This is a genomic window from Microcella sp., assembly GCF_019739195.1.
Lineage (GTDB): Bacteria > Actinomycetota > Actinomycetes > Actinomycetales > Microbacteriaceae > Microcella.
The window spans coordinates 794,933-851,505 of record NZ_JAHHDS010000003.1 but is presented as its reverse complement, the minus strand read 5'-3'; the positions used below and the strand labels follow the sequence as shown (position 1 = coordinate 851,505).

The window sequence follows — 56,573 nt, the reverse complement described above, 5'->3', positions numbered from 1 at the left end:
CGCGCTGTGCGAGAAGATAGTGGAATGACTGACTCGCGCCTGGCCATCGTCGTACTCGCCGCCGGGCAAGGCACCCGCATGAAGTCGCAGACCCCCAAGGTGCTGCATGGGCTCGCGGGCATCCCGCTCATCGGTCACGTGCTCGCGACCGCGCGCGCCCTCGAGCCGGCCCACCTCGTGACGGTCGTGCGGCACGAGCGTGACCGCGTCGCGGCTGCGATCTCTGAACTGGATGCTCACGCGATCATCGCCGATCAAGACGAGGTGCCCGGCACCGGTCGCGCAGTCGAGGCGGCGCTCGCCGCACTGCCTGCCGACTTCGACGGCGACGTGCTCGTGGTCTCGGGCGACGTGCCGCTTCTCGATGCGGCGACCCTCGCCTCGCTGCTCGCGCGGCATCGCGGTGCCGAGGCCGCTGCGACGGTGCTGAGCGCGGTGCTCGACGACGCCACGGGCTACGGCCGCATCGTGCGCGACCCGGCCGGCGGTCTCGACCGCATTGTCGAGCAGAAAGATGCCACAGACGACGAGCGTGCACTCACCGAGGTCAACTCGGGCACCTACGTCTTTCGCACGGGTCCGCTGCGCGAGAAGCTCGCTCTCGTCTCGACCGACAATGCCGCGCAAGAGAAGTACCTCACCGACGTCATCGGGCTGCTGCACGCCGACGGTCAGCCGGTTGCTGCCCTGCCCGCCGGCCAGAGCTGGCTCGTCGCCGGTGTCAACGACCGCGTGCAGCTCAGTGATGCGGCGCTGCGGCTCAACGCCATGATCGTGCGCGGCTGGCAGCTCGCCGGCGTGACGATCAGCGACCCCGCGAGCGTGTGGATCGACCGCACAGTGACACTCGAAGAAGACGTCGAGATTCTGCCGGGCACGCAGCTGAAGGGTGCCACCGCGATCGCGAGCGGCGCCGTCGTCGGCCCCGACACGACGTTGACCGATTGCGAAGTCGGCACGGAAGCTCGCGTGAGCCGCACCGACGGCACGCTGGCCGTGATCGGCGCAGGCGCATCCGTCGGCCCGTTCGCCTACTTGCGCCCCGGCACGGTGATCGGCGAGAAGGGCAAGGTCGGTACGTTCGTCGAGACGAAGAACTCGACACTGGGCCGTGGCGCCAAAGTGCCGCACCTGTCGTACATCGGCGACACGACGGTCGGCGAGGGCACGAACATCGGGGCCGGCACGATCACGGCCAACTACGACGGCGTGAACAAGCACCGCACCGAGGTCGGCGCGCACGCCCGCACGGGCTCGCACAACGTGTTCGTGGCCCCCGTTAGGATTGGTGACGGAGCGTACACGGGAGCGGGAACGGTCGTCCGCAAGGATGTTCCGGCCGGCGCCCTGGCCGTGAACGTGGCACCCCAGCGGAACGTCGAACGCTGGGTGGCGGCGAACCGGCCGGGAACAGCGGCGGCCGAGGCGGCGGCGGCATCCGACATCACCGAGCCCGACTCCGCGTAGCCGACCAGCACACCAGCGTCGCCTCGGCGGCAGAAGGCGAGAACCTCGTGGCCAGCATCAAGATCACCGGCCAGAAGCGCCTCGTCATCGTGACCGGGCGATCGCATCCTGTTCTCGCCGAGCAGATCGCCGAATACCTGCAGACCGAGATCGTGCACACTGATGCGCGCACCTTCGCCAACGGCGAGATCTACGCGCGCTACGACGAGAGCGTGCGCGGCTGCGATGCCTTCGTGCTGCAGTCGCACGCGGCGCCCATCAACGAGGCGCTCATGGAACAACTGATCATGGTGGATGCTCTCAAGCGCGCTTCTGCCAAGCGCATCACCGTGGTCGCTCCCTTCTACCCCTACGCCCGCCAAGACAAGAAGGGACGCGGTCGCGAGCCCATCTCGGCTCGGCTCGTCGCCGACCTCTACAAGGCGGCGGGCGCCGACCGCATCATGAGCGTCGACCTGCACGCCGCCCAGATTCAGGGCTTCTTCGACGGCCCCGTCGATCACCTGTTCGCGATGCCCGTGCTGCTCGAGCACTTTCAGAAGCAGCTCGACCCCGCGACTCTCACGGTCGTCTCGCCCGACATGGGCCGCGTGCGCGTTGCCGACATCTGGAGTCAGAAGCTCGGGGCCCCGCTCGCCATCATCCACAAGCGCCGCGACCCTATGGTGCACAACCAGGTCACGGTGCACGAGATCGTCGGAGAGGTCGAGGGCCGCGTCTGCCTGCTCGTCGACGACATGATCGACACCGGCCGCACGATCGTCAAGGCCGCCGAGGCGCTCAAGAAGAATGGCGCGCTGCGCGTCGTCGTCGCCGCCACCCACGCTGTCTTCAGCGACCCAGCTTTCGACATTCTGCAAGATGCAGCGGTCGACCAGGTGGTCGTCACCGACACCCTGCCGGTTCCCGACGAGAAGCGGTGGGACCGCCTCACGGTGCTGTCGATCGCGCCGCTCATCGCGCGCGCGATTCACGAGGTGTTCGATGACGGCTCGGTCACGTCAATGTTCGACGGCGCCGCGTAGACCCGGCGCTCCGTTCGACGGCGCCGCGTGATCACCCTTCACGAGCACTGTCAAGGGGGTTCACGAGTACCGCTCAGCACCATAGCGTCGAGCGCATGACTGGTTTCATCATTGCTCTCATCGTCATCTGGATCGTGCTGTCGATCCTCGGCTTTGTCATCGAAGGCCTGTTCTGGCTCGCCGTCGTCGGCATCGTGCTGTTCCTCGCCACGAGCGCGTGGGGCTGGTTCTCGCGCAAGCGAGCTGGAGCCTAGAGCGACGGCGATTTCTCGCCGTCGCCGCGACGCCAGCGCCGATGGCCGTCTCGGCCATCGGTTACAACGAGAGCAGCTCTCTGATCGCCGCCTCGAAGTGCTCGTGGTGAGCATCCACATCTGACCGACTCGTCATGGGGGCCATGAGCGCCATGTTGTGGAACGGCGTGAGCATGATGCCGCGGTTCACGAGGTAGAGGTGCAAGAAGTCTTCGAGCTCGCCGTCGGCCGCTTCAGCCGCGAGCGTGCCGTTGATCGGGTACGGCCGCGCGAAGCGGTACTCGGCGCGCGCGCCGAGCTGGTTGATCGCCCACGGCAGGTCATAGCGGTCGAACAGCTCGTTGACGCCGTCGGTGAAGTACGTGGCCGTGTCGATCATGTGCGCGAAGGCCTCGTCGGTGAGCACATGCTCGAGGGTTGCGCGCATCGCCGCGACCGAGAGCGGGTTGCCCGCGAGCGTGCCACCGACGCCGCCCATGTCGACCAGGTCGAGGTCGGTGCGGGCGAGCGCGCGCTCGGCAAACTCGTCTGAGAGGCCGTAGGCCCCGGTCGGGATGCCCCCGCCGATCGACTTGCCAATCACCACGAGGTCGGGCTCGAGGTTGTAGGCCCTCGTCATGCCGCCGGGCCCGGCCGAGAAGGTGTGCGTCTCGTCGATGATGAGCAGCGCGTCGTACTGGCGGGTCAGTGCGCGCACGCCCTCGAGGTAGCCGGGCTCGGGCAGCACGATGCCGATGTTGGTGAGCGCGGGCTCGATGAGCACCGCGGCCACATCGCCGTGCGCGAGCGCCCGCTCGAGGCCCGGCAGGTCGTTGTACTCGGCGGCGCGCGACGTCTCGGTCACGTCGACGGGGGCGCCGACGTTGCCGGGGCGCGACATGCTCTCGCCGTCGGGCCCGACGACGACGAGCGACTCGTCGACCGATCCGTGGTAGCAGTACGAGTGGAAGACGATCTTCGGTTTTCCGGTGATCGCGCGCACGAGTCGAATCGCCCAGCGATTCGCATCCGTCGCCGTCAGCGAGAAGCTCCAGCGGTCCATCGTGAAGCGGCGCGACAGCTCGGCGCCGACCCATTCGGCGTCTTCCGTCGGCAGCATCGTCACGAGGCCACCGAGCTCGCCGACGCGGCGGGTGATCGCCTCGACGACGGCGGGGTTTGAGTGGCCGGCCATCGAGCCGGTGTCGCCGAGCGCGAAGTCGATGTACTCGTGCCCGTCGATATCCCACACGCGGTTACCCTGCGCGCGGTCGAGGTAGATCGGAAAGGCGCCCGACTTCTTGTTCATCCACGTCATGGGCACGCGGCCGAACAGGTGCTCGGCGTTGGCGTAGGCGGCCTGCGACTTCGGGCGGGCGGCGATGAAGGCCTGCTGCTCGCGCTCGGTGAGCTCGGCCAGGCGGGTGCGATCGATGCTGATCATGATGTCCTCACGGTTCGTCGACGATGACGGATGCTCGCCGAGAGGTCTCGGGCGCGCAGGATCATCGGCTCCACGCGGTCAGAGAAGCGAATGAGGTGACCGGAAGCGATGAAAGCAACCACCGCTCCTCGACGGGTCACGCCGCCCTGAGAGAGCCTCGGAGCGCCGTTCGCATGCGCGGAACACCCTCAGTCTCGCAAGAAAAAGTGCCGCGCGCCAGAGCGTCAGACGCCGACGCGCGAGACGAGGCGGGGCTGGCCGGGGATCAGCCCGAGCACCGCGACGAGCACGTCGCCGCTCGAGAGCTCGGCGTAGCAGGTCCAGCCCAGGGCGTCGGGGGAGAGGAATTCGAACGCGACGCGCGACGGCGTGCGCTCATCCGCGTAGAAGTCGACGGCAAGGCGGCACGAGCGCTCGGCCGTCGAGCGCGCGGTCACATAGGTGCCGACGACGGTGGGCACGAGCATGCCGACGAGCGCGATAAGGGCGATCCAGCGCATGACGCGCCGACGGCGCTCCCAGCTCGGGGTGCCGTCGCCCGACTCGTACTCGAGTAGCTCGCGCGGATCGTCGTCGCTCATCGCCCCCAGTCTGCCACCGCCTGCCATCGATACTCTGAACGCGTGATCATCGCGCCACGACCCGGCACCCACGTGCTTGCCCAGCAGCTCGGGCTCGACGGCGACCTCGCGATCGTCGGCCCGCGCAGCCTGGGCGGCTCGTACCCGGTGAGCCAGTTCGCGGCGGCGGCGGTGGGTGCCACGGCACTCGCCCTCGCCGATCTCGTGGGCACCGACGCGCAGGCCGAGGTCAGCACGCCGCTCGTCGACGGTTGGTTCTCGACGGCGGTGCGACCGCGAACTCCGGTCGCTTCGCCGTGGGAGGCCCTCGCGGGCGACTACGCGACGGGCGACGGGTGGATTCGTCTGCACACGAACGTGCCCGCCCACCGCGCCGCCGCACTCACGGTGCTCGGGCTCGACGAGACCGCGACGCGCGCCGATGTCGAGGCCGCCGTCACCGACTGGCGCGCCGATGACCTCGAGTCGGAGGTCGTGTTCGCCGGGGGTGCAGCTGCCGCCATGCGCACAGCGGGTGCCTGGTCGCGGCACCCACAGGGCGTCGCCGTTGCCGCCGAGCCGTTGGTGGATGTTCGCCCCGGCTCAGAGGGGCGCGCCATGCCGCTCGGCCTCGAGGGCCGGCCGCTCGCGGGCGTGAAGGTGCTCGACCTCACGCGCGTGCTCGCCGGCCCCGTCGCCACCCGCGTGCTCGCGATGCTCGGCGCCGACGTGCTGCGCATCGACCCGCCCGAATGGCACGAGTCGGCGCTCGAGCCCGACATGACCCTCGGCAAGCGCTGCGCCCGACTCGATGCGCACAGTGTCGAGGGTCGATCAGAGCTGCTGGCTCTGCTCGCCGAGGCCGACGTGCTCGTGCACGGCTACCGGCCAGGAGCCCTTGACTCGATCGGGCTCGACGAGGGCACCCGGCAGGCCGTACGCCCCGGGCTCGTCGAGGTGCAGGTGAACGCCTACGGCTACACCGGCCCGTGGGCCGGGCGACGCGGCTTCGACAGTCTCGTGCAGATGTCGGCCGGCATCGCAGACCGCGCCATGCGCGAAACTGCGGCGCAGCATCCCGTGCCTCTCCCGTTGCCGGTTCAGGCGCTCGATCACGCGACCGGCTGGATCGCGGCGGCCGCTGCCCTGCGCGGCATCGCGACGTCTCGCCGCACCGGGCAGGCCTCGGCGAGCCGACTCTCGCTCGCCCGCACCGCGCTCGAGCTCGAGAACTGGCGCACGGCGTGGGGCGGCGGGCCGTTTCCGGTCACGCCGCTCGGCGAGCTGCCGACGCGACCTCTCGACACCGTCTGGGGCACGGTCGACGTGCTCGATTCGCCGCTCGAGGTGAGCGAGCTCGCTCTCGAGACACTGCAACCTCCGCGCTTGCTCGGCAGCGACGAGCCCGTCTGGCAGTCTGAGGCGGCCGCGCCCGTCGACCCGCGCCCGCGGCCGGCGATGCGCTCGACGCTCTCGCTACGCTGGCCGCGCGTGCTCGCCTGGGCGGGGCTCTCGGGCCTGGCGACCTGGGCGCTGCAGGGGATGCCCGCAACTCTCGGAGCCGCCGTGCTGGGCCAGACGCAGTCGACCATCGCCTGGTGGACGACGCCTGCCTGGGCGATCGGCGCCCTCGTGCAGGCGATCGTTCTGGCCGTGGCGTGGATGCTTATCTCACCCCGCACGACCGTCGCCGTCTCGGCGGCCTCGACGGCGGCCCTCGGCTATGCCGCCCACGTGCTCGCCGCTACGGTCGTGCTGTTCACCGCCGCGAGCACGGCCTTGCCGCCCGAGTTCGGAGCAGCTCTGCTCACCGTCTCGATCATCACGACAACGACCGGCGCCGTGCTCGTGGGTCTCGCGGCTCCCGTGCTTCTGCTCGTCACGCCGCCGTTCCTCGGCCGCGTCTCGGCCTCCGACCGCGTGGTCTCAGCCCGCTACAAGCGCTGAGGGTCGACGTTCTGTCTGATGAGGTCTCGCGGCAATCGCGACTTTATCGACTATATCGTATAGGATAAGTGCATGGACTCCTCCCTTGTCGTGACGGCCATTCGACCCATACTGCTGTCGGCGCCGTACGCCCCTGGAGAGGAGTTGCGCTGGGTCGGAGGCATGATCCGTTCCTGGGATGCCGCGCTGGTCGAAGTCACACTCAGTGATGGCACGCGCGGGGTCGGAGAGGCCGGCGCCGGCATCATGGCGGCGCTCGCGGTTCCCGGTCTGGTGGATGCCTACCGCTCCTTTCTGCTCGAGAACCTGTTCGAGCATCCCCTTGACGTGGCTGACCACCTGCGGGCCATGACCGCCTTCTGGTCGCGCGGGGGCATCGCCAGCGGCGTTGCCGGCGCGATCGAACTCGCCTGCCTGGACGCTGTGGGAGTGCGCGAGGGGGTTCCGGCCTACGAGCTGCTGGGCGGACTGCAGCGTCGTTCGATCGAGATCTATGCCAGTGGCGGGCTTGGTGACACTTTCGATGAGGTGCTGAACTGGGCCAACGCGCAGCGAGATGCGGGGTTCGATACCGTGAAGTTTCGGGCGATGCGCGATCCTGGCACTACCATTCGGCTGGTCGAGGAAATCATTCCGCGGTTGTCGGGCACGGGCAGGTTCGTGCTCGACGCGGTTCAGGGCTGTGCAGGTCGCCCGTGGTCTCTCGATGATGCGATTCGCGTGGGTCGCGTCGTGGCAGACGCGGGCGCCCGCTGGTTCGAAGAGCCGGCGCACGCCACCGACCCGGCCGCTTATGCGGCGGTGCGGGATGCTCTCGCGGTGCCTGTCTCGGGGGTCGAGTCGCACGGCACCTTCGAAGACTTCCGCGTGCTCATCGAGGCGGGCGGAGTTGACATAGCTCAGCCCGATGCCACTTTCGTCGGCGGGCCATCAGTGTTCGGCCGCATCGCTGCGCTCGCCGCCTCGCATGGTGTCGCGACGGTGCCCCACGTGTGGGGCAGCGGCGTGACTCTCATGGCCAACCTGCACACGGTCCTGGCGCGGCCCGAGGTCGAACTGTTCGAATACTGCACGCTGCCCAATCCGCTGCGCGAGAGCTTGCTCGTCGAGCCGCTACGCCGCGAGGGGAGCACGCTGGTCGCTCCCACGGCCCCCGGGCTCGGCCTGCGCGTGACTCCCGCGATCGAGAAGCAGTTTCCGTTCGTGCCCACCGGTGGGCACGTCATTCGGGCCTGAGCAAGCGCCAACCACCAATGTTGACAGACAAGGAGGTCTGCTGTGCGCATCGTTGATGTTGAGATCCGCGCCTGTCGCGTCGATGACAGTTCGTCGCGCGAGCGGTCGTCTCTCGACGGCCAGAGCGTGCCCGACGTGGTGGTGATCACGCTGACGACCGACGAAGGCGTGCGCGGCACGTCGTTCGGGTTTGGGGGCCTCGACTCGCGCACCACCGCTCGCGCTTTCGCGCAGGTAGCACCGTTCTTCATGGGCCGTGACCCGCTGGCGCACGAGCTCAACCTGCGCGAGTTTCGATTCTTCGATCGACGGTGGAACCTGTCGCCGATCTACGCGTACGGTCCCTTCGACGTCGCCTGTTGGGATATCGCCGGCAAGGTCGCCGGTCTGCCCGTGCACCGGCTGATCGGCACCGCTCATGATCGCCTGCCGGTCTACGCCAGTTCGATGTTTCTCTCGACCGTCGACGACTACGTCACCGAGGTGCGCAGCGTGCGGAACGACGGCTTTACGGCCTACAAGATTCATCCGCCCGGCCCCGCTTCGCTCGACCTTGAGGTGTACCGCGCGGTGCGCGACGAAGTAGGGCCCGACTTCCCTCTCATGGCTGACCCCGTCGCGACGCACACGCTCGCCGAGGCTGTGAGGGTCGGGCGCGAGCTCGAGAAGCTTGGGTACCTCTGGTTCGAAGAGCCGCTCGATGACTACGACATGGAGTCTCTGGTGCAGTTGTCGCGCGAGCTCGAGATTCCGATTGCCGGTGCCGAGTCGATCGCGGGTGGGGCGTTATTGACCGCCCCCTACATCACTTCGGGCGCCCTCGACATTGTGCGGGCTGATGTGTCATGGCGTGGGGGTATCACCTCGACCCTTGAGGTTGCTCGCCTGGCCGAAGCGCACGGAGTGCCCTGCGAATTGCACACGACGATCTACCACCCGCTCGAGCTCGCGAATCTGCACTGCGCACTGGGCATCCCGAACACCACCTACTTCGAAGTGCTGTACCCCCTGGACACCTACGCTTTCGGTCTCGCTGAGCCGCTTGATATTCGGGATGGATTCGTCTACCCGCCGACGGCACCGGGCGTCGGTGCGGTCTTTGACTGGGACGCGATTGATGCGGCCACGGTTGAGGTGCTGTCGTACTCATCCGAATCGTCCCCGAAAGGATCACAGTGACCCACTTGCCCGAGCTTCTTCCCACCACGGCCAACCTGTCTGACTCGCTCGACGCTGTCGGCGAGCGCCACCGAGTGCTTGCTGAGCGCCTGCCGTGTGCTATTCCCGGCAGCCGTATTCTGGGCCCGGCCCGCACGGTGCGGTTCGAACCGACCGATGACGTCGACCCCGCGAAGCCCTATGACGATGCGATTGACTTCATCGACTCGATCGAGCCCGGCGAGGTTGTGGTGATCGCCACGGGTGAGAGCAACGCCTCAGCTTTCTGGGGCGAGTTGTTTTCGGCGGCCGCCCTCGGCCGAGGCGCCGTCGGAATGGTCACCGACGGCAATCTGCGCGACAGTGACAAGATCATCCCCCTCGGCTTCGCGGCGTTCGCACGCTCGCACCGTCCGATCGACTACAGGGGGCGGATGCGCGTGACCGCCGTGCAACAGAACGTGGAGATCGGCGGGGTCGAGATAGCGCCGGGCGATCTGGTCGCTGCCGACGATGACGGGGTGGTCGTCATCCCGGCCGCCGTCGCCGATCAGGTGCTCACGGTGGCGCGCGCGCGCATGTCGTCAGAGACGAGCGTTCTCACTGATCTCGTCGCCGGAGCAACCCTGCGCGAGGTGTGGGAGCGGTATCGTATCCTCTGATCGTATGTCCTATAGGAAAAGGGAGTTGCCTTGAAGCGCATTGCCTCTGTCATCGGTCTCAAGCCCGAGAACCGCGCCGAGTACGAAGACCTGCACGCCAACGCCTGGCCGACAGTTCTCGAACGCATTACTCAGAGCGGCATTCGCAATTACTCGATCTACCGTCATGGTGATCTGCTCTTCTCCTACTTCGAGTACGTCGGCGACGATTTTGACGCCGACATGGCAGCCATGGCCGACGATGCCGAGACGCAGCGGTGGTGGGCGATCTGCAAGCCCATGCAAGTGCCGGTTGATGACCGCGCCGAGGGTGAGTGGTGGAAAGACCTGCCCGAAGTGTTCCACCACGACTGACCTGCCGGGTAACGCCCTGCCCCTGAACGGAGACTATTCACCGTGAGCACCATCACCGCCGTCACCACGAGCGACATTCGGTTTCCCACCTCGACGAGTCTTGACGGGTCAGACGCGATGAACGCCGACCCCGACTACTCGGCGGCCTACCTTGTACTCGGTACTGATGCAGCTGACGGCCACGACGGCCACGCTTTTGTCTTCACGATCGGTCGCGGCAACGATGTTCAGGCGGCCGCGATCGACGCGTTGAGAGGTCACCTTCTGGGGCATGACGTCGAGGCCTTGCTCGACGACATGGGGGCTACGTGGCGCTGGCTCGTGCATGACTCGCAGTTACGGTGGCTCGGCCCGGAGAAAGGCGTCATGCACATGGCGATCGGCGCCGCCGTCAACGCGCTGTGGGATCTCAAGGCCAAGCGGGCCGGTCTGCCTCTCTGGCAGATGCTCTCGCGGATGATGCCCGACGAGATCGCCGACCTCGTCGACTACCGCTACATATCTGACGAGCTCAGCCGCGACGACGCCGTCCGCATTCTGACGGCTCAGGTCGCCACGCGCGCTGAGCGCGAGCAGACCTTGCTGGCTGCGGGATACCCCGCCTACACCACCTCGCCTGGCTGGCTCGGCTACGACGACGAGAAGCTCGCACGGCTGTGCCGCGAGGCGCTCGACGCCGGCTTTCCCCAGATCAAGCTCAAGGTCGGCGCCGACCTTGACGATGACATTCGGCGCTTGCGCATCGCGCGCGAGGTGTGCGGCCCCGACTACCCGATTGCCATTGATGCCAACCAGCGGTGGGATGTCCCCGCCGCGATCGCCTGGATCCAGCAGCTTGCCCCCTTCGCCCCCGCCTGGATCGAAGAGCCCACCAGTCCCGACGACGTGCTCGGCCACGCGACAATCGCTCGCGCGATCGCGCCGATCCGCGTTGCCACGGGCGAGCACGGCGCCAACCGGGTGCTGTTCAAGCAGTTGCTGCAGGCGCGTGCGATCGGCGTGCTGCAGATCGACAGCGTGCGCGTCGCCGGGGTCAACGAGAACATCGCCATTTTGTTGTTGGCCGCCAAATTCGGTGTGCCTGTCTGCCCGCACGCCGGTGGCGTGGGGCTCTGCGAGGCAGTGCAGCACCTCTCGATGTTTGACTACATTGCGGTCTCGGGCTCGATGGAGGGCCGAATGATCGAGTATGTCGATCATCTGCATGAGCACTTTGTCGAGCCCACCCGCGTCGAGGGGGGCCGGTACCGTGCCCCCGAACAACCGGGATCCGGCATGCAGATGCACGCCGCGTCGCGTGACCGCTTTCGCTTTCCCGACGGCCCAGAGTGGGCTGCGAACCCTGCCGCACGAGGAGCCTCATGACCAGCCCCACCACCATCGTCGCGGCCGAGGCTTGGCTCAGCGACATTCCTGTCGAGACGGTGCGCACAGACGCGGTGCAGGCCTTCCTCAAGCAAGAGACCATCTATGTGCGGCTCGAGACCGCCGACGGCATGACCGCCCTCGGCTACAGCTACACGATCGGAACCGGCGGCCGCGCGGTCCTCGAGATGCTGCGTGGTGGCATGCTCGAGGCGGTTCTCGGTGCCGACGCCGAGCGCCCCGAGGCGGTCTGGTATGCCGCCTTCAACTCGACGCGCGCGACCACGGTCGGTGCGATCACGTCGCTTGCCCTCGCTGCGATCGATACCGCGGTCTGGGACGGCCGTTCGCGGCGCTCTGGCGTACCGCTCTGGATGCTCGCCGGGGGCTCATCGTCGTCGATTCCGGTCTACGACACTGAGGGTGGGTGGTTGCACCTGAGCCCTGACGAGCTCGTCACCCAGGCGCGCGCAACCCAGGAGCGGGGTCTGCTGGGCGCGAAGGTCAAGGTCGGCCTGCCCAACCCGCATGACGATCTCGCGCGCCTGAGTGCGGTGCGCGAGGCGGTCGGTCACGGCTTCGATCTGATGGTAGATGCCAACCAGTCACTGACCGCCGCCGACGCCATTCGTCGGGCGCACTTGTTCGAGCCACTCGACCTGTTCTGGTTCGAAGAGCCCCTCCCTGCCGACGACATTGCGGGTCACGAGCGACTCGCCAACGCCACGTCGATTCCGGTGGCGGTGGGCGAAAGCATGTACTCGATAGGTCATTTTCGCGAGTACTTGCACCGCGGTGCCGCGTCGATCATTCAGGTCGATGTGGCCCGCATTGGCGGTATCACCCCGTGGCTTAAGGTGGCGCACCTTGCCGAGGCATACAGCGTGAAGGTCGCCCCGCACTTCTTGATGGAGCTACACCTGCCGCTCGTATGTGCGATCCCGAACGCACTGTACCTCGAGCACATTCCCCAGCTGCGGCGAGTGACGACGGGCGAGATCAGCATCGTCGATGGGCGGGCGCAGGCGCCGACCTCGCTCGGCCTCGGCATTGACTGGAACCTCGATGCCATCGACAACCTTCGCGTGGCCTAAGCGGCATCGCGATGTCTCCCACCATGGCTCTACTGAGGAGCGCCCATGAATCGCACTGAACGTTCCCCCCTCGGCCGAGGGGGCCTGGCAGTGGGCCGGCACGCATTCGGTGCGGCGGTGATCGGGAATCTCTTTCGAGCCATCGATGACGCGACAGCGGCGGACGCGCTCGATGCGGCTTGGCAGTCTGATGTTCGCTACTTCGATACTGCCCCTCATTACGGGCTGGGACTTTCAGAACGTCGGCTGGGGGAAGCGGTGCGAGGCTGGTCTCGTGATGAGGTCATCATCTCGACGAAGGTCGGCCGGCTGCTTCAGCCAACTCATAACGGCGCAGACGATCGAGATATCGACAACGGCTTCGACGTTCCGCGCGATCACGTGCGCGTGTACGACTACTCGCGTGATGGGGTGCTGCGCTCGATCGAGGCGTCCTTGACCCGGCTAGGGCTCGACCGCATCGATCTCGTCTACGTTCACGATCCTGACGACTATTACGAGTCCGTTCTCGACGGTGCTCTTCCTGCGCTTGACGAACTGCGTAGCCAAGGTGTCATTCGTTCGTATGGCGCCGGAATGAATCAGTCGACGATGCTGGCCAATTTCGTCATCAACAGCGACGTAGATGTTGTCATGTTGGCGGGTCGGTATACGTTGCTTGATCAGAGCGCGCTCGATGATCTATTGCCTGCGGCTCTCGCTCATAACGTGTCGGTCGTCGCCGCGGGTGTCTTCAACTCGGGCCTTCTCGCTCGCGATCGTCCCGACCCCACATCGCATTTCGACTATGCAACCGCACCCGACTCGCTGGTTGCTCGAGCTACCCGCATCGCTGACATTTGCGAGCACCACGGTGCGACGCTGCCACAAGTCGCCGTGCAGTTTGCTCTAGGCCATGCCGCGGTACCGACGGTGTGCCTGGGGGCGCGTTCGCGCGCGCAGGTTGAGCGCAACGACGCGCTGTTCGACACTCCCGTTCCTGCCGCCGTGTGGGCTGAACTCGTCGAGGCTGGGCTGCTGAGAGCCGATGCGCCTACGCCGTGAGCGCTAGTGGCCGTTGAGGACTGTCATCGCGGGGGCAAACCGTTCCCGCGATGACTGAATGTGGTCGTGCATGCGAGTGCGCGCACTGGCGGCGTCGCCAGCGAGCACTGCCTGGGCGATGCCTTCATGCTCACGGAACGCGAGGAACCCCGATGTCGGCTGGTAGTACAGGCTGAACAGGGTGTCGACGAATGCGGAGTCCTTCCCTGCTGCCTCTAGTTGAGCCTGACCGGCTTGATAGAGTCGGAAGAGATGCAGGTGACAGTGCGTGCGAACGAAAGCATCACGCACGAACTCGCTCCCCGATAGTCGCGCGATGAGCTCGTGAAAGCGGGCGTCATGTTCAGACATCGCGGCGTAGGCGCGCTCCATATCGAGGGCACCTACGGCCGCGCCGCGCTCGAGTTCTGCCCTCAGTTCCTCGTGTCCGTGGTGGTCGGACTGCGTCGCCGCCTTCTCTGCAGACCATGGCTCGATCAGCAGTCGAAACTGAAAGAGGTCGTCGAGTTGCGTGACGGTGAGGAGTTCGGTGGCCGTGTAACCGCGCAAGGGCTGTTTCACGACGAGATCGTCTGACTCCAACCGTGCGAGAGCCTCTCGAACAGGGGTCTGAGAGACCTCGAGCTCACGAGAAAGCGCATCAATGTTGATGTGCTCACCAGGCGCAATGGTGTGATTCAGAAGCATTTCGCGAATCGCGTCGTGCGTTTCATCAGAGAGAACAGAGCGTGAAGGCCGCCCGGCTGACGCTCGCCGAATCGATGACTGAGTGTTCATGCTCTCCTCAGATCTGCTGGCAACGCCAACGGTGGCGCTTCGGGTCGAGACGCCTATTCCCTATTGCCTATTGTATTGGCGCGTCGGCACACGCCCGCACTCGGCGCGCTGGGCAGCTCGTCCGCTGGGGCAGCCGAGTTTCACGGGCAATCGCGATGACGGGACAGTCGAGATGCCGCGTGTGGTGTGGTAAATCGTTTTCATATAGGATGAATCCATGACGACGAGGTCCACGATGCATCCTGAGATTGAGCTCTCCGGAATGACCTGGGATCACCCGCGCGGGGTCGACGGCCTGCGCGCGGCCGATGACCATATTGCGGCACACCTCGGCGCGACTGTGACGTGGGAAGCGCGGTCGCTTCTCGCGTTTGGAGACCAACACATTGCCGATTTCGCCGCGGAATTCGACCTGTTGATCATCGACCACCCCCACGTGCCCGACGCAGTCAACGCGGGGGCTCTCTTGGCGCTCGACGAGCATGTCGATTCAGCGGTGCTTGATCAACTGGCGCGAGAGAGCGTCGGAGCGTCGCATGATTCTTACGGATACCGCGGCCATCAGTGGGCGCTCGCTATCGATGCCGCAGCGCAGGTGTCAGCCTTTCGATCGGATCGGTGCGACGGTGCACCCGTCTACTGGAGCGATGTCATCGCCCTCCCTAAACACAGTGTGCTCTGGCCGTACAAGCCAGTGGATGCTTTCAGCACGTTCGCCACGCTCTTGGCGCAGAAGGGGCACCCGCTGGCGCAGCCGCACGTCATGATCGACCGAGACGCCGCCGCTGCCGTGCTCGACTTCATGATTCGACTCGCTGAGCGCGTTCCGGCATGGTGTGCTGACGCGAACCCGATCGACGTCGCCGAGGTGCTTGCCACCACCGACGGCCACTCGACGGCTGTCGCTCTCTTCGGCTATACCAACTACTCACGCCCCGGCTTTCGCCCTCATCGCCTGGCGTATGACGACGTTCCGTCGTTCGATGGGCATGCATCAGGCTCAGAGCTCGGGGGGGCGGGTATCGCCGTCTCTTCCGCGACAACGCGCCCCCAGCTTGCTGTTGCTGTTGCGCTCGCGCTCGCGGGGGCGGAGTTGCAGAGCGGCCCTTACACGGCCGGCGGCGGACAGCCAGGAAACCTGCGTGCCTGGCGAAGTGAGGCGCGCAACGCCGAGACGGCCAACTTCTTTCGCAATACTCTTCGCACCCTCGAGCGTGCGTGGGTACGCCCACGCGTTCTGGGGTGGCCCGACCTGCAGCTGGCCATCTCGCATGTGGTGCACGACGCGCTCACCTCACGGCGATTCACCCCCGGCACACTCGACATCCTCGAATCCCTGGCAGAGAAGCACCTGAAGGAGCCCATCGTATGACCGTATTCGAGGACTACCAGCTCGGCGACGTGCGCCATAGCTACGGACGAACCGTGACCGAGGCAGACATCGTCGCTCACGCTGGGCAGACCGGAGACTTCTACCCGCACCACATGGATGCAGAGTTCTGTGCCACCCAGCCCTTCGGCCAGCGCATGGCTCACGGAACCTTGGTCCTCTCCATGGCGATCGGGATGCTCGCCGGCGAGATCAACGAAGACGCCATGAGCTACGGCTATGACCGCGTGAGATTCATCAAGCCGGTCTTCATCGGAGACACCATCCGCGCGACCGCCGAGCTCGTAGAACTCAGCGATCACCCTCGACAGCCTGAACGCTTCGGCATGGCGTTTGAGCGCGTCGAGGTCACCAATCAGCACAACGAGACAGTGCTGGCACTGACCAAGATCTACGTCGTCAACCGACGCCGATCGACCGCACCGAACTCAGAGATGGAGCACTGACATGACCGCACTGCACTCACCCATCGAGATGATCGACACCCACCAACACCTGTGGATGATGTCGGAGCGCGCCTATGACTGGATCGTTCCGGAGTACGGCCCGCTGTTCGACGACTTCGGCCCTGAACGCGTCGCTGCAGAAATCGTGGAAGCGGGGGTGACAGGAACCGTGCTGGTTCAAGCAGCGGACACCTACGAAGACACGTTCTACATGCTCAGTGTTGCCGCCTCGACCCCAACGGTTCTCGGGGTGGTCGCCTGGGCGCCCCTCGACCGCCACGACGAAGCACGGTCGGCACTCGACCTGTACGCCGCGTCGCCCTACGTCAAGGGCGTTCGCTGCCTGACCCACACCTACGCCGACCCACGGTGGATCCTCGGTGAGACCGTGAATCGCACCCTGGGGTTGCTCGCGCCCCGAGGCTTGGCGCTCGACATGGTGAGCGTGCTCGACGAACACCTCGAAACGGTCGCGGCCGTGGCTGACCGACACCCTGAGTTGACCGTCGTGCTTGACCACATGGCGAAGCCCCCAATCGCCTCCGAAGGCTGGGAGCCGTGGGCGTCTTTGATTGCCGCTGCAGCCGATCGCCCCAACGTGGTCGTCAAGCTCTCCGGCCTGAACACGGCGTCGAAGCCGACGTGGGCCTCTGCCGACTGGCAACGCTATGTCGACCACGTCGTCGACAACTTCGGCGCCTCGCGCGTCATGCTCGGCAGCGACTGGCCTGTCTCGATTCTGGCGGGTGATTTCGTCGGGGTGTGGCGTGCTCAGCGGGAGGTCATCTCGACCCTGTCGGTCGACGAGCAAGACGACATTCTCTTCCGCACCGCCCGCCGCGTGTACGCGCTCTGAACTGCCGACAGCAAGGATCGATCGTGACCGACGCACCAGAGCTTCCCCTGCCCCTCGAGGGCATTCTCATCCTCGACTTCAGCCAGTTTCTTGCGGGGCCGATGGCAGCCATGCGTCTCGGCGACCTGGGCGCGCGCGTCATAAAGATCGAGCGCCCTCAGGGCGGCGACATCGGCCGCTCGCTGGCGTTCGCAGGTGTCGTGGAAGACGGCGACACGCTGTCCTTCCACATTACCAACCGCAACAAAGAGAGCTTTGCGGCGAATCTGAAAGACACCGACGACCTTGCCGAGGTTCGAGAGCTAATCGCTCACGCCGACGTGATCATCCAGAACTTCCGCCCCGGAATCATGGAACGACTGGGCCTCGGCTACGACGACGTTCGCGCCATCAACCCGGGCATCGTTTATGCGAGTGTGAGCGGATACGGGGCGTCGGGTCCGTTGAAGGATCGACCAGGACAAGATCTGCTGGCGCAGTCCATTTCGGGCCTGCCCTGGCTCAATGGCAGTTCTGACGATCCGCCGATTCCGGTCGGCATCGCGATCGCTGACATCGTGACGTCTATCCACACGGCTCACGGAGTGACGGCCGCACTCCTGCGGCGCGAGCGCACCGGAGTTGGCGGACGGGTCGAGACGAGCCTGCTCGAGTCGATGCTCGACTTGCAGTTTGAGCTGCTGAGCGCGCACCTGACTGACCCGTCGGTGACGGTGAAGCGTGGAACGCGCAACACCGCTCACGCGTTCCTGCAAGCTCCGTATGGCACCTACCCCACTGCTGATGGGTATCTGGCGCTCGCGATGACGTCAGTACCTGATTTGGGACGCCTGATCGGCCTCGACTCTCTCGCGCAGTACATCGACCCAGAGACGTGGTGGACCGAGCAGACCGCCATCACCCGTGCTCTGGCCGATCGCTTGGCTACCCGGTCGACCGATCACTGGCTCAGCATTCTTGACGAAGCAGATGTCTGGTGCGCCCCGGTATTGACACTGCCGCAATTGGTCGAGCACGAAGGGTTCGCTGCGCTGAACATGATGCAGGCCGTGCATCGTCAGGCTGCCGACGGGTCGGGAGACGTTGAGATTCAGACAACGCGGGCGCCCGTTCGTTTCGACGGGGCACCCCTCACTCACGAGAAGGGTGCTCCGCGAATCGGCGAGCACAACGACAGTATTCGACGCGAATTCTTCGAGAAAGGTTGACGTGATGAAGAACCCCAACACCGACCCGATTGCCCGCAATGCGATCAAGGCCTGGAACCAGGACGAAAAGCTCTACGAAGACTACGAGGTCGGTGAGGTCGACCGGTCCATCAGACGCACCATCTCCGAGGGGGAGATGATGGTATTCAACGGGCTGCTCCTTGACATGCACCCCTATGTCGCCGACGACATCTGGGCACGCGAGCACGGCGTCTTCGGCAAGCGCATCGTTCCAGGCGCCATGGTCTTCAGCTACGGCATGGGTCTCATGGCCCACAACAATGTGAACACTTTCAGCTACGGCTACGACCGCCTGCGGTTTATCAAGCCCGTCTTCATTGGCGACACCATCTATACAATGCGCACCCTGCTCAACAAGACTCCCAAGTACGAAACGATGGGGCTCTTCACGGTGTCGTACGAGGTGTTTCGCGCCGACGATGAAGAACTAGTTCTCTACTGCGAGCACCTTCAGACTGTGAAGTATCGCGATGCGAATGCCGCGCGGGCGGGTCTCGACGGAGCCGCGGGATCATGATCGATCTGTTCCAGGATGTCTCTGAGCACTGCCGCCTTCAGATCGCACCAGAGCACCAGCGACCGGTCGCGATCGTCGGCGCGGGAGGCATTGTCGAAGGCGCGCATCTGCCGGCCTACGCTCGCGCCGGAGTGACCGTAGTGGGCATTACCGATCTAGATCTCGAACGTGCTCGTCGAGTGGCACAGGCGTTCGGCATTCCCCGCGTGTACGAGACGGTGGACGAGTTGCTCGCAGACCCTGCGGTCGATGTCGTCGACATTGCGGTGCCGGTCGCTGCGCAGCCGCCCATCTTTCGGGCAGCGGTAGCGGCGGGAAAACACATACTCGCCCAGAAGCCCTTCGCGACCGATCCTGAAACCGCTTCAGAACTGGCGCACCTCGCGGCTGACGCCGGGCTAGTGGCGGTGGTGAACCAGCAAATGCGGTACGACGAAGGAATCGCCGCGGCGCACCGCATGGTCGAACTCGGATGGATCGGCGACATCACCTCGTTCTCCATCACCGTGAACCTCGCGACGCCCTGGGAACTGTGGGAATGGGCCCAGCCCATGGAGCGCCTCGAGATCATGGTGCACTCGATCCACTACCACGACGTCGTGCGCTGGTTCATGGGTGAACCGTCGTCGGTGTACGCCGTCGGCGGCCGGACGCCGGGTCAGTATCCGGTCGGTGAGACACGAACGGTCAGCACCTATCGTTTCGCCAGCGGTGCGTCGGCACTCGTGCATGCCAACCACGTGAATCGTGGTGGCGACAACACGGCGGAGTTTCGCATGGACGGCGTCGAAGGCGCGATTCGTGGAACGATTGGGTTGCTCTACGACTATCCCGACGGCCGCCCCGACACGCTGGAGATCATGAGCCGAACGATTCCTACCGATGGATGGGTGCCGTATCCCGTCACTCAGCGGTGGATCCCCGATGCGTTCATCGGCACCATCGGTTCAGTGTGTGATGCCATCGCGACGGGGTCGACTCCTCGCACGAGCGCGATCGATAATGTCAAGACCGTTGCACTCGTCGATGCGTTGTACACCTCGATGAACGAGAATCGCGTCGTCGACTTCACTGCGTGATCGCTCACGGCCCCTGGGTGGGGACGGGCTCGACGGGAGGGCGAGGCGGCATGGCCAACATTCGAGATGTTGCTGTCCGTGCGCGCGTTTCACCCGCCACCGTGTCCCGCGTGTTGTCTGGCGATCCGCGTCTGCGCGTCGCCGATGACACGCGTGCTCGCGTCGTCGACGCGGTGCGCGAGCTCAAGTACGTGCCCAGTCATGCGGGTAGATCGTTGCGCACGGCCCGTTCGAGGGCGGTTGCCGTGGTTGTTCCCGACGTCACCTCCGCGGTCTTCGCTGAACTGACGGCGGGGGCGACTGAGGCCGCAACCGAGCGGGGGTTGACTGTCGTACTCGCTCGCGCAGAAGAGGTGAACGCTGACTCCGAATGGATGACACGCGTCGTGGGAGAGGGCCGGGTTGATGGCCTCATTCTTCAGATTCCAGACGGTTCGCCCCCTGATCTCATCGACGCGCTCGCGCTCCTTCCGATACCGATCGTGGTGATCAACTCAGTCGATCACGGGCCGCTCAACACGATCGTGCTGAACGATGCTGCGGGTGTGCGCACCGCTGTTGATCACCTCGTTGACCTGGGACACCGAGATATTGGGTTCATCGGGGGTGTCGATTCGAGCGCGACCGGTACACGCCGTCGGAACGCGTTCATCGAGAGCCTTCGTGCCCACAAGCTTTCGGTGCCGGGGGAGTCGTCACCGGCGGGATGGGTAACCGCATGTGGGTACAGCGGTCAGCAAGGCCGTGTAGCCGCAACCAAGCTGTTGTCTTTGCCGAACCTGCCGACTGCTTTGGTGGTGGCTAATCTCAATGCCGCCTTGGGCGTGCTTGCTGAGGTTCATCGCAGCCCGCTCCGCGTTCCGGACGACATGTCGCTCGTTGCTTTGCACGACGTCTGGTACGCGGATTCCATCTGGCCCCCCCTGACCACCGTTCGTATGCCCCTTCGGCAGTTAGGCGCGGCCGCTGTCGAGCTCGTGGCCGAATCGCGGACGTCAGAGACCGTGCATAGCGTCGTCGGCGAGGCTCCCGTCTTGATCGTGCGGGAGTCGACGACCAGTCGGCCCGTCCTGTGACGACATGCCCAGCCCGAGTCAGCGTGGCGCGATGACCGTCTGCCGCTGCTCGCCGAGCCCGTCGATGCCGAGCGCCATGACGTCACCCACCTGAAGATAGGTCGGCGGCGTCATGCCGAGGCCGACGCCCGGAGGGGTGCCGGTGTTGATGAGGTCGCCCGGCTCGAGCACGAGGAACTGGCTCAGGTAGTGCACGATCACGAACGGATCGAAGATCATCGTCGAGGTCGAGCCCGTCTGACGGCGTTGGCCGTTGACGTCGAGCCACATGCCCAGTGCCATCACGTCGTCGAGCTCGTCGGCCGTCGCGAGCCATGGTCCGGCGGGGTTGAAGGTCTCGGCCGACTTGCCCTTCGCCCACTGCCCGCCGCGCTCGATCTGGAACGCCCGCTCGCTCACATCGTTGACGACGACGTAGCCGGCGATGTGGACGCGCGCCTGCTCGGGGCTGTCGAGGTAGCTGGTGCGCGCGCCGATGACGATGCCGAGCTCGACCTCCCAGTCGAGCTTCGTCGCTCCGCGCGGCATGATGACGTCGTCGTGCGGCCCGACGAGAGTGTTGGGGCTCTTCGTGAAGAGGATCGGCTCGTCGGGCACGGGCATGCCCGACTCGGCTGCGTGGTCTGAGTAGTTCAGCCCGATGCAGAGAATCTGGTGCGGACGGGCGATCGGCGCGCCGACCCGCTGAGCGACACCGTCTGCCCCGACGAAAGGATGCACGCTGCCGGCCGCGATGCGCTCAGCGACGAGCTGCTCGAGACGGAGCATCCCGCCCCCTCTGCCGGACGAGCCGAAGAAGGCCTCATCGAAGTCGGGCACGAAGTCTGAGACGTCAACGTACGAGGTCTCGTCGACGCGCACGACGGGCTTCTCGTGGCCCGCTGGGCCGAGGCGCATGAGTTGCATGGGGTGCCTTTCGTCCTGAGGGTGAGCCAAGCGATCCGCCGCGCGCACACCACCCCAATATCCTATATCATTGTTGATCATGCGTACTGCGGCGCGGGCCACCGTCGCGCAGCGGGCGTTCGCTCACCTCTTCGCTGAAGGATCGCCATGATCATCACTGCCGTGAACGTCATCCCCATCACCGTTCCCGCCTACGACCCTCCCTTCGTGTGGCGTCGGGGGCTTCCGGGTTCAGAACCGGAGGCGCAGGGCGCTTGGCTGGTGCTCAGCACCGATGCTGGAATTACGGGATATAGCTTTGCCCTCCGAGGCGTTCAGATCGCCGATGTCGTCGATCGACGCATGCGCGCCGAGTTGATCGGACGCGATCCCTTGCAGCGCGAATACCTGTGGCATCGGCTGTGGGAGATCGACCGGATTGACCGCTTTCCGGTCGGCATCTTCGGGATCATCGACACGGCAATCTGGGATATTGGAGCGAAAGCGGCCGGCATGCCGTTGCACCAGCTGTTGGGAACCTTCCGCACAGAAATCCATGCCTACGCATCGACTGTCACATACTCGTCGATCGACGAGTACCTCGATGTCGCAGACCAGTGTCTCGAGCTCGGGTTCCCCGCCATCAAGCTGCATGCGTGGGGCGACGCGCGGCGAGATGCTGAGCTCTGCCTCGCCCTTCGCGATCGTGTTGGCCCGAACGTGCCTCTCATGTACGACGGTTCCGCGGGGTTCGACCTGCTCGACGCCATATATCTTGGCAGAGCCCTCGGAGAGGCAGACTACCTCTGGTATGAGGAGCCGATGAAGGAGTTCAGCATCACGTCGTACCAACGTCTGGGTGAGCGAGTCGATGTGCCGCTCATGGTGTGCGAGGTCGCAGAAGGCGCGCACATGACGACTGCCGACTTCATCGCGAGTGGATGCGCTGATGTCGTGCGCACCAGTTCCGGGCTCCGTGGTGGCGTTACTGGGGCGATGCGGATCGCTCACCTGGCCGACTCGTTTCAGATTCGGGCCGAGGTCCATGGCGGTGGACTCGTCGCTCGGCACCTGGTGCTGGCAATTTCGAACACGACCTACTACGAGGCGCTCGTTGATGCAAACCCGGTGGCGCGGCCAGTGGAGGTCGACGAACGAGGCATGGTGGCCGCGACGACGTCGCCGGGTATCGGGTGGGAACAGCAGTGGGCCGAGTCGGGTGTACCCGCAGCATTGGAGCCCTTTGGAGCGACGGCGGCAAAGGTGAGCGGGGAGCCTTGAGGCAGTTAGCTTCCGTCGCGCACGTTCTCGAGCGTCTCGTTGCGGAAGAACATGTCGCTGAACGTTGCGGTTGTGCCGTCGCCAGCGGGCGACTGAGCAAGAATTCCGATCTCCACGCTGGGTGCTGCGAATCCGGGATCGAAGTACCGCAGGAGATGCCACCGCGCCCCGTCGTCTGAAGCATGCAACGCCGCTGTGGCCCCTCGCCGAGCGACGCGAAGGTGAGTGCCGCTGGGGGCAACCTCCCAGGCGTTTGCGTCATCGGAACGCCCGTTGCGGGTCACGACCGTCACTACCCTTGGCGTGCCATGCGGATCACGTTCGCTGCACACCTTGAACCAGTTGGCCTCGTCGATCATCACCAGGAGCACTCCGGAGTCGTACGGAGCGGTGAATTGGGCAGTGACGTGCCCGCCGAAAACGAAGTCGCCCGCAACCTGCGCCATGAAGCGCTCGGCGTCAGGTGCAGGTGATGATGAGTCGTCAGGATCAAGGAACAAATCTGATCGTGCGGCGGCTGTGAGTACCACGTGATCGCCGCTGACTCGCGGTTCACCGCCGCCGGCCGGACCGGTGCGGGCGAGTGTGAGGGGTGTGCCTGGTACTGCAAACTCCACGGTGGGCTTTCCTCTCCACTATTCACAACGTGTCGTGTGATCCCGACAATACGGAAGCATCTGACTGCACATAAGAGAACTCCTCCGACTGAGGGTGTCGCCGCCCTAGCGCGGTCGCACGCGCAACCCGTCCATACCGCCGTCCACAGCGAGCACCGTCGCGGTGATGGAACGCTGATCAGGGCTTGCGAGAAAACGAATCGCGTTGGCGACCTCTTCGGGAGTGACGAGACGACCATTCGGTTGTCGCTGTTCGAGAGCGTTGCGCTCGGCAATCGGATCATGTGCAAGGTCGAGCAGCCGCGCCACCCAGGGAGTGCCGGCGGTGCCGGGGTTGACACAATTGACTCGAATTCCGTCGACCATGTGGTCGGCTGCCATGGCCAGGGTCAGCGATTGCACAGCGCCTTTGCTCGCGGAATACACCGCTCGTTGGGGGAGTCCGACGGTCGCTGCTATTGAGCAGGTGTTGACAATCGAGGCTACGTTGCTAGCCCTCAGCAACGGGAGCGCAGCTCTCGTCACACGCGCGATGCCGACGACGTTGACGTTGAGCACGCGCATCCACTCATCGTCAGAACTGTCTTCAACAGTGCCCACCGCGCCAATGCCAGCGTTGTTCACCAGGATGTCGAGCGATGTCAGGGTGTTCGACAGAGTGGCGAAGGCCGTCGAGACGTGCTCTGTAGATCCGATGTCACACGAAATCCACTCGGCGACCCCCTGCATCTCACCGGGATCCAGGTCGAGTCCGAAGACCCGCGCGCCCGCGGCGGTCAGACTTCTTGCCGTGGCCAGGCCGATACCTGAACCGGCCCCGGTGATGACAGCCGTGAGGCCGCTGAGATCAGACATCAGTGCACCGTGTGCTTTCCGTCGAGTGACAAAACCTGAAAAGTGCGGGTGACCAACTCTGGTCTCCGACTCCCCGCGGGCCGTTATAGGAAATATGCTATACGATTCTGCCAAGAACATGTAGCATCGTTTTCAACCCTGGAGCGAAGAAGCTTTCTTTCTTTCGTTCCGTCACGGCAGGAAAGGAAGCACCAATGAAACGACTATCGCTGGCGATCGTCGCGGTAGCGGCGGTGACCATAAGCCTCACGGGATGCACCAACGCGGCGCCCGCGGTTGACCCGGACGCCAAGCCCTCCCTTCTTTTCTGGGTGGACACTCCGCGTGTTCCGCAGGCCGAGGCGTACCAAGAGCTCATGGCCGACGAGATCGACATCACGATCGAGGTGATCGCCCAGGCTGACGCCCAGACGAAGATCACGTTGGCTAACCGTGCCGGCAGTGGCTGGCCAGACATCATCTTCGGCACTGCAGCTGACACTGCCCTGTTCCTCGACCCGAGCAACGGATTCGCCGCTGACCTCACCGACGTGGTCTCTCAAGAAATCTTTGATGGCTTCGGCGAGGGCAACAGCGACTGCCTGTTTGATGGCACGTATTACTGCCTGAAGAACGACCTCGCGAACACGGTGCTGTGGTACAACACCGTGATCTTCGACGAGCTCGGGCTGACGGTACCGACGACCATGGACGAGTTTGCTGCCACGGCCCTTCAGCTTGAGGGCACCGGTTACGTTGCTGGAGCCGTCGGTGACCAGGGCTACTACGCTGGATTCTTGCAGTCGAGTGAATGCCCGCTTGCTGACGTCACGGCGCCGAACGTCGTCAGGATTGCCCCGAACGACCCGAAGTGCACTCGAGTCGCGGAGCTGATGCAGCCGCTGCTCGACGCAGGAGTGGTCGACAGCCGCTCGAGCTTCGACGCCGGATTCATCGCTGACGTCGCACAGCAGAACAAAGTTGCCATGACGATCGGCCCGTCGTGGTTCGGTGACTTCGTCATCCGGCCCGCAGAGTCGTGGGGCGTGCCCGCAGGCCAGATCGCTGCCGCGAACATGCCCGCATGGGGCAGCGGTGACGACGACCGGTCTGGCGCCTGGGGCGGTGGAGTCTTCACGGTCTCGTCTCACTCGCTCTACCCGCAGCTCGCTGCCGATGCTGCCGTGTGGATGACGACGTCTGACGTCATGGCTCAGCTCGAGACGACCCCAACGTTCCCGGCCTACGGCCCGGCGAACCAGTTGTGGGAAGCCCGCATTTCGGCTGACCCGTACTACGCCTCGAACCCCTACCCGGCCATGGCTGCTGGCGCGAACAAGATCTCGCAGGTTGACCGACCCGTGCGATTCGCCTTCGTGGCGCAGATCGGTTCGACGCTTCAAGCGACGATCAACGGTGGCGGTTCGCTGGAACAGGCGTTGAACGACTTCGCCGTCTCGTTGCAGAATCTTGCGCCGGGTTCCGGGTACCAAGTCGAAACCGAGTAGTCATTGGGGTTGGGTGTCGGAGTTTGCGCTCCGGCACCCAACCCTCATCTTGAGTGAAGAGGAGTCGCAGTGTCGCGATCACGTAGCAGTCGCCAGAGCCTCATCGCGGGGCTCGTTATGTTCACGCCGTACCTAGCGCTCCTTCTGGCATTCGGTGTGTGGCCGATCGTCGTCGCGGCGATCACGTCTTTCGAACCGTCCATTCTCAATCCAGGTGGTGGGCCCCTCAACTACTTGGTGGTGTTGCAAGATTTCCGTTTTCTGCCAGCGCTGATCAACGTGGGGATCTTCCTGGCGATGTACGTGCCGGCGATGCTCATCGTGGTCGCGCTAATGTCATTGCTTCTCGATACCGTGCAAGGGCGATGGAATCTGCCGTTGCGCCTCACCTACCTTGTTCCTGCCTCGTTGACAGGAGCCACTGCGGTTCTGGTCTGGTACTTCCTTCTGGAGCCGACGCTGAGCCCGTACCAAGATGCGCTGGCAGCTCTCGGAATCACTCAGGGCACGCAGATCTGGCAAGCTCAGAATCTCGGATGGATTTTCGTTCTCATGGCCTTCTTCACCGGCGCGGGCAACTGGATTGTCGTGCAGTACGGCTCGCTCCAGTCGATCCCCGATGACATTCTCGAGGCAGCTCGAATTGACGGTGCCAACGCAGTGCAAATCGCGTGGCAAATCAAGTTGCCGTTGATCAAGAAGTACCTCGTGTACATGGGAATCCTGGTCTTTGCTGCGGGCCTCCAGGTCTTCGTCGAGCCACAGCTCATCTCGGCATCGGTTTACCCGGGCCTAGCGGCGAACTGGTCGCTGAACCAGCTCGCCTACACGTTTGCGTTCCAGCAAAACAACCTGGGGGGCGCTGCTGCACTGTCGCTCATGCTGCTGGTGGTCTGCGTGATCGCCGCTGTCTTCGTGATCTTCCGAACCGACTTCTTTGATGGAATTGGAGTAAAACGCAAATGACGACGAGTACCGCTGTCAACGAAGCTCGCGTGGGGCCTCCGAAGATCGTCCACCACAATCTCAACAAGCGAACGCCGAGAGGAAATGCTGGTCGCGTCGTCGTCTGGGTGACGATGATCGCGTTCGCCCTCGCCAGCATCATCCCGATGATCTGGCTGATCATTGCCCCGTCGAAGACTGCTCCTCAACTGAACAATGACCCGCCATTCAGCTTCGGCAGCTTTGAGAACTACGTCATTGCGTGGCAGAACTTGCAAACCTTCCAGGACGGCATCATCACTCAGTGGTTGCTGAACTCGGTTCTGTACACGGCGGCCATCGTCGGCATCGCCTGCGCCACCGCACTGTTGGCGGGCTATGCGCTCGCAGTCACCGCCTTGCCGTTCAAGAGAACTCTGCTCATCACAACTCTGGTCGCGACGATCGTTCCGCCAGTCGCTCTGGTCATCCCGTTGTACATTCAGATCGTGCAAGCCGGGTTGTATGACACATCAACCGCTGTCATTTTGACGAGCTCGTTCTATCCGTTCGGGGTGTTTCTTGCCTACATCTACTTCTCAACGTCGATTCCCCACGAGGTCTTCGAGGCGGCCCGTGTTGACGGCGCGGGGGAGTACAAGACCTTCTTCTTGATCGCGTTGCCGCTCTCGAAGGGTCTTCTGGGGATGCTCGCGTTCTTCAGCTTCAGCGCAGCGTGGGTGAACTACTTCCTTCCGTATGTGCTGCTCGGGTCTGCCGCCAACTACACATTGCCGGTCGGGTTGGGAATCTTGTTCAGCTCGACACCGGCGCTGAACCCGGGGAACGGTGCTCAGCAGAGCGTCATTGGCCGGCCGGAAATCGCCCTCGCCGGTCTTGTCGTGGCCATCCCGATTCTGATTGTCTTCCTGGTCTCGTCGAGGTTGCTGGTACGGGGAGTGTTGGCCGGCGCGGTCAAGAGTTAAGGCGCCATGCGCGCCCACTTCTCGGCGCCGCGCGACTCAGTACCTTCGGTGATGGAGTCGACGCGGGAGATCGGCGTGAGGAGGCACTGTGCGGGGTGATCAAGAGGCATCTCGTTGCGCGATCGTCACAGGATCCACGACGGGAATCGGGCTCGCGACGGCAGTCGCGCTGGCACGCGAGGGCAGCAACGTTCTGCTCCACGGTCTCGACCCTGACGACTCCGATGTCGTGACCGAGGCATTGCGTCGTGTTCGACGTGAAGGCGGGGAGGCCGAGTACATGCGGGCGGACCTGCGTGAACCTCAGGGTGCCGCCCAGGCCATCCTGACGCGTGCTCGCGACCGATGGGGCCGCATCGACATCATCGTATGCAACGCCGCGATGGTGCTTCATGAGCCGCTCGAGGCAGGCACCGAGAAGGCATGGAGGGATGCGTTGTCGGTCAATCTACTGGCGCCCGTGTTTCTCGTGCAGGAGGCGGTCGACGACCTGGTGGCCTCGAGCGGTTGTGTCGTGATGATCAGTTCGACCAATGCGCTCATCGCCAATCGCAAGAACATCGTCTACGACACCAGCAAGGCCGCCCTCAACCACGCGGCGCTGAACCTTGCGCTCGAGCTGCGTGACCGAGGCGTGCGGGTCAATACGCTCATGCCCGGTGGCACCGCGAGTCCGAGTCTCGAGCGCTGGACCGTCGACTTCGCCGGTGGTGAGAAGGCGGCACGAGCCGTGCTGGATGACGCGCGGGAACGCGGATCGCTCGCGAGTCCCGACGACATCGCCGCCGGTGTCGTGATGCTCGTCACCGACAACGCGAGGTGGGTGACAGGAGCGACGATCGCCATCGACGGAGGGTTCCGGCTGGGGCCCTAGACGAACCCTCTGCGACCGCCACGGGTCAGGCAGCTGCCGACACCTTCACCACTCCCTGATGCGCCGCCAGCTGCTACTGCTGCCGGGGCCGGATGACGGGATCCCAGTTCTCGCGACGAGACCACGGCGTCTGGTAGCTCGGGTCGTTGGCGTACCGGTCCATTCCGATCACCAGCGTTGCGCCGGCTCCCGGGGCAAGGTGGACATCGAGCCACTCCGAGTCGACGCTCAGCGGCTCACTGGCTGAGCCGTCAGCGCGACTGATCTCAGCAGTCGTGAAGCGGTGTTCCCCAAAAGTGCCCGCCTGAATGACCACCGTGCGGCCGTGCTCACTCTCGGTATTCACGAGCTCGATCGTGGTGCTCTTGGAGCTCACCCCGTGCACCAGGGCTGCCACTCCTGGCGGCAGTCCGGGGCGCTGCTCATCGGCGTCGTAGTACCGCACCGTGGCGTGCTGCAGGCCGCCGTGCGAGATATGCATGGGGGCGCCCCACATGAGTTGGATGAGTGACTCGAAGTACACGGGGCAGAACTCTTGCCAGGCGTGGATGGCGTAGCCATGGGTCTGCATGCTGACCGTGTCGGTGTGACCGTCAATGTGGATCACCTCGCCCCACCTGCGCGGGTCGCCCTCGCTCGACCGCATGCGTCGAAGCTGCTGGTCGATGAGCTCATTGTTCGCGGCCAGAAGCCGGTCTGGGTAGCCGGGATTGCGCCCCTGCGAATACTCGTACCAGGCAAGGGTGTTCGCATTGAAGTGCTTCGTCGAGAACGGACGACGCGGCACGATCACTTCCGTCCAATCGGTGGTGCGCGGCACGCGCTCGACCCGTTCGCGGTCGTCGTCGGCCATCGTGCGGGCCCATAGGTGAATCGCATGGAAAGGATTGGCCGGTCGGTAATCTGCCCAGCCGCTGTCGAGCCGCTTGTGTGGCACGAACCAGCCGTCACCCTCGTTGTGCCCGAGAGCGAAGTGAGTGTCGATTTGCTGACGCACGAGCCGCACGGCCTGCTCGTCGCCGCGGGTCAGCAAGTAGGCATTGAGCGAGGCGTTCAGGGTCGGCTCGATGATGGTGAGCCAGCCGTGTGGCCAGCGCCAACCGTAGTGCCCGCCCCACCACTTGCCATCGTTGTATTCGCCGACGGCGCCCGACAGCCCGACGTTGTCAGGCAGCAGGCCACCATTGGCATCGGCTCGGGCCTGCCAGGTGGCGACGTATTCGAGCACCCAGGTCTTGAGATCCTCCTCGCCCGAGTACAGATAGGCGTGCGTGAACTGCCCGGTCGCATTGAGGTTCAGGGGAACATCGCCGCGCGTAGTGCGCTGGTTCATCAATTCGATCACTTCCGCGAAGACGCGGTCATCGCTCCAGTTGCACGTTCCCAGCTCGTACGGGCTCGTGACCATGTCTTCGAACGGCGCCGGGTAGTCGTCGAGCACTCCGCGGTGAGTCGAGAGGTCTTCCGCCGTGACGACGAATCGTGGGCCTGCGCTTCCGGCCTGTGGTGCCTTGATCAGATGAAGCTCGGGGTCGTAGTTATCGGCGATGGGGTCGGAGCCGTCGTACATGCCAGCAAACCGTCGGGCCCTTTGTCGTTCGACGACCGAGTCGGGGCGCGTGAAGCCGAAGAAGTAGTGAAAGAGATTGGCTTCCCCGTGGTGCATCCAGTCGTAGTATCGGTCGAACTCGCGATCGATCTGGCCATACTGTGTCCACTGCCAGGTGATCGAATCCCAGAGCCGACGCGCCATCTCGTAGACCTCGTCGCTGCCCCCGATGCTGTAAAACAGCGCGAGATACATGAAGGCTTCATACGGGTCGTCCGACCCGTCCATTCCCGGCCATTCTTCGCGCCAGATGAGGGTGCCGTCGTCGCGGGTGTAGCGGGCGACGAACTCGCGGGCGGCGACCTCGAGGCGCGCCATCAATTCCCGCTCCTGAATTGCCCACGACGGAACAGTGACCGCCTCGGTGAGCGAGAGCTGGGGGCGCGGGTCGGAAGGCTGATTCGGCATCGGTGTACTCCATTGTTCCCGTGGCGAGAAGAAGTCTATATGATATAGGAACAGCGCCAGTGCCGGTCTGCGACCTCGTGCGCGAGTCATGAGAAGGAGTACGTGGTCGTGTCGACGCTCGACGACGCGCAGACGGCGCCCATTCCGATTTTCAGAGGGCCCAGGCGCTTGAGAGACTCCTTTCTTTCGCTGTCTCATCGCAACTTCCGGCGGTTCCAGATCGCCCACTTCATGTTGCATACGGCCGCGTGGATGTTTCGCATCGCGGTCGACTGGCTCGCGCTCGAGATCACCGGCAACGTGTCGGCGGTGGGCCTTCTCGTGTTCGTGCAGTGGGCGCCGATAATTGTGCTCGGGCCGTATGGGGCCATGATCGCCGATCGCTTTCCACGCCGTGTGACGGTCGCGCTGATCTACGGGGTATTCGCGATGCTCACGACCGTGCTCGCGGTGATCACCCTCGCGGGAGTCGTCGAACTCTGGCACATCGTGGTGATTGCGTTTGTCATTGGGGTCATGTACACCGTCGAGATTCCTGCTCGCGTGGTGCTTCTCAGCGAAATGGTTTCGCCAGCGAACCTGCAGAATGCAATCAGCGTGTACGCCATTGTTTTCTGGCTCGGTGGTGTTCTGGGGCCGCTGATCAGTGGGGTCATCATCGCGAACGCCGGCACCGGATGGTCGATCGTCGTCTACTCGATGGCCTGCGCCGGTGTCGCGGCGACTGTCGCGCTACTGCGGGTGGGCGAGTTGCGCGTGATACCGGCCGTCGCGTTTACCCGGCCCCAATTCTTCGAGACAGTGCGGTACGCGCGCTCGAAGCCAACGATCTTCTGGCCGCTCGTGTTGATCGCATTCTTCGCGGTATTCGCGCTGCCTGTTGGGGTCACCCTCAGCGGTATGGCCAAGAACGTCTATGAGTCGGGAGCTGCGGGCTTCGGTCTCTACACCTCGATGCTCGCCCTCGGTGCTCTCATCGGAGCCCTGGTGTCAACTCGCGTGCGTTCCCTCCGCCTGCGCACGGTGATCATGACGGCAGCGATGTTTGCCCTTCTTCAGATGCTGTCGGGTTTTGGGTTGTCCACGGTCGTTTTCATCACCCTCTTGGTCGCCGTCGGCTGTCTTCGGTTGGTCTACGAGGTTGTTTCCGACTCGCTCGTTCAGCTGTCATGTAATCCGATGGTGCGAGGTCGTATCGTCTCGCTCTACGTCTCAGTCGTGGCGGGCGGCCAGGCGCTGGGAGGGCCTCTCTTGGGCGCGCTTTCTGATGGTCTGGGGCCACAGGCGGCGCTCATGCTCTCGGGCGCGATTCCTCTCGTCGCCGCGATCGTGATTGGGGTGATTGTGGGTCGACGGTCGAGTCTGGTGACCACGTTTCGGCTGGGCAAGGGTCGGTCGGCGCTCGGCAGCGTGGTCCGCGAGCCGGAATAGGGTGCGGAGCGAGCCGGGTGGCCTCAGGCCTCGAGGATGCGCGCTAGCCACTCGCGGCGGGCCACGAGCGCGCGGCGAGAGAGAGTTGCCTGCGGAAAGGCGAAGTCGAAGCCGTGGAAAGCGCCCGGCCACACGTGCAGCTCGACATCGCCGCCGACCGCGGCGATGCGCCGGGCGTACTCGATGTCTTCGTCGCGGAAGACTTCCATCGAGCCGACGTCAACGAAAGCTGGTGGCAGGCCCGAGAGATCTGGCGCGAGCGCAGGTGACGCGTAGATGCTGACCTGATCGGTGTGCCGGCGATCGCCCAGCAGCGCGTTCCACCCGGTGTCGTTGCTCTCGCGATCCCACAGGCCGAGATGCGAGAACTGGTGGCTCGATTCGGTGTCGTTGCGTTCGTCGAGCATGGGGCACATCAGCATCTGGCCGGCCAGGGGTGGGCCGTTGCGGTCGCGGGCGAGCAAAACGAGCCCCGCTGCGAGTCCTCCTCCGGCGCTCATGCCCGCCACGACGAGCCGGTGCGGGTCGATGCCGAGCTGGCTGGCGTTCTCGGCGGTGTACAGCAGCGCCGCATAGCTGTCTTCGATCGGAACGGGATCTTGATGCTCCGGTGCGAGCCGGTACTCAACGGTGACGCAGGTTCCGCCAAACAGTTCCACCCAATCGACTAGTTGCTCGATGCCCGAGAATCGCGTGCCGATCATCATCCCGCCGCTGTGGACATGGAGGAAACCTGGCCCAGGCGCGTCGTCTTGGGTGGACCGGAGGATGGAGACGGTGATGTCCGCACCTTCGTATCCCGCTATCGTGCGCTCCTCGTGCTCGATCGGGCGACCGGCGAGCACATCGTCGATCGGCGCGGGCATCCACTCGGCGCGTCGAGTCAAGATCGCCTCAGGCGTGAACGACTCCCGGGCGTCCCCCGACGCGATCAGGAGTGCCAGCAATTCTGGGTCATAGCGGGGTTCGGGAGCGGTCATCGTCGACACGCCTTTCATCAGAGCAACAAAGCCTATAGGATATCTGATGGTGTCCAAATGGGGTAGGGGTCATGTCGGCATAGTCGGCCCGCCGACTCCGACTTCTGCACGGTGCCGCGTCAGAGGGTGCCCGGAGTCTGTGGTGGAACTCCGGGCACCCGCCGTGTTGCAGGTGAGACGACGCCGCGCGGCGGCACGACCGAAAGCTCAGTGGGTGTCTTCGGCCACACTCTCGGTGCGGTCGCCGCTCCAGTCGGTGTGGAACGTGCCCTCGCGGTCGATGCGCTTATAGGTGTGGGCGCCGAAGAAGTCTCGCTGGCCCTGGATGAGGGCGGCGGGCAGGCGGTCGGCGCGCAGCCCGTCGAAGTACGAGAGCGACGAGGCGAATGCGGGGGTCGGAATACCTGCGAGCGCGGCTCCGGCGACGATGCGGCGCCACGAGGGCAGCGAGCCCGAGACGGCGTCGGCGAAGTACGGCGCCGTGACGAGTGCGACAAGCGCGGGGTCAGCGGCGTAGGCCTCGGTGATGCGGTTCAAGAAGCGCGCGCGAATGATGCAGCCCGCGCGCCAGATCTTCGCGATCTCGCCCTTCTTGATCTCCCAGCCGAACTCTTCAGCGCCCGCGACGATCGCGTCGAAGCCTTGGCTGTAGGCAATGATCTTCGAGGCGTAGAGTGCGCGGCGCACGTCTTCGATGAAGGCATCACGGTCTGACACCGTCCAGTTCTCGGCCCCGCCGGGCAACGCCTGCGCAGCAGCGCGCTGGGCGGGCTTCGACGAAAGCGAACGGGCGAACACGGCTTCGGCGATGCCCGACACGGGAACGCCGAGGTCGAGCGCGGTCTGCACTGTCCACGCGCCGGTGCCCTTGGCACCGGCCTGGTCGAGAATGACGTCGACGAGCGGCTGGCCGGTCGTCGCATCCACCTGGCGCAGCACCTCGGCGGTGATCTCGATGAGGTAGCTCTCGAGCTCACCGGTGTTCCACTCGGCGAACACGTCGGCGATCTCGGCGGGTGAAAGCCCGCCGACGCGACGTAGCAGGTCGTAGGCCTCGGCGATGAGCTGCATGTCGGCGTACTCGATGCCGTTGTGGATCATTTTGACGAAGTGCCCAGCACCGTCGGTGCCGACGTGCGTGACGCAGGGCTCGCCCTCGGCGACCGCGGCGATCGACTCGAGAATCGGCTTGAGGGTGACCCAGGCCTCTGCCGAGCCGCCGGGCATGATCGAGGGGCCGAGCAGGGCGCCCTCCTCACCGCCCGAGATGCCAGCGCCGACAAAGTTGATGCCCGTCTCGCGCACGGCCTTCTCGCGGCGGATGGTGTCGGTGAAGAGCGCGTTGCCGCCGTCGACGATGATGTCGCCGGGCTCGAAGACCTGCACAAGCTCGTCGATGACGGCGTCGGTGCCGCGGCCGGCCTTGACCATGATGAGTGCGGTGCGCGGCTTCTGCAGCGCGGCCGCGAACTCCTTGTAGTCGGTGGCCGGCACGAAGCCCGCTTCAGGATGCTCGGCGAGCAGAGTCTCGGTCTTCTCCCATGTGCGGTTGTAGACCGCCACAGTGTTGCCCTCGCGGCTCGCGAGGTTGCGGGCGAGGTTCGAGCCCATGACGGCGAGGCCGACGACTCCGATGTTGGCAGTGGGTGCTGGTGCGGTGCTGGTCACGGGTGCTCCTGAGATCACGTGGGGGCGCTCGGCGCCTCGGTCGGCGGGGTGGTGGCAACACCGGGTTTCAGCCTAAACCCCCGTGGCCGACCACCGTCGTCGCCGGTAGCGTGGGGGCATGACCAACACCGGTGTCGTCAATGTCGTGGCCGTGTTCCACCCGCTCGACGGGCACCGAGATGCGGTGGTGGCCGCGCTCGAAGTCGCGATTCCGCTCGTGCATGACGAGCCCGGGTGCGAGCTCTACGTCATCACCGAGGCCGACGATGGCCGACTGGTGATGATCGAGAAGTGGAGAAGCGTTGCGGAACTCGATGCGCACGGCAGCAGCCCCGCGGTGGTGGCCCTCGTTGCCGCGCTCGACGGGCACCTCGCTCAGCCCGTCGAGGTGACGCGCCTGATTCCGCTGCCCATGGGCGACCCGGCCAAGGGCGAGCTCTGAACTGGGCGCGATCCGCGACCGCGCGGTCGGTCGTGCTCATGGGGGTCTCGGCCTCCGGCAAGACCACCATCGGGCTCGCCGCGAGCGCACTGACCGGCGTGACGTTCCTCGACGCTGATGATCAGCATCCACCGGCGAACGTCGCGAAAATGGCGGCCGGCATAGCGCTCGACGACGCCGACCGGGCCCCCTGGCTGGATGCCGTGGGTGCGGTCCTGCGCGACGAACGCCCCTGCATCATGGCCTGCAGCGCCCTGCGCCGGTCGTACCGCGACCGACTACGCGAGCTCGCGCCGCTCACCGAGTTCGTGCTGCTGAACCTGCCCCGTCGTGAGCTCGAACGCCGCATCGCCGCCCGCACCGACCACTTCATGCCGCCCGGGCTGCTCGATTCGCAATTGGCCACTCTCGAGCATCCCGACGCCGACGAAGAGGTCGTTGTGCTCGACGCGACGAGGTCGATCGACGAGCTCGCGGCCGCCGTCGCCGCGATTCTCGCGCCTCAGGTAGACTGAGCGACTGTACTTCGGCGAGGGAGCGATTTTTCGCTCCGTGATCGACGCGGTGGGCAAGGCATCAGGTCTTTCCTCACGCGATTCACGCGTTCGAGTTGACTATCAGACCGGGCTTCAGGGCCCACCGATCAAGGAGTAATCAGCATGGCTGACGACAACAAGCTCGACGCCGACGTGCGCGAGGCCTTCGGCAAGGGCGCGGCGCGCAAGCTGCGCGCTGTCGGCAAGATTCCCGCTGTGATCTACGGCCACGGCACCGACCCGCAGCACGTCACGCTGCCCGGCCACGAGACTGCGCTTCTGCTGCGCAAGTCGAACGTGGTCGTCACGCTCGACATCGCGGGCGACAAGCAGCTCGTGCTCGTGAAAGACGTGCAGAAAGACCCTGTGCGCCAGATCATCGAGCACGTCGACCTCATCGTCGTGCGCAAGGGCGAGAAGGTCACCGTTGACGTGCCCGTGCACGTCGAGGGAGAGTCGTACCCCGGCACGCTGGTCATGGTCGACCACAACACGCTCACGGTCGAGGCCGAGGCCACGCACATTCCCGAGTCGCTCACCGTCTCGGTCGAGGGCCTCGAAGAGGGTGCCCAGATTCACGCCGGCGACGTCACGCTGCCGTCGGGCACCACTCTCGTCACCGACCCCGAGGCGCTCGTCATCAACATCACGGTGCCCCGCGCGTCGGCCGCCGACGTGGCCGACGAAGCCGCTGTCGACGAGGCCGCAGCAGAGGCCTCGGCCGACTCTGCGGCTGAGAAGGCTGCCGACGAGGAAGCCGAAGCGGCCGAGTAGTACGCGCGGCCGGAGCGAGCATCCGGCTGGCGTTGCAGACTGAGCGAAGGGGTCGCACGTGGTCGGATTGTTCCGCCGCAGTGCGGCCCCTTCGTCGTCTGATGCCTGGCTCGTGGTCGGGCTCGGCAACCCCGGGCCCGGCTATGCCGGCAACCGCCACAACGTCGGCGCGATGGTGCTCGACGAGCTCGCGAGCCGAGTCGGCGCGAAGCTGAGCCGTCACCGAACGGCCACGATGCTCGCCGAAGCGCGGTTGCGCCCGGGCGGCCCCCGCCTCGTGCTCGCGCGCCCCCTGAGCTACATGAACACCTCGGGCGGGCCGGTCTCGAGCGCGGCCTCGTACTTCTCGATTGCGCCCGAGCGCGTCATCGTGGTGCACGACGACCTCGACCTGCCGTTCGAGACCATCAAGCTCAAGGCCGACGGCGGGCACGGCGGCCAGAACGGCGTGCGCGACATCATCAAGGCGCTCGGAACCCCCGAGTTCACGCGCGTGCGCGTCGGCATCGGCCGCCCGCCCGGCAGGCAAGACGCTGCCGACTATGTGCTCGGCGACTTCCCGTCGCCCGAGCGCGCGCGGCTGCCCTTCGTGCTGAGCGACGCGGCCGACGCGATCGAGCTCATCATCGACGAGGGCCTGCTCGCGGCGCAGCAGAAGGTGCACGCCCCCCGCGCCTGAGCGCTCAGCAGGGCCGCGTAGACTTGGCCGACGTGAGTCTCGAGCGGTTGATCCCGGCCCTGTCGCGCGCCCGCACGCTGCAGAACGCGCTCGAGCACGCCCAGCGCAGCACCGATTTCTCGGTTGTCGAAGGCCTCCGCGTTCCGCTTCTGGCGGGGCTGCTGGATGCCCGCACGGGCCCGCAGTGCCTGCTCGCCATTACGGCCACCGGGCGCGAGACCGAGACCGTGCAGCAGTCGATCGCGGCGCTCATGCCGCACGCGACCGTGCTCGACCTGCCTGCGTGGGAGACCTTGCCGCACGAGCGGCTCAGCCCGAGTGCCGAGACCGTCGGCAGGCGCATCCGTACGTTGCGCGCGCTGCGTGACTGGGAAGCGGCGGGTGACGACAAGCCCGACCTCATCGTGGTCGCTTCGGTGCGGGCTGCACTGCAGCCCCTGGCGCCGGGGCTCACCGAGGTCGAGCCGGTCGTGCTGCGGCGGGGTGGGCGCGGCTACGACCTCGCGCAGGTCACCGCTCGGCTCATCGACCTGGCTTACACCCGCGTCGACATGGTCACGCGGCGCGGCGAGTTCGCCGTGCGCGGCGGCATTCTTGATGTCTTCGCGGCCGTGGCCGAGCATCCGGTGCGGGTCGAGTTCTTCGGCGACGAGGTCGAGCAGCTGCGCGAGTTCTCGGTTGCTGACCAGCGGTCTCTGCCAACCGAGGTCGACGTCGTCGAGCTGCCGCCGACACGCGAGTTGCTGCTGACCGACGCCGTGCGGCAGCGGGCGCGCGAGATGCAGCACGAGTTTCCGAGCCTGGGGCAACTGCTCGCCAAGATCAGCGAGGGCATTCCGGTCGAGGGCATGGAGAGCCTCGCGCCGGCGCTCGTCGACCGGCTCGTGCCGCTCACCCACTACCTGCCGGCGAGCGCGGCAATCGCCGTGCTCAGCCCCGAGCGCGTCGCGAGCCGGGCTGTGAGCCTGCTCGAGACCAACCGCGAGTTCTTGACGGCCGCCTGGCACGCCGCGACGGTCGGGGCAGAAGCGCCCATCGACCTCGACGGTGGCGACTTCGTGACGGTCAACGGCCTGCGCGAGGCCGCGGGCGATCGCAGCTGGTTCACGATCAGCGCGTTCGACGCCGATGACGTCGAGGTCGTGCGCATCGACGCGAACGAGCCTCCCGGCTTCGCAGGCAGCAGCGGCGGAGGAGTCGACCACGTCGTCGACCGCGTGTGCGCGGGCTGGACGATGATCGTCGCGGCCGCCGGCCACGGCCTCGTCGAGCGCGCCGCCGACGTGCTCGGCGAGCACGAGGTCGCGGCGCGCATCGTCGACGAGCTGCCCGAGACCCTCGACTCCGGTGTTGCCTACCTCGTGCAGGCGCAGCTCGAGCACGGCTTCGAGCTGCCCGAGTTGCAGATCGGGCTGCTGAGCGAGGCCGAGTTCTACGGCCGGTCGATCGGCTACAACTCGCGGCAGCCGAAGAAGCTCGCGAGCCGTCGCACCAACGTCGTCGACCCCCTGCAGCTCAAGGCGGGCGACTTCGTCGTGCACGCCACGCACGGCATCGGCCGGTTTCTCGAGCTCGTGCAGCGCGAGGTCAGCACGGGCGGTCGCAATGCAGTCAAGAGCCAGCGCGAGTTTCTCCTCATCGAGTACGCACCCAGCAAGCGCGGATACCCGGGCGACAAGCTCTACGTGCCGACCGATCAGCTCGACCTGCTCAGCCGATATGTCGGTGGCGAGGCTCCGTCGCTCAGCAAGATGGGCGGCAGCGACTGGGCCGCTGCGAAGGGCAAGGCGCGGCGTGCGGTGCGCGACATTGCCGTCGAGCTCGTCAAGCTCTACAGCGCGCGCATGTCGAGCAAGGGTTTCGCCTTCGCTCCCGACACCCCGTGGCAGCGCGAACTCGAAGAGGCCTTTCCGTTCGCGGAGACACCCGACCAGCTCACCACGATCGACGAGGTCAAGCGCGACATGGAGTCGCCGATTCCGATGGACCGCCTGCTCGCGGGCGACGTCGGCTACGGCAAGACCGAGGTCGCGGTGCGCGCCGCCTTCAAGGCCGTGCAGAGCGGCAAGCAGGTGGCGATGATCGTGCCGACGACCTTGCTCGTCAAGCAACACGTCGAGACCTTCGCCGAGCGCTTCGCGGGCTTTCCGGTTCACCTCAGAGCTCTCAGCCGCTTCCAGAGCGACCGCGAGGCGACAGAGACTCTCGACGGGCTCGCCGCCGGCACGGTCGACGTCGTCATCGGCACCCACCGCATCTTGAGCCAGGGCGTGCAGTTCAAGGATCTCGGACTCGTCATCATCGATGAAGAGCAGCGGTTCGGCGTCGAGCACAAAGACGCGCTCAAGAAGCTCAAGCTCAACGTCGATGTGCTCGCGATGTCGGCCACGCCGATTCCGCGCACGCTCGAAATGGCCGTGACGGGCATCCGCGAGATGTCGACGCTTGCGACGCCGCCCGAAGACCGCCACCCGATCCTGACCTTCGTCGGCCCCTACAGCGACAAGCAGGTGGCGGCCGCGATTCACCGCGAGATGCTGCGCGAGGGGCAGGTGTTCTATGTGCACAATCGCGTCTCGAGCATCCAGCGTGTCGCGAGCCACCTGGCCGAGCTGGTTCCGGATGCGCGCATTGCCGTCGCCCACGGCCAGATGAGCGAGTCGCTTCTCGAGCAGGTCATGGTCGACTTCTGGGAGCGCAAGTTCGACGTGCTCGTCTCGACGACGATCATCGAGACCGGGCTCGACGTCGCCAACGCGAACACGCTCATCATCGACCGCGCCGATAAGTACGGTCTGAGCCAGCTGCACCAGTTGCGTGGTCGAGTCGGCCGTGGCCGTGAGCGCGCGTACGCCTACTTTCTCTACGACGAGCTCAAGCCGCTCACCGAAACCGCGCACGACCGACTGCAGACGATTGCGGCCAACAGTGACCTCGGCGGCGGCATGCAGATCGCGCTGAAAGACCTCGAGATTCGCGGAGCGGGCAACCTGCTCGGCGCCGAGCAGGCCGGGCACATCGCGGGCGTCGGCTTCGATCTTTACTTGCGCATGATCGGCGAAGCGGTGAGCGTGTTCCGCGGCGACGCGGTCGAAGAGCAGACCGAGCTGCGGCTCGAGCTGCCCGTGGATGCGCGCATTCCCGACGACTTCATCGAGAGCGAGCGCTTGCGTCTCGAGGCCTACCAGAAGCTGTCGACGGCGAGCGCGCCGGCGAGCGATGACACGGCACTGGATGCTGTGCTCGACGAGCTCGCCGACCGCTACGGCGACCCGCCCGCGCCGGTGCTCACCCTCATCGCCGTGTCGCGCCTGCGCCGCCAGGCTCAGAGTCTCGGATTGAGCGACGTCGTCGTTATGGGCACGACCCTGCGGCTCGTCGGGCTCGACCTGCCCGACTCGCGGCAGCTGCGCCTGCAGCGCATGTATCCGGGGTCGAAGTGGTTCGCGCAGCAGCGCACGGCGACGGTGCCGATGCCGAGCGCGGCGGGCGACGACGATCTCGTCACCTGGGTCGGCCAGACGCTGCAGAACCTCTACGGCACCGAGTCGGTCGCAGCCCCCTCGGCCTGAACCGCCTAGGTGATGGTTTCGATCGCGTAGTCGCTCAGGCGCCGATCGCCCGTGATGAGCACGAGATCGTCGGCAATGCACTGCGCGACGAGCATGCGATCGAACGGGTCGCGGTGGTGCAGGGGGAGGTCGGCGAGCGGCAGGGCGTGCCGGTTCGCGAACGGCAGCTCACGGAAGCCCTGCCGGGCGATCCACTCAGTGATGCCCTCGGCGCCGGTCAGCTTGCCGATCGAGGTCTTGATCGAGATTTCCGCCACGCTCACGGACGAGACGGCGATGTCGTGCCGCTCGTCGGCGAGCGTGTCGTACTGTGCGCGGGTGAGTCGGCTCGGCTCCTGAAACCACCACAGAAGGGTGTTGGTGTCGAGTAGCGCCCTCACTCGCCGTACCAGTCGCGCTCGTCTTGCTCGGTGAAGTCGTCGAAGTCGTCGGCGATCCAGATCTTCCCGGCGAGCACCCCGGGTTCGCGCTTGACGGTGATGCCTCCAGCGGGCCCGAGCTCTGCGACGGGGCGGCCGTTTCGGGCAATCGTGATGCGTTCGCCGGCCTCCGCGCGGGCGACCAGCTTCGAGAGTTGCGTCTTCGCGTCGTAGATGTTCACCGTCTCGGCCATGAGCCTACGGTACGCAAGCCCCTCAGATCTAGTCAAGTCTGACTAGGTGACTCAATCGGGTTCTCAGAGTTGCTGTCGACCTGGACTGCGGGCTCAACGGCGGGCACCGCGATCGCGAGCGGCTTGGGAAACCGCAGGCTGCCGGGCACCTCGTGCACGCGATAGACCGCCATCGGAATCACGACAAGCGTGCGCAGGTCGAACAGCGCGTGCACAAGCATGGCGAGCAGGATGCTGCCGCTCGCGACGTAGAGCAGCGTGAAGAGCAGGCCGACCACGGTGGTGGCGAGCACGCCGACCCAGCCCTGGTAGGCGTGTAGCGCCCCGAAGACGAGCGCCGCGAGCACGAACGCGCTGACCGGCTCACCCGTGACGATCACGAGCAGCGCGGGCAGCGCGAGCCGGAACAGCCCTTCTTCGACGATGCCGGCATTGACCGAGAGCGCAGCGCCCCAGCCGAGCTCGGGCCGGTTGCGCGGCAGCAGCGCGGCGATGTCGCCGACCATGATGATGCCGCCCTCCCGCCGGGCACTGCGGGCACCGAGCGCCGTGAGCGCCACGAGGCCGAGGGCGGCGCCGATGAGCATTCCGATTCCGAGGCCGCCGGCGAGAGCATCCCGCAGCCAGGCGACGGCCGGCAGCGCTTGCGTCACGGTCAGCAGCGGCGCGACCACCGGAAAGGTGAGCAGCAGCACGAGCACGGCCGTGCCGCCGAAGAGCACGAGCGACTCGACGAGCCAGCGCCGCATCATCGCCTGCCGTCGAGCGGTCGAGCGGTAGCGGCGGAAGCGCGCGTACTCGCGCCGGTCTTTGCGAATCGCTCGCGCGACGAAGAGCGCGACGAGCCCGACCGCGAGTAGCGCGGCGGCGAGCCGCGGCATCCAGCCGAGTTCCGGGAGCATGGGGTTATCGTCGCAGACGTGACCACGACCTCTGCCGTGGGCCTGCGCTCCGAGCGCGGCCCCATCCTGCTCGCGATCATGGTCACGACGGCCCTCGTCGCCATCGACGCCACCATTCTCGCGACGGCGGTGCCGACGCTCGTCGAAGAGCTCGGGTCGTTCGAGCTCTTTCCGTGGCTGTTCTCGATCTACCTGCTCGCGCAGGCGGTGTCGACGCCGCTGTTCGCCAAGTTCAGCGACATGGTCGGCCGCAAACCGATCATTCTCATCGGCATCAGCATCTTCTTGCTCGGCTCGATTCTGTGCGGCCTGGCCTGGAGCATGCCGGCCCTCATTGCCTTCCGGGCTGTGCAGGGCATCGGCGCGGGAGCGATCGGCCCGATGTCAATGACGATCGCGGGCGACATCTACTCGGTCGAGGAGCGCGCCAAGGTGCAGGGCTACATCGCGAGCGTCTGGGCCGCCTCGGCGGTCATCGGCCCCACGCTCGGCGGCATCTTCGCTGAGCTCGACGCCTGGCGCTGGATCTTCTTCATCAACATTCCCCTGTGCCTGCTGGCGGGGTGGATGCTCATCCGCTCGCTGCACGAGACCGTCGAGCATCGCCCGCACAAGGTCGACGTGGTCGGCGCGCTGCTGCTGGCCACCTCGCTCGGGCTGCTGCTCGTCGGAGTGCTGCAGGGCGGCGTCACATGGCCGTGGGCCTCGTGGCAGAGCGCTGTGGCCTTCGGGCTCGGCGGCACCCTGCTCGTCGCCTTCATCGCGGTCGAGCGCCGCGCCGCCGAGCCGATTCTGCCCGGCTGGGTGTTCTCGCGCCGGCTGCTGCTCACGACGACCCTGGTTTCTGTGGGGGTCGGGGCGATCTTGATCGGCCTCGCCTCGTACGTGCCGGTGCTGCTCGAAGCCTCGTTGGGCGTCTCGCCGCTCGTCGCGGGACTCGCGCTCGCCGCGCTCACGATCGGCTGGCCGATCTCGGCCTCGCTTTCGGGCCGCCTCTACCTCACGCTGGGTTTTCGGGTCACGGTGCTCATCGGCATGGTGCTCGTGCTGCTCGGCACGGGGCTTCTCGCGGCGTTCGCCTCGAGCCCTTCGGTCGCCGTCGTCGCGATCGCCTGCTTCGTCACGGGTCTCGGTCTGGGGCTCGTGGCCACGCCCTCGCTCATCGCAGCTCAGGCGAGCGTCGTCTGGAGCGAGCGCGGCGTCGTCACGGGCACCAACCTGTTCGCTCGCGCCGTCGGCCAGGCCGTCGCCGTCGCCATCTTCGGCGCGGTCGCCAACGCGCTCTACCGGGCGGCGGGCGGCGGGGGAGCGCTGGGCGAGGGGTCGAGCACCGCCGTCGACGGGGTGGCGATCATCCCGGCCGCTCAGGCGGTCTTCGTGGGCGCTCTGCTGTGCGCGGTCGTGATCGCGGCCGTCGCGACGGCGATGCCAGACGACCGCCGAACGGTTCGCGGCACAATGGGCACATGACCGCCGCCCAGCAAAGCCCTGAGCTTCCCGCACCGCAGCCGCACCCGAACCTCGACCAGCTCATCGCCGTTCTCGAGCACTTGCGCGCACCCGGCGGCTGCGCGTGGGATGCCGAGCAGACGCACGAAAGCCTCACGCGCTACCTGATCGAAGAGGCGCACGAGCTCGTCGAGGCGATCGAGCACGGAACCTCCGACGACGTGCTCGAAGAGCTGGGCGACGTGCTCTACCAGGTGCTGTTCCACGCAGACATCGCCGCGGCGAGCGCGGAGCATCCGTTCACGATCGATGACGTCGCCGCGCGGTCGACGGCCAAGATGGTCGGCCGGCACCCGCACGTGTTCGGTGACGTGACGGCCGACACCGCCGACGCCGTCGCCGAGAACTGGGAGACCTGGAAGCGGCAGGAGAAGCCCGAGCGCGCGAGCGTGCTCGACGGCGTGCCCGCGGGCCTCACGGCGCTGTCGCGTGCCCAGAAGGTGCTCGACAAAGCCGAGGGAGTGGGCATCGAGGTCGCGGCGAGCGAGCGCGTCGATAGTGCGGTCTACGCCGACGAGCGGGCCCTGGGCTCGGCGATTCTGGAGATCGCGGCCGAAGGGCGCCGACGCGGGCTCGACGCCGAGCGGGCACTGCGGGCAGCAGTGCGCGCGATCGAAAACAAGGTGCGTGCCTCCGAAGCTGCCGACCCCTCGGTGTGATTGACTCTTGCTCATGACCTCCACTGCCGCCATCGCCGTCGAGGGCGTGGCCCGCTCGTTTGGCGATGTGCACGCTGTGCGCCAGGCCGACTTCGAGGCCGCGGCCGGGCAGGTGACTGCGCTGATCGGGCCGAACGGATCGGGCAAGACCACGCTGCTGCTCATGCTCGCGACGCTGCTGCAGCCCGATGCCGGCACGATCCGCATCGCGGGGCATGATCCCGTCGCCGACCCTCGCGCCGTGCGCCGTGTCATGGGCTGGATGCCCGATGTGCTCGGCTCGTGGGCCGCGCTCACCGTGCGAGGCGCTCTCGAGACCACCGGGCGGCTCTACGAGCTGAGCCCCGCTGAGTCGCGCACCCGCGCGATCGAGCTCATCGAGCTCGTCGGGCTCGAGCCGCTTGCCGACCAGCCGGCCCGCGTGCTGAGCCGCGGCCAGAAGCAGCGCCTGAGCCTCGCGCGTGCCCTCGTTCACCGGCCGAGCGTGCTGCTGCTCGACGAGCCCGCCTCGGGCCTCGACCCGGCAGCGCGCGTCGACCTGCGCGTGCTTGTGCGTCGACTGGCAGCCGAGGGCTGCGCCGTCGTGGTCTCGAGCCACGTGCTCGCCGAGCTCGACGAGATGGCCGACGCCGCCGTGTATCTCGACCAGGGAGCGACCGCGAGTGCCGAGCGCATCGAGCGCAGTCGCGCTACCGCACGCGACTGGCGTGTGCGCGCCCTCGACCCGGCCGCTCTCGCCGCGGCGCTCGAGGCCGAAGGCATCGCGACCTCGGGCACCGACCACCTCGGCGCCCTCGTGACCGTGAGCGGTGAAGCAGAGGCCGCCGCTGTGCTCGAGCGACTCGTGCGCGCTGGCATCGCGGTCAGTGCTTTCGGGCCCGCCGTGGGCGACCTCGAGCACACCTTCCTCGATCTGGCGCGCGGAGAGGTCGCCGAGCAACCGGTCATCGACTCGACGGAGGCACCTCGATGAGCCCCTCGATCGGCGTGCTCGGCACGCTCGTGCTGCTCGAGCTGCGGCAGCGCATCCGCTCGGTGGCCTGGCTCGTACTGGTGATCGTGGTCTTCGTGCTCGTGGGCATCGTCACGGCGCTCTTGTGGGCTTCGCTCGACGCCTTCGGCGGCAATGTCGAGCAGACCGCGGGCGTCTACTCGACGATCATCTTCTTCGTGCTGCTCGTCGGCACGCTGGTCACACCCGCTGTCAGCGGCGGCGCCATCAACGGCGACCGCGATGCGGGCACGCTCGCGACGACGCAGGTCACCCTCGCGACCACGGGGCAGATCGTGCTCGCGAAGTTTCTCGCCGCGTGGACCGTCGCCCTCACCTTCCTCGCCGCATCACTGCCCGCGATGCTCTTCACCGTGCTCGCCGGGGGCGTGCGTCTCGACACCCTCGCTGCCTCACTCGGCGTGCTCGTGCTCGAACTCGGCGTCGTCGCGGCCGTCGGCGTCGGCCTCTCGGGTGTTATTGCACGGCCGCTCTTCTCGGTCGTCACGACCTACCTCGTGGTGGCTGCGCTCAGCATCGGCACGCTCATCGCCTTCACCCTCGGCGGCCTCGCGTTCCAGACCGAGCGCACGCAGACCTACATCGGCATCGACTTCTCAGTGGGCGGAGAGTTCGACCCCGTCACGGGCCTGCCCGAAGAGATCGTCTGCCTCGAGCCCGAGACCTACAGCTACCCGGTGCCGCGCTTCGATCTCGTCTGGGGAATCCTCGCCGCGAACCCCTACATTGTGCTCGCCGATGCCGCACCGACGACGTTCACGCGCGATGGCTACCCCGAAGACCTCTTCGGCCAGATCGCCTTGGGCGTGCGCTCGGCTCAGTTGCCGATCGACTTCGACGAGGTCATCGATGAGTGCGGGGCGGCGCTCGCCGGCGACCCGAACAGCGCTTACGAGTTCGAAACCCCGCAAGAGATCTTCGACCGCACGGTGCCGAGCTGGTTCGTGGGGCTGGCGATCCACCTGGTGCTGGCCATCGCGGCGCTCGCCGCGGCCGTCGCGCGCACCCGCACGCCCGCGGGCCGCTTGCCGACCGGCAGCCGCGTCGCCTGAGCTGATCGCCGGGCTCGTTCTGGCTGCGTGACAGAATCGTCTGTATGGCCACCGCTGTGACGCCCCCTCGTGGCATGCGTGATTTTCTGCCCACCGAGAAGGCGCGGCGCGAGCGCGTGCTGCAGCGCATCCGCTCGGTCTACCGCGCGCACGGCTTCGACGAGATCGAGACGCCCGTCGTCGAAGATTCGGCCCGCCTGCACGCCGGGCTCGGCGGCGACAACGAGAAGCTCGCCTTCGCGGTCATGAAGCGCGGTCTGACGATGGATGCTCTCGCCGAGGCCGCGACCCCCCTTGACCTCGCCGATCTCGGCTTGCGGTTCGACCTCACGGTGCCCCTCGCACGCTTCTACGCGAGCAACCGCGGCCAGTTGCCGAGCGTGTTCCGCGCCATCCAGATCGCGCCCGTCTGGCGCGCCGAGCGACCGCAGAAGGGCCGCTACCGGCAGTTCGTGCAGTGCGACATCGACATCATCGGCGAGCCGGGCATCATCGCCGAGGTCGAGCTCATCTCGGCGACGGCCGCGGCGCTCGAGGCCCTCGGGGTGCCGGGGTGCAGCATCCGCGTCAACGACCGTCGGCTGCTCACCGCGTGGCTTGCGGCGTTCGAGGTGCCCGATGCTTTGCGACCGGCTGCGCTCATCTCGATGGACAAGCTCGACAAGATCGGCCTCGACGGCGTCGTCGCCGAGCTGCGGGCGATCGGCGTTGCGCGTGCCGATGACCTGTTCGTGGGGCTGCACCCGGCGCTCGAGGGCGACGAATCGTGGCGGATGCTCGATCACGCTGTCTTCGCGGGCTCAGCGGCCGCGGCCGACCTGCGCAGTTTGCGCGCTGCCGCGGGCGAGATTCCTCTCGTGTTCGACCCTTTCCTGGTGCGGGGCATGGGCTACTACACGGGCCCGATCTTCGAGGTGGCCCACCCCGACGTCGGCTACTCGCTCGGCGGTGGTGGCCGCTACGACGGCATGATCGGCCGTTTTCTCGGCACCGAGGTGCCCGCGTGCGGCTTCTCGCTCGGCTTCGAACGACTCATCGACCTCGTCGAGCTCGGTGACGAGCCCGACGACGGGGCGGCGCTGCTCTATGAGCGCGACGCCGATCTCGCGACGGTGGTCGCGCTCAAGAACGAGCTCGTCGCGGAAGGCGCGCGGGTGCGCCTGCTCGCCCGCCCCAAGAACATGAAGGCCGCACTCGAGCTGCTCGAAGCCGAGGGCTTCACGCGCTTCGCCGTCGTCAGTACCGACGCGGTGGCCGAAGCCGCGGCACTCGACTGGCGTAGGCTCAATGACCGCTGAGCTTCTGACGCTCTGAACGACCACCACTGAAGGAGACCCCCACATGGCTGCCATCGAAGCCGTCGGCGCCCGCGAGATTCTCGACTCGCGCGGCAACCCCACTGTCGAGGTCGAGGTGCTGCTCGACGACGGCACCGTCTCGCGTGCCGCAGTGCCCTCGGGCGCTTCGACCGGCGCGTTCGAGGCCTACGAGCTACGCGATGACGACAAGAAGCGCTACCTCGGCAAGGGCGTGCTCAAGGCCGTCGACGCCGTGCTCGACGTGCTCGGCCCGGCGATCGAAGACATGGACGCGAGCGACCAGCGCCTCATCGACGCCGCCCTGCGGGCTGCCGACGGTACCGACAACAAGTCGAAGCTCGGCGCGAACGCCATTCTCGGCGTCTCGCTCGCTGTCGCCAAAGCCGCGGCCGACTCGGCCGACCTTCCCCTGTTCCGCTACCTCGGTGGCCCCAACGCGCACGTGCTGCCCGTGCCGATGATGAACGTCATCAACGGCGGCGCCCACGCCGACACGGGCGTCGACGTGCAGGAGTTCATGATTCTGCCCATCGGCGCAGAGACCTACAGCGAGGGTCTGCGCTGGGGCGTCGAGACCTACCACGCCCTCAAGGGCGAGCTGAAGGCCGGAGGCTTCGCCACGGGCCTCGGCGACGAGGGCGGCTTCGCACCCGACCTCGCCGGCACGAAAGCCGCACTCGACTTCCTCATGGCTGCGATCGAGAAGGCGGGCTTCACGCCGGGCCGCGACATCGCACTCGGCCTCGACGTTGCAGCGACCGAGTTCTACACCGACGGGGTCTACCGCTTCGAAGGCGCTGAGCACAGCTCGGCCTCGATGGCGACGTTCTACGCCGACCTCGTGGGCGCCTACCCGCTCGTGACCATCGAAGACCCGCTCGATGAAGACGACTGGCAGGGCTGGGCCTCGCTCACGGCCGACATCGGCTCGAAGGTGCAGCTCGTCGGCGACGACCTGTTCGTGACCAACCCCGAGCGTCTCGCGAAGGGCATCAGCCAGAGTGCGGCCAACTCGCTGCTCGTCAAGGTCAACCAGATCGGCTCGCTCACCGAGACGCTCGATGCCGTCGCGCTCGCGCAGCGCAGCGGCTACACGGCCGTGCTGTCGCACCGCTCGGGTGAGACCGAAGACACCACGATCGCCGACCTCGCCGTCGCGACCAACTGCGGCCAGATCAAGACCGGTGCTCCGGCCCGCAGCGAGCGCGTCGCGAAGTACAACCAGCTGCTGCGCATCGAAGAAGAGCTCGGCGACGCGGCTGTCTACGCATCGCGAGGTGCGTTTCCTCGATTCACTGCATAACTCACCTCACGCACGACGGCCCGCCGACCTCCACCCGGGGTTCGGCGGGCCGCTCGCTTAAGCTGACTGCATGGCCCGCCGCACCCGCAGCACCGCACCGGTCGCTCTGCCGAGCGATGCCCCTGCGGCGACTCCGTGGTTTCGCAGCCTGCAGATCTCGGGCTTCACGGTCGCGGTCTTCGTGCTCATCGTCGCCGCCCTCGTGATTCTCGCGCCCTCGCTGCGCCTGCTCGTCGAGCAGCAGCAAGAGATCGCCGCGCTCGAACAGCGCGTCATCGACCAGCAGGCTGTGGTCGATGAGCTGCAGACCGAGATCGATCGCTGGCAAGATCCGGCCTACATCGAAGCCCAGGCGCGCAATCGCCTGCTCTACGTCTACCCGGGCGACATCAGCTACCTCGTCATCGACGACGGGCTCACCGCCGAGTCGAGCGACGGCACGCCCGTGAGTGATGAGATTCAGACCACGCGCATCGACTGGACGCGCGCCCTGCTGTCGTCGATCGTGACCGCCGGCCTCACCGACCTGCCGGCCGACCAGCTGCCCGCCCCCGAGTTCGGAGGCGTCGAGTGAGCCGGCCGCCCTTCGAGCCCTTCACCGAGCGCGACGTCGAGCTCGTCTCGGCGCAGCTCGGGCGTCAGGCGCGCGACGTCATCGGCATCGCGGCGCGCTGCGTGTGCGGTGCCCCGACCGTCGTCGCGACGCAGCCGCGGCTCGGCAACGGCACCCCGTTTCCGACGCTGTACTACCTCTCGCACCCCGCGGCGACGGCGGCCGTCTCGACGCTCGAGGCGAACGGGCGCATGGCCGAGCTCACGGCCATGCTCGAGGCTGATGACGACCTGCAGGCGGCCTATCGTGCGGCGCACGAGAGCTACCTGCTCGATCGCGAGAGCATCCTGATCGTCGATGAGATCGCGGGGTATTCGGCAGGGGGTATGCCCACCCGTGTGAAGTGTCTGCACGCCCTCGTCGGGCACAGCCTCGCGGCCGGCCCCGGTCTGAACCCGATCGGCGACCTCGCGCTGGCCGAGTGCGGGTGGAGCCCCGAGGTGTGCGCATGCGCCCCCGACCAGCGCGGCGACTGACTCGAGCGCTCGCCCTGCTGGCCGCGGCAGGGGTGGTCGGCGGCGCGCTGCTGCCCGGCTCGGCGGTCGAGCCCGCCTACGCCGACGCGATTCGCGATCGGCAGTACTGGCTCGACGATCTCGGCATCACGAGTGCCTGGAACACGACGCGCGGCGAAGGCGTCACCATCGCGATTCTCGATTCGGGGGTGGATGCCACGCATCCCGACCTGGCCGGGGCCGTCATCGGGGGCACCGATGTCTCGGGTCGGGGTTCGTCGAGCGGCACCGAGCCCCTCGGACCGCAGGGCCGCACGCACGCGACCATGGTCGCCTCGCTCGCGGCGGGCCGGGGCAGCTCGCCCGGCAACGGCGTGATCGGTGCGGCACCAGCTGCGTCGATCCTGAGCATCTCGCTCGCGTTCGGGCCGGGCGAGCGCAGCGGTGATGCGCAGATCGCCGAGGGCGTCATCTGGGCAGTCGACAACGGGGCCGACATCATCTCGCTCTCGCTCACGCGCAATCAGCTCGCGTGGCCCGAGAGCTGGGACGAAGCCTTCTTGCACGCCGAAGAGAACGACGTCGTGGTCATCGCCGCGGCGGGCAACCGGGGCAGCGGCACCGACCAGGTCTCGGCGCCCGCGACGATGCCGGGGGTGCTCGCGGTCGGCGGCATCACCCGGTCGGGTCAGGCGAGCACGGGCGCCTCGACCGAGGGCATCACGATCGGCGTCATGGCGCCGAGCGAGAGCCTTGTCGGCGCCGTGCCGGGCGGCGGCCACTCATCGTGGCAGGGCACGAGCGGCGCGACGCCGATCGTCGCGGGAATCGCTGCCCTCGTGCGGGCCGCGCACCCCGAGCTCGACGCTGCTGGCGTGATCAACCGCATCATCAGCACGGCCCGGCCCGTCACCTCAGCCGTGCCCGACCCCGACTACGGCTACGGCATCGTTGACGCGGCCGCCGCCGTGAACGCCGACGTGCCGCCGGTGAGCGCGAACCCGCTCGGTTCGCTCGCCGAGTGGGTGGCGATCAACCGCCGCGCGGATTCCGAGCCACTCGTGCTCGAGCTTGCCGACGCGCGCGATCCACTCGCTCGAGCCGTCGAGGCACCCCCTGCTCTCGTGCCGAGCTGGGTGGTGCGAGAGGTCACGGCGAGCATCCCGCTCATCGCGATCGTCATGGCCACAGGCACGGCGCTCGCTGTTCTCGGGGCCGCGGCGACCGTGCGGTTCGTCACGCGACGGCGTTCAGAGTAGATTAGGCCGGTCCCCTCTACCACCTAGGAGTGCTTTTTCCGTGCCCAGAATTCTGATCGTCGGTGGCGGCTATGCCGGTTTCTACACCGCTCTGAAGCTCGAGAAGCAGCTGCGCCGTGGCGAGGCCGAGGTCATCATGGTCGACCCGCTGCCCTACATGACCTACCAGCCCTTTCTGCCCGAGGTCGCGGCGGGTTCTGTCGAGCCCCGCCACGCGGTCGTCTCGCACCGCAAGCACCTGAAGCGCACCACGGTCATCACCGCCGCCGTCACCGGCATCGACCACGCGGCCAAGACCGCCACCATCACCCCCGAGCTGGGCGAGCCCTACTCGATCGACTACGACCACATTGTCGTCACGGCCGGCTCCGTCTCGCGCACCTTCCCGATTCCGGGTGTGGCCGATGTCGCCATCGGAATGAAGTCGATCGAAGAGGCCGTCGCCGTGCGCGACCGGCTCATCGACAACTTCTCGCGCGCCGCACTGCTGCCCGCGGGCCCCGAGCGCGACCGCCTGCTGACGGTCGTCGTCGTCGGCGGCGGCTTCGCCGGCATCGAGACTTTCGCCGAGCTGCGCAGCCTCGCGAGCGCTCTGCTCAGCGAGTACCCGGGCCTCACGCTCGACGACACGCACTTTCACCTCATCGAGGCGATGGGCCGCATCATGCCCGAGGTCTCGCTCAAGACCAGCCATTGGGTGCTCAAGAACCTCGCCCAGCGCGACGCGATCGTGCACCTCGACACGCAGCTCACGAGCGCGGTCGACGGCCGTATCGAGCTGTCGACGGGCGAAGTTTTCGAGAGCGACATCGTCATCTGGACGGCGGGCGTTATGGCCCACCCGATGATGCGCGGCACCGACCTGCCGCTCGACGATCGCGGCCGCATCCGCACCCAGCCCGACCTGCGCATCCACGACGACAACGGCGTTGTCGAGGGTGCCTGGGCGGCCGGCGACGTCGCTGCCGTTCCCGACCTCACCGGTGGGGGAGTCGGCGGCTTCTGCGTGCCCAACGCCCAGCACGCCGTGCGCCAGGGCAAGCAGATGGCGAAGAACCTCGTCGCCGTGCTGCGTGACGAGTCGCCGCGCGACTACGTGCACCAGAACATGGGCGCGGTCGCGGGCCTCGGCCTCTGGGTCGGCGCCTTCCAGTGGCGCAACGTCGGCATCACCGGCTGGCCCGCCTGGATCATGCACCGCGGCTACCACGGCCTCGCGATTCCGATGTGGGAGCGCAAGCTGCGCGTGTTCACCGCCTGGGTCGGCCACTTCTTCCTCGGTCGCGACATGGTGAGCCTCTCGGCGCGCGAGCAGCCGCAGGCCTACTTCCAGAAGTTCGCCTCGCGCCCCAAGGCCTGAACGCTAAGGCACTGAGCCGATCTAGGCTGGGGCCTGCGCCCCGGTAGCCCAATTGGCAGAGGCAGGCGACTTAAAATCGCCGCAGTGTGGGTTCGAACCCCACCCGGGGTACTCAGCACGGCGCTAACGCAGCACCGGAGCGACCCATCGCACCCACACGGTGACGGCGACGAGTACGGCGCCGAAGGCGGCCGTGAGCAGCAGCAGCGCCACGACCGGGAACGCCGGGCCGGAGGCGAAGATCGCGCCGACGAGCGACGCCGAGACGAGAGCGACGGCCGCCCAGGCGGGTCGAGACGCTGCGTAGAGGATGCGGCCCGGCAGCGGGCCGATCGGCAACAGCAGCATGAGCAGCGAGCCGAGCCCGCCGAGCGCCATCGCGGCCGCGGTCTCTGACCACAGCGACATCCAGAAGCCCGTGCTGGGGGTGAGCAGGTCGTGCGCCGCCCAGCCGAGCAGGGCGAGGGCCGCGACACCGCTCGTCTGGGCGACGGCGACGCCCGCGCGTGCCCGGCGGCTCGAGCCGAGCACGGCAGCCGCGGCGATGAGCACGCCGACGAGCAAGGGCGGCTGCAACTCGCCGAAGCGCGAGCCGAGGGCCAGCACCAGAGCGGCCAGGAGAATGCCGGGCAGCAGTCGCACGCCGACGCGCACGCGGGCCACGCGCCCGGCGATGCGCGCCGGCAACAAGACGCCCACGATATTGAGCAGCATGAGGCCGAGGCCGATCGCCGCCATGAGGCGCACGTAGCGCACCTCGGCGTCGATGCCGCCCGAGAGCGCGGCGATGATCGCCGCCCCGCCGAGCGTCGCCGCGGCGACGAGCACCGGTGACAGGGTGCGGGTCGGCGGCTCCTCGACCTCGCCCAGACGATTGCGCCCCGTGAAGCGCAGGCGCGCGGCGAGCGGGCGCGGCCGCACGTGCGTCGCGAACCATCGCAGGGGCAGGGCGAGCAGCAGCAGGTAGGCGAGCCCGGCGAGCGGCGCGAGCAGCCACCCGCCGCGGTCGATCACCTCGGCCGCGGTGGGCAGCGAGCCGCCGAAGCCCGTCGCCGTGCCCCAGTTCGAGGTCACGGGGTCGGGCGCGGGCGGAGCATCGGGCGGCCCGGGCAGCGAGGGCGCGGGCGCGGGTAGCGTCGGCGATGTGTCGGGGCTCGGCTCGGCGTCGGGCTCGGCCGGGTTGGGCGGGGGCGGCGCGGGTGCGGCGGGTCGCTCGTAGCGCACCTCGACGCGTGCGCTCGCGGCACTGAAGTTGCCGGCGGTGTCGCGCTGCAGCGCCTGCACGTTCCAGGTTCCCGGGCGCGGCCACTGCAGCGGGCACGCCCAGCTGCCCGACGACGTCACGGTCGTCTCGCACGCGAGGCCGCCGTTGACGAAGACCTGCAGCAGAGCATCCCGTTCGCCGCCCCCGCGGGCCGTGACTGTTGACAGCGTCGTCGTACCCGGGCTGGGCGAGGTGATCGTCGGTCGCGGCGGGGGAGTGCGGTCGATGTTCGCGGTGACGGCACCCGAGAAGGCCGACGACTCGGGGCCGAGCGACGCGAGCGACTGACGTGCACGCACCTGGTACGAGCCGCTGGGCAGATCGACCACGCACGACCAGAACCCACTGCCGAGCGCCGGGGGGCACGAGTGAGCAGCAGATCCGGCCGGCCCTGTCGATGAGAGTTCGATATCGGCGCCCGCCTCGGCCGTGCCACTGAACCGCCCGGTCGTCGTCATCGTCGAGCCTGCGCCATCGATGGTCGGGGCCGCGAGCACTCGCAGTGCCAAAGGTGTCATCGGCTCGACCGAGTCATCGGCGAGCGTCTCGTCGCCTGTGAACTCGACGACGCCGTTGGGCACCGAGATGCCCGAGCAAGTGAAGGTCTCAGCGGCCGCATCGCCGACGGTGCACACCACGGAACCATCGCGTCGGATCACGAGCGTGCTTCCCGCGTCTTTGCTACCGGAGATCGTCACGCTCGACGCCGACACGAAATCATTGGGCGGGATGTCGAAGGCCGCCGCGGCGGCCGCCGGCTGCGCCGGAACGACGGTGAGCACCGCCGAGGTCAGGCCGCCGAGCGAGAGCACGACGACCCATCTCCTCAGGCGCGACGGTGCGCGCGGCGTCGGGTGCGCCGCGCGTGTCCGCATCCCGCACCCCCTGTTTATGGCCTGTCGCTGGCCATTCTCCCAGCAGAGACCCTGTCGGCGCTGGCAGGCCGGCCCTATGCTGTGAACTATGGAATTCCTGGTAATCGTTGGTGTGCTTGTTCTGCTCGTCGTCGTGGCGGGCATCTACCTCTGGGCGACCTACAACTCGCTCGTCACGCTCAACGTGCGCGTCGACGAGGCGTGGAGCGACATCACGGTGCAGCTCAAGCGCCGCGCCGACCTGCTGCCGAACCTCATCGAGGCGGTCAAGGGCTATGCCGCGCACGAGAAGCAGGTCTTCGAGAACGTGACGAAGGCCCGCGCCGAGACCCTCAGCGCCCAAGGCCCCGCCGAAGCGGCCGCTGCCGAGAACCACATGCAGCAGGCGCTCAAGAGCATTTTCGCCGTGGCCGAGGCCTACCCGCAGCTGCAGGCGAGCCAGAACTTCTTGCAGCTGCAGGGCGAGCTCGTCGACACCGAAGACAAGATTCAGGCGTCGCGCCGCTTCTACAACGGTGGCGTGCGCGAGCTCAACGTGAAGATCAAGCAGTTTCCGAACACGCTCTTCGTGCGGGGCCTGGGCTTCACCGAGCGCGACTTCTTCGAGGTGGCCGACTCGGCCGCGATCGCTGAGCCGCCGCGCGTGCAGTTCTAGCACGCCGACCCCCGGCAGGAATCTCACGTGTATCGCGCGATAGCCGCGAACAAGCGCAACACGGTGTTCATCATCGTGCTGTTCGTCATCATCATCGGCCTGCTCGGGCTCGTCGCCGACTACCTCTACGGCGGCGGCTTCAGCATCTTCATCGGCACGCTCGTGGGCGCCACGATCTACACCGTGGTGCAGTACTTCGCTGCCGGGTCGCAGGCGCTCTCGATTTCGGGCGCCAAGCCCATCACGAAGGCGGAGAACCCGCGCCTCTACCGCATCGTCGAGAACCTCGCGATCACCGAAGGTCTGCCGATGCCGCGCGTCTACGTCATCGACGACCCGGCGCCGAATGCGTTCGCCACCGGCCGCGACCCGAAGCACGCGAGCGTGGCCGCCACGACCGGGCTGCTCGAGATTATGACCGATCGCGAGCTCGCCGGGGTCATGGCCCACGAGATCGGGCACGTCAAGAACTACGACATCCGCGTCTCGACGATCGTCTTCGGGCTCGTCGTCGCCGTCGGCTTCATCGCCGACGTGCTGCTGCGTATGGCGTTCTGGGGCGGTGGCAACCGCAACGGCGGCAACCCGATCATGCTCGTGCTCGGCCTGCTCGCCATGATCATCGCGCCACTCGTGGCGGCGGTCGTGCAGGCCGCGGTGTCACGTCAGCGCGAGTACCTCGCCGACGCCACTGGGGCCCTCACCACGCGCGACCCCGAAGCTCTCGCGAGCGCGCTGCAGAAGCTCGGCGACTAC

General features: G+C 66.5%; 55 protein-coding genes and 1 tRNA gene (2 of these 56 running past the window's edge). 43 read left to right on the top strand and 13 right to left on the bottom strand.

What is annotated here, in order from left to right; translation table 11 throughout:
* The 4 genes from KL788_RS05865 to KL788_RS05850 all read left to right on the top strand — a co-directional run.
* Positions 1-28, top strand: the 3' portion of a protein-coding gene (locus KL788_RS05865) for an SRPBCC family protein (RefSeq protein ID WP_293169383.1). It extends 323 nt beyond the left edge of the window; only the last 28 of its 351 coding nucleotides appear in the window; the start codon falls outside the window, past its left edge; it ends in the stop codon at positions 26-28.
* Positions 25-1,467, top strand: a complete 1,443-nt coding sequence (glmU, locus tag KL788_RS05860) for a bifunctional UDP-N-acetylglucosamine diphosphorylase/glucosamine-1-phosphate N-acetyltransferase GlmU (RefSeq protein ID WP_293169381.1) — start codon at positions 25-27, stop codon at positions 1,465-1,467. Before KL788_RS05865 ends, glmU begins: the two co-directional genes overlap by 4 nt.
* 47 nt (positions 1,468-1,514) lie before the next feature.
* A complete protein-coding gene (locus tag KL788_RS05855) occupies positions 1,515-2,492 on the top strand; it encodes a ribose-phosphate diphosphokinase (protein WP_293169379.1) in 978 nt (325 codons plus the stop codon).
* Between the two features lie 95 nt (positions 2,493-2,587).
* Positions 2,588-2,746 (top strand): hypothetical protein, encoded by a 159-nt coding sequence (locus KL788_RS05850; RefSeq protein WP_293169377.1) that lies wholly within the window; start codon positions 2,588-2,590, stop codon positions 2,744-2,746.
* A 61-nt stretch (positions 2,747-2,807) separates the two neighbouring features.
* On the opposite strand, the gene KL788_RS05845 is transcribed toward KL788_RS05850, so the two are convergent.
* Positions 2,808-4,169: a transaminase gene (locus tag KL788_RS05845; RefSeq protein WP_293169375.1), complete on the bottom strand. Its 1,362-nt coding sequence runs from the start codon at positions 4,167-4,169 to the stop codon at positions 2,808-2,810.
* 224 nt (positions 4,170-4,393) lie between these two features.
* Entirely contained in the window at positions 4,394-4,750 is a 357-nt protein-coding gene (locus KL788_RS05840; RefSeq protein WP_293169373.1) for a hypothetical protein, read from the bottom strand.
* 42 nt (positions 4,751-4,792) lie between these two features.
* Here KL788_RS05840 and KL788_RS05835 point away from each other — a divergent pair, with 42 nt between their 5' ends.
* From KL788_RS05835 to KL788_RS05800, 8 genes are all read left to right on the top strand, one after another.
* A complete protein-coding gene (locus tag KL788_RS05835) occupies positions 4,793-6,676 on the top strand; it encodes a CoA transferase (RefSeq protein WP_293169371.1) in 1,884 nt (627 codons plus the stop codon).
* 72 nt (positions 6,677-6,748) lie between these two features.
* A complete protein-coding gene (locus tag KL788_RS05830) occupies positions 6,749-7,912 on the top strand; it encodes a mandelate racemase/muconate lactonizing enzyme family protein (protein ID WP_293169369.1) in 1,164 nt (387 codons plus the stop codon).
* A gap of 42 nt (positions 7,913-7,954) precedes the next feature.
* Positions 7,955-9,091, top strand: a complete 1,137-nt coding sequence (locus KL788_RS05825) for an enolase C-terminal domain-like protein (protein ID WP_293169367.1) — start codon at positions 7,955-7,957, stop codon at positions 9,089-9,091.
* The gene (locus tag KL788_RS05820) at positions 9,088-9,732 is read left to right on the top strand and encodes an RraA family protein (RefSeq protein ID WP_293169365.1); all 645 of its coding nucleotides are present in this window, start codon (positions 9,088-9,090) and stop codon (positions 9,730-9,732) included. Before KL788_RS05825 ends, KL788_RS05820 begins: the two co-directional genes overlap by 4 nt.
* A gap of 30 nt (positions 9,733-9,762) precedes the next feature.
* Complete coding sequence (locus KL788_RS05815; protein WP_293169363.1) at positions 9,763-10,086, top strand: L-rhamnose mutarotase; 324 nt, start codon at positions 9,763-9,765, stop codon at positions 10,084-10,086.
* A gap of 42 nt (positions 10,087-10,128) precedes the next feature.
* Entirely contained in the window at positions 10,129-11,451 is a 1,323-nt protein-coding gene (locus KL788_RS05810; protein WP_293169361.1) for an enolase C-terminal domain-like protein, read from the top strand.
* Positions 11,448-12,545, top strand: a complete 1,098-nt coding sequence (locus KL788_RS05805) for a mandelate racemase/muconate lactonizing enzyme family protein (protein WP_293169359.1) — start codon at positions 11,448-11,450, stop codon at positions 12,543-12,545. Before KL788_RS05810 ends, KL788_RS05805 begins: the two co-directional genes overlap by 4 nt.
* Before the next feature lie 45 nt (positions 12,546-12,590).
* The gene (locus KL788_RS05800) at positions 12,591-13,589 is read left to right on the top strand and encodes an aldo/keto reductase (protein WP_293169357.1); all 999 of its coding nucleotides are present in this window, start codon (positions 12,591-12,593) and stop codon (positions 13,587-13,589) included.
* A 3-nt stretch (positions 13,590-13,592) separates the two neighbouring features.
* Here the strand turns inward: KL788_RS05800 and KL788_RS05795 are convergent, their stop codons facing one another.
* Positions 13,593-14,366, bottom strand: coding sequence for a GntR family transcriptional regulator (locus KL788_RS05795; RefSeq protein ID WP_293169355.1), 774 nt, complete (start codon positions 14,364-14,366; stop codon positions 13,593-13,595).
* Positions 14,367-14,583: 217 nt separating this feature from the next.
* On the opposite strand from KL788_RS05795, the gene KL788_RS05790 reads away from it, so the two are divergent.
* From KL788_RS05790 to KL788_RS05760, 7 genes are read left to right on the top strand one after another with little or no spacing between them, the layout of a single operon-like run.
* On the top strand, positions 14,584-15,738 hold the full coding sequence (locus KL788_RS05790) for a sugar ABC transporter substrate-binding protein (protein WP_293169353.1): 1,155 nt from the start codon (positions 14,584-14,586) through the stop codon (positions 15,736-15,738).
* A complete protein-coding gene (locus tag KL788_RS05785; protein WP_293169351.1) occupies positions 15,735-16,202 on the top strand; it encodes a MaoC/PaaZ C-terminal domain-containing protein in 468 nt (155 codons plus the stop codon). Before KL788_RS05790 ends, KL788_RS05785 begins: the two co-directional genes overlap by 4 nt.
* 1 nt (position 16,203) lies before the next feature.
* Positions 16,204-17,058, top strand: a complete 855-nt coding sequence (locus KL788_RS05780) for an amidohydrolase family protein (protein WP_293169349.1) — start codon at positions 16,204-16,206, stop codon at positions 17,056-17,058.
* 23 nt (positions 17,059-17,081) lie between these two features.
* Complete coding sequence (locus KL788_RS05775; protein WP_293169347.1) at positions 17,082-18,266, top strand: CaiB/BaiF CoA transferase family protein; 1,185 nt, start codon at positions 17,082-17,084, stop codon at positions 18,264-18,266.
* 4 nt (positions 18,267-18,270) lie between these two features.
* A complete protein-coding gene (locus tag KL788_RS05770; RefSeq protein ID WP_293169345.1) occupies positions 18,271-18,804 on the top strand; it encodes a MaoC family dehydratase in 534 nt (177 codons plus the stop codon).
* Positions 18,801-19,883, top strand: a complete 1,083-nt coding sequence (locus KL788_RS05765) for a Gfo/Idh/MocA family protein (RefSeq protein ID WP_293169343.1) — start codon at positions 18,801-18,803, stop codon at positions 19,881-19,883. Before KL788_RS05770 ends, KL788_RS05765 begins: the two co-directional genes overlap by 4 nt.
* Before the next feature lie 50 nt (positions 19,884-19,933).
* Positions 19,934-20,959 carry a LacI family DNA-binding transcriptional regulator gene (locus KL788_RS05760; RefSeq protein WP_293169341.1) on the top strand — a complete coding sequence of 342 codons (1,026 nt, stop codon included), beginning with the start codon at positions 19,934-19,936 and terminating at the stop codon, positions 20,957-20,959.
* A gap of 18 nt (positions 20,960-20,977) precedes the next feature.
* Here KL788_RS05760 and KL788_RS05755 read toward each other — a convergent pair whose 3' ends face one another.
* Positions 20,978-21,865 carry a fumarylacetoacetate hydrolase family protein gene (locus tag KL788_RS05755; RefSeq protein WP_293169339.1) on the bottom strand — a complete coding sequence of 296 codons (888 nt, stop codon included), beginning with the start codon at positions 21,863-21,865 and terminating at the stop codon, positions 20,978-20,980.
* Positions 21,866-22,126: 261 nt separating this feature from the next.
* Between KL788_RS05755 and KL788_RS05750 the strand changes: the two genes are divergently transcribed.
* Entirely contained in the window at positions 22,127-23,125 is a 999-nt protein-coding gene (locus KL788_RS05750) for an enolase C-terminal domain-like protein (protein WP_293169337.1), read from the top strand.
* A 5-nt stretch (positions 23,126-23,130) separates the two neighbouring features.
* Here KL788_RS05750 and KL788_RS05745 read toward each other — a convergent pair whose 3' ends face one another.
* Both KL788_RS05745 and KL788_RS05740 read right to left on the bottom strand, forming a co-directional pair.
* Positions 23,131-23,742, bottom strand: coding sequence for a DUF1349 domain-containing protein (locus KL788_RS05745; protein WP_293169335.1), 612 nt, complete (start codon positions 23,740-23,742; stop codon positions 23,131-23,133).
* A gap of 105 nt (positions 23,743-23,847) precedes the next feature.
* Entirely contained in the window at positions 23,848-24,597 is a 750-nt protein-coding gene (locus tag KL788_RS05740) for an SDR family NAD(P)-dependent oxidoreductase (protein ID WP_293169333.1), read from the bottom strand.
* Positions 24,598-24,791: 194 nt separating this feature from the next.
* Here KL788_RS05740 and KL788_RS05735 point away from each other — a divergent pair, with 194 nt between their 5' ends.
* From KL788_RS05735 to KL788_RS05720, 4 genes are all read left to right on the top strand, one after another.
* Positions 24,792-26,084: an ABC transporter substrate-binding protein gene (locus KL788_RS05735; RefSeq protein WP_293169331.1), complete on the top strand. Its 1,293-nt coding sequence runs from the start codon at positions 24,792-24,794 to the stop codon at positions 26,082-26,084.
* 117 nt (positions 26,085-26,201) lie between these two features.
* Positions 26,202-27,050: a carbohydrate ABC transporter permease gene (locus tag KL788_RS05730; protein ID WP_293169329.1), complete on the top strand. Its 849-nt coding sequence runs from the start codon at positions 26,202-26,204 to the stop codon at positions 27,048-27,050.
* Positions 27,047-27,994 carry a carbohydrate ABC transporter permease gene (locus KL788_RS05725; protein WP_293169327.1) on the top strand — a complete coding sequence of 316 codons (948 nt, stop codon included), beginning with the start codon at positions 27,047-27,049 and terminating at the stop codon, positions 27,992-27,994. Before KL788_RS05730 ends, KL788_RS05725 begins: the two co-directional genes overlap by 4 nt.
* A gap of 88 nt (positions 27,995-28,082) precedes the next feature.
* On the top strand, positions 28,083-28,868 hold the full coding sequence (locus tag KL788_RS05720) for an SDR family NAD(P)-dependent oxidoreductase (RefSeq protein ID WP_293169325.1): 786 nt from the start codon (positions 28,083-28,085) through the stop codon (positions 28,866-28,868).
* Positions 28,869-28,941: 73 nt separating this feature from the next.
* Here KL788_RS05720 and KL788_RS05715 read toward each other — a convergent pair whose 3' ends face one another.
* The gene (locus KL788_RS05715; RefSeq protein WP_293169323.1) at positions 28,942-30,885 is read right to left on the bottom strand and encodes a hypothetical protein; all 1,944 of its coding nucleotides are present in this window, start codon (positions 30,883-30,885) and stop codon (positions 28,942-28,944) included.
* Positions 30,886-30,987: 102 nt separating this feature from the next.
* Here KL788_RS05715 and KL788_RS05710 point away from each other — a divergent pair, with 102 nt between their 5' ends.
* Positions 30,988-32,316, top strand: a complete 1,329-nt coding sequence (locus KL788_RS05710; RefSeq protein ID WP_367120422.1) for an MFS transporter — start codon at positions 30,988-30,990, stop codon at positions 32,314-32,316.
* Between the two features lie 23 nt (positions 32,317-32,339).
* Here KL788_RS05710 and KL788_RS05705 read toward each other — a convergent pair whose 3' ends face one another.
* Both KL788_RS05705 and gndA read right to left on the bottom strand, forming a co-directional pair.
* Positions 32,340-33,296 (bottom strand): alpha/beta hydrolase, encoded by a 957-nt coding sequence (locus KL788_RS05705; RefSeq protein WP_293169321.1) that lies wholly within the window; start codon positions 33,294-33,296, stop codon positions 32,340-32,342.
* Positions 33,297-33,503: 207 nt separating this feature from the next.
* A complete protein-coding gene (gene gndA / locus KL788_RS05700) occupies positions 33,504-34,964 on the bottom strand; it encodes an NADP-dependent phosphogluconate dehydrogenase (RefSeq protein ID WP_293169319.1) in 1,461 nt (486 codons plus the stop codon).
* A 118-nt stretch (positions 34,965-35,082) separates the two neighbouring features.
* On the opposite strand from gndA, the gene KL788_RS05695 reads away from it, so the two are divergent.
* The 5 genes from KL788_RS05695 to mfd all read left to right on the top strand — a co-directional run bounded on the left by KL788_RS05695 (position 35,083) and on the right by mfd (position 40,967).
* Positions 35,083-35,406 (top strand): putative quinol monooxygenase, encoded by a 324-nt coding sequence (locus KL788_RS05695; protein ID WP_293169317.1) that lies wholly within the window; start codon positions 35,083-35,085, stop codon positions 35,404-35,406.
* Between the two features lie 38 nt (positions 35,407-35,444).
* Positions 35,445-35,921, top strand: a complete 477-nt coding sequence (locus tag KL788_RS05690) for a gluconokinase (protein ID WP_293173195.1) — start codon at positions 35,445-35,447, stop codon at positions 35,919-35,921.
* 144 nt (positions 35,922-36,065) lie between these two features.
* On the top strand, positions 36,066-36,716 hold the full coding sequence (locus tag KL788_RS05685; RefSeq protein ID WP_293169315.1) for a 50S ribosomal protein L25/general stress protein Ctc: 651 nt from the start codon (positions 36,066-36,068) through the stop codon (positions 36,714-36,716).
* Positions 36,717-36,774: 58 nt separating this feature from the next.
* Positions 36,775-37,395 carry an aminoacyl-tRNA hydrolase gene (gene pth, locus KL788_RS05680; RefSeq protein WP_293169313.1) on the top strand — a complete coding sequence of 207 codons (621 nt, stop codon included), beginning with the start codon at positions 36,775-36,777 and terminating at the stop codon, positions 37,393-37,395.
* Positions 37,396-37,427: 32 nt separating this feature from the next.
* Complete coding sequence (gene mfd / locus KL788_RS05675) at positions 37,428-40,967, top strand: transcription-repair coupling factor (RefSeq protein WP_293169311.1); 3,540 nt, start codon at positions 37,428-37,430, stop codon at positions 40,965-40,967.
* Between the two features lie 5 nt (positions 40,968-40,972).
* On the opposite strand, the gene KL788_RS05670 is transcribed toward mfd, so the two are convergent.
* Genes KL788_RS05670 through KL788_RS05660 form a run of 3 tightly spaced genes read right to left on the bottom strand, consistent with a single transcriptional unit; the run spans position 40,973 to position 42,482 of the window.
* The gene (locus KL788_RS05670) at positions 40,973-41,347 is read right to left on the bottom strand and encodes a type II toxin-antitoxin system VapC family toxin (protein ID WP_293169309.1); all 375 of its coding nucleotides are present in this window, start codon (positions 41,345-41,347) and stop codon (positions 40,973-40,975) included.
* Complete coding sequence (locus tag KL788_RS05665; protein ID WP_293169307.1) at positions 41,344-41,580, bottom strand: type II toxin-antitoxin system Phd/YefM family antitoxin; 237 nt, start codon at positions 41,578-41,580, stop codon at positions 41,344-41,346. The genes KL788_RS05670 and KL788_RS05665 overlap by 4 nt, the downstream gene beginning before the upstream one ends.
* Before the next feature lie 32 nt (positions 41,581-41,612).
* Entirely contained in the window at positions 41,613-42,482 is an 870-nt protein-coding gene (locus KL788_RS05660) for a CPBP family intramembrane glutamic endopeptidase (RefSeq protein WP_293169305.1), read from the bottom strand.
* A 78-nt stretch (positions 42,483-42,560) separates the two neighbouring features.
* On the opposite strand from KL788_RS05660, the gene KL788_RS05655 reads away from it, so the two are divergent.
* From KL788_RS05655 to KL788_RS05605, 11 genes are all read left to right on the top strand, one after another.
* Positions 42,561-43,952 (top strand): MFS transporter, encoded by a 1,392-nt coding sequence (locus tag KL788_RS05655; protein WP_293173192.1) that lies wholly within the window; start codon positions 42,561-42,563, stop codon positions 43,950-43,952.
* On the top strand, positions 43,949-44,650 hold the full coding sequence (locus KL788_RS05650) for a MazG family protein (protein WP_293169304.1): 702 nt from the start codon (positions 43,949-43,951) through the stop codon (positions 44,648-44,650). Before KL788_RS05655 ends, KL788_RS05650 begins: the two co-directional genes overlap by 4 nt.
* A gap of 13 nt (positions 44,651-44,663) precedes the next feature.
* Complete coding sequence (locus KL788_RS05645; RefSeq protein WP_293169303.1) at positions 44,664-45,623, top strand: ABC transporter ATP-binding protein; 960 nt, start codon at positions 44,664-44,666, stop codon at positions 45,621-45,623.
* Positions 45,620-46,714 carry an ABC transporter permease gene (locus KL788_RS05640; protein WP_293169301.1) on the top strand — a complete coding sequence of 365 codons (1,095 nt, stop codon included), beginning with the start codon at positions 45,620-45,622 and terminating at the stop codon, positions 46,712-46,714. The genes KL788_RS05645 and KL788_RS05640 overlap by 4 nt, the downstream gene beginning before the upstream one ends.
* Positions 46,715-46,758: 44 nt before the next feature.
* The gene (gene hisS / locus KL788_RS05635; RefSeq protein ID WP_293169300.1) at positions 46,759-48,012 is read left to right on the top strand and encodes a histidine--tRNA ligase; all 1,254 of its coding nucleotides are present in this window, start codon (positions 46,759-46,761) and stop codon (positions 48,010-48,012) included.
* A 43-nt stretch (positions 48,013-48,055) separates the two neighbouring features.
* Complete coding sequence (eno, locus tag KL788_RS05630) at positions 48,056-49,336, top strand: phosphopyruvate hydratase (RefSeq protein ID WP_293169299.1); 1,281 nt, start codon at positions 48,056-48,058, stop codon at positions 49,334-49,336.
* 70 nt (positions 49,337-49,406) lie between these two features.
* A complete protein-coding gene (locus KL788_RS05625; RefSeq protein ID WP_293169297.1) occupies positions 49,407-49,910 on the top strand; it encodes an FtsB family cell division protein in 504 nt (167 codons plus the stop codon).
* Positions 49,907-50,425, top strand: coding sequence for a DUF501 domain-containing protein (locus KL788_RS05620; RefSeq protein ID WP_293169295.1), 519 nt, complete (start codon positions 49,907-49,909; stop codon positions 50,423-50,425). Before KL788_RS05625 ends, KL788_RS05620 begins: the two co-directional genes overlap by 4 nt.
* Positions 50,398-51,663 carry a S8 family peptidase gene (locus KL788_RS05615; protein ID WP_293169293.1) on the top strand — a complete coding sequence of 422 codons (1,266 nt, stop codon included), beginning with the start codon at positions 50,398-50,400 and terminating at the stop codon, positions 51,661-51,663. Before KL788_RS05620 ends, KL788_RS05615 begins: the two co-directional genes overlap by 28 nt.
* 40 nt (positions 51,664-51,703) lie before the next feature.
* On the top strand, positions 51,704-53,023 hold the full coding sequence (locus KL788_RS05610) for an NAD(P)/FAD-dependent oxidoreductase (protein ID WP_293169291.1): 1,320 nt from the start codon (positions 51,704-51,706) through the stop codon (positions 53,021-53,023).
* 37 nt (positions 53,024-53,060) lie between these two features.
* Positions 53,061-53,134, top strand: a tRNA-Leu gene (locus KL788_RS05605).
* 12 nt (positions 53,135-53,146) lie between these two features.
* On the opposite strand, the gene KL788_RS05600 is transcribed toward KL788_RS05605, so the two are convergent.
* Positions 53,147-55,099, bottom strand: coding sequence for a hypothetical protein (locus tag KL788_RS05600; RefSeq protein WP_293169289.1), 1,953 nt, complete (start codon positions 55,097-55,099; stop codon positions 53,147-53,149).
* A 151-nt stretch (positions 55,100-55,250) separates the two neighbouring features.
* On the opposite strand from KL788_RS05600, the gene KL788_RS05595 reads away from it, so the two are divergent.
* Positions 55,251-55,817, top strand: a complete 567-nt coding sequence (locus tag KL788_RS05595; protein WP_293169287.1) for a LemA family protein — start codon at positions 55,251-55,253, stop codon at positions 55,815-55,817.
* A 27-nt stretch (positions 55,818-55,844) separates the two neighbouring features.
* Positions 55,845-56,573 carry the 5' portion of a M48 family metalloprotease gene (locus tag KL788_RS05590; protein ID WP_293169285.1) on the top strand. The gene runs 150 nt beyond the window's last position, so only the first 729 of its 879 coding nucleotides appear in the window; it begins with the start codon at positions 55,845-55,847; the stop codon falls past the right edge of the window.

Excerpts from the sequence above, each read along its gene's own strand:
- glmU (WP_293169381.1), top strand. The coding sequence starts at position 25 with ATGACTGACTCGCGCCTGGCCATCGTCGTACTCGCCGCCGGGCAAGGC.
- KL788_RS05850 (WP_293169377.1), top strand. The coding sequence starts at position 2,588 with ATGACTGGTTTCATCATTGCTCTCATCGTCATCTGGATCGTGCTGTCG.
- KL788_RS05845 (WP_293169375.1), bottom strand. The coding sequence starts at position 4,169 with ATGATCAGCATCGATCGCACCCGCCTGGCCGAGCTCACCGAGCGCGAG.
- KL788_RS05840 (WP_293169373.1), bottom strand. The coding sequence starts at position 4,750 with ATGAGCGACGACGATCCGCGCGAGCTACTCGAGTACGAGTCGGGCGAC.
- KL788_RS05830 (WP_293169369.1), top strand. The coding sequence starts at position 6,749 with ATGGACTCCTCCCTTGTCGTGACGGCCATTCGACCCATACTGCTGTCG.
- KL788_RS05805 (WP_293169359.1), top strand. The coding sequence starts at position 11,448 with ATGACCAGCCCCACCACCATCGTCGCGGCCGAGGCTTGGCTCAGCGAC.
- KL788_RS05800 (WP_293169357.1), top strand. The coding sequence starts at position 12,591 with ATGAATCGCACTGAACGTTCCCCCCTCGGCCGAGGGGGCCTGGCAGTG.
- KL788_RS05795 (WP_293169355.1), bottom strand. The coding sequence starts at position 14,366 with ATGAACACTCAGTCATCGATTCGGCGAGCGTCAGCCGGGCGGCCTTCA.
- KL788_RS05790 (WP_293169353.1), top strand. The coding sequence starts at position 14,584 with ATGACGACGAGGTCCACGATGCATCCTGAGATTGAGCTCTCCGGAATG.
- KL788_RS05785 (WP_293169351.1), top strand. The coding sequence starts at position 15,735 with ATGACCGTATTCGAGGACTACCAGCTCGGCGACGTGCGCCATAGCTAC.
- KL788_RS05780 (WP_293169349.1), top strand. The coding sequence starts at position 16,204 with ATGACCGCACTGCACTCACCCATCGAGATGATCGACACCCACCAACAC.
- KL788_RS05770 (WP_293169345.1), top strand. The coding sequence starts at position 18,271 with ATGAAGAACCCCAACACCGACCCGATTGCCCGCAATGCGATCAAGGCC.
- KL788_RS05765 (WP_293169343.1), top strand. The coding sequence starts at position 18,801 with ATGATCGATCTGTTCCAGGATGTCTCTGAGCACTGCCGCCTTCAGATC.
- KL788_RS05760 (WP_293169341.1), top strand. The coding sequence starts at position 19,934 with ATGGCCAACATTCGAGATGTTGCTGTCCGTGCGCGCGTTTCACCCGCC.
- KL788_RS05755 (WP_293169339.1), bottom strand. The coding sequence starts at position 21,865 with ATGCAACTCATGCGCCTCGGCCCAGCGGGCCACGAGAAGCCCGTCGTG.
- KL788_RS05740 (WP_293169333.1), bottom strand. The coding sequence starts at position 24,597 with ATGTCTGATCTCAGCGGCCTCACGGCTGTCATCACCGGGGCCGGTTCA.
- KL788_RS05735 (WP_293169331.1), top strand. The coding sequence starts at position 24,792 with ATGAAACGACTATCGCTGGCGATCGTCGCGGTAGCGGCGGTGACCATA.
- KL788_RS05730 (WP_293169329.1), top strand. The coding sequence starts at position 26,202 with ATGTTCACGCCGTACCTAGCGCTCCTTCTGGCATTCGGTGTGTGGCCG.
- KL788_RS05725 (WP_293169327.1), top strand. The coding sequence starts at position 27,047 with ATGACGACGAGTACCGCTGTCAACGAAGCTCGCGTGGGGCCTCCGAAG.
- KL788_RS05715 (WP_293169323.1), bottom strand. The coding sequence starts at position 30,885 with ATGCCGAATCAGCCTTCCGACCCGCGCCCCCAGCTCTCGCTCACCGAG.
- KL788_RS05705 (WP_293169321.1), bottom strand. The coding sequence starts at position 33,296 with ATGACCGCTCCCGAACCCCGCTATGACCCAGAATTGCTGGCACTCCTG.
- KL788_RS05695 (WP_293169317.1), top strand. The coding sequence starts at position 35,083 with ATGACCAACACCGGTGTCGTCAATGTCGTGGCCGTGTTCCACCCGCTC.
- KL788_RS05690 (WP_293173195.1), top strand. The coding sequence starts at position 35,445 with ATGGGGGTCTCGGCCTCCGGCAAGACCACCATCGGGCTCGCCGCGAGC.
- KL788_RS05685 (WP_293169315.1), top strand. The coding sequence starts at position 36,066 with ATGGCTGACGACAACAAGCTCGACGCCGACGTGCGCGAGGCCTTCGGC.
- KL788_RS05665 (WP_293169307.1), bottom strand. The coding sequence starts at position 41,580 with ATGGCCGAGACGGTGAACATCTACGACGCGAAGACGCAACTCTCGAAG.
- KL788_RS05660 (WP_293169305.1), bottom strand. The coding sequence starts at position 42,482 with ATGCTCCCGGAACTCGGCTGGATGCCGCGGCTCGCCGCCGCGCTACTC.
- KL788_RS05655 (WP_293173192.1), top strand. The coding sequence starts at position 42,561 with ATGGTCACGACGGCCCTCGTCGCCATCGACGCCACCATTCTCGCGACG.
- KL788_RS05650 (WP_293169304.1), top strand. The coding sequence starts at position 43,949 with ATGACCGCCGCCCAGCAAAGCCCTGAGCTTCCCGCACCGCAGCCGCAC.
- KL788_RS05645 (WP_293169303.1), top strand. The coding sequence starts at position 44,664 with ATGACCTCCACTGCCGCCATCGCCGTCGAGGGCGTGGCCCGCTCGTTT.
- KL788_RS05640 (WP_293169301.1), top strand. The coding sequence starts at position 45,620 with ATGAGCCCCTCGATCGGCGTGCTCGGCACGCTCGTGCTGCTCGAGCTG.
- hisS (WP_293169300.1), top strand. The coding sequence starts at position 46,759 with ATGGCCACCGCTGTGACGCCCCCTCGTGGCATGCGTGATTTTCTGCCC.
- eno (WP_293169299.1), top strand. The coding sequence starts at position 48,056 with ATGGCTGCCATCGAAGCCGTCGGCGCCCGCGAGATTCTCGACTCGCGC.
- KL788_RS05625 (WP_293169297.1), top strand. The coding sequence starts at position 49,407 with ATGGCCCGCCGCACCCGCAGCACCGCACCGGTCGCTCTGCCGAGCGAT.
- KL788_RS05615 (WP_293169293.1), top strand. The coding sequence starts at position 50,398 with ATGCGCCCCCGACCAGCGCGGCGACTGACTCGAGCGCTCGCCCTGCTG.
- KL788_RS05595 (WP_293169287.1), top strand. The coding sequence starts at position 55,251 with ATGGAATTCCTGGTAATCGTTGGTGTGCTTGTTCTGCTCGTCGTCGTG.